53 protein-coding genes and 4 pseudogenes (1 of these 57 running past the window's edge) are annotated in these 57671 nt (G+C 62.3%); 33 read left to right on the top strand and 24 right to left on the bottom strand.

Features of this window, described 5'->3' with window-relative positions:
- The 3 genes from ABZ728_RS19925 to ABZ728_RS19915 form a co-directional block, all read left to right on the top strand.
- Positions 1-1470, top strand: the 3' portion of a protein-coding gene (locus tag ABZ728_RS19925; protein ID WP_366658086.1) for a diguanylate cyclase. It extends 60 nt beyond the left edge of the window; 1470 of the gene's 1530 nt are visible here — the last part of the coding sequence; the start codon falls outside the window, past its left edge; it ends in the stop codon at positions 1468-1470.
- 970 nt (positions 1471-2440) lie between these two features.
- Positions 2441-2668: a transcriptional regulator gene (locus ABZ728_RS19920; RefSeq protein ID WP_366658085.1), complete on the top strand. Its 228-nt coding sequence runs from the start codon at positions 2441-2443 to the stop codon at positions 2666-2668.
- Positions 2665-3096 (top strand): type II toxin-antitoxin system death-on-curing family toxin, encoded by a 432-nt coding sequence (locus ABZ728_RS19915; protein WP_366658083.1) that lies wholly within the window; start codon positions 2665-2667, stop codon positions 3094-3096. Before ABZ728_RS19920 ends, ABZ728_RS19915 begins: the two co-directional genes overlap by 4 nt.
- On the opposite strand, the pseudogene ABZ728_RS19910 reads toward ABZ728_RS19915, so the two are convergent.
- Positions 3073-3306 (bottom strand): annotated as a pseudogene (locus ABZ728_RS19910) (zincin-like metallopeptidase domain-containing protein); the annotation flags it as partial. The gene ABZ728_RS19915 and the pseudogene ABZ728_RS19910 overlap by 24 nt on opposite strands.
- Before the next feature lie 1345 nt (positions 3307-4651).
- Between ABZ728_RS19910 and ABZ728_RS19905 the strand changes: the two are divergent.
- The 3 genes from ABZ728_RS19905 (at position 4652) to ABZ728_RS19895 (ending at position 7820) form a co-directional block, all read left to right on the top strand.
- On the top strand, positions 4652-6139 hold the full coding sequence (locus ABZ728_RS19905; RefSeq protein ID WP_366658081.1) for a hypothetical protein: 1488 nt from the start codon (positions 4652-4654) through the stop codon (positions 6137-6139).
- A 444-nt stretch (positions 6140-6583) separates the two neighbouring features.
- Positions 6584-7033 carry a hypothetical protein gene (locus ABZ728_RS19900; protein ID WP_366658080.1) on the top strand — a complete coding sequence of 150 codons (450 nt, stop codon included), beginning with the start codon at positions 6584-6586 and terminating at the stop codon, positions 7031-7033.
- 271 nt (positions 7034-7304) lie between these two features.
- Positions 7305-7820 (top strand): hypothetical protein, encoded by a 516-nt coding sequence (locus tag ABZ728_RS19895; RefSeq protein WP_366658079.1) that lies wholly within the window; start codon positions 7305-7307, stop codon positions 7818-7820.
- 88 nt (positions 7821-7908) lie between these two features.
- On the opposite strand, the gene ABZ728_RS19890 is transcribed toward ABZ728_RS19895, so the two are convergent.
- A complete protein-coding gene (locus ABZ728_RS19890) occupies positions 7909-8316 on the bottom strand; it encodes a hypothetical protein (protein WP_366658078.1) in 408 nt (135 codons plus the stop codon).
- A 142-nt stretch (positions 8317-8458) separates the two neighbouring features.
- On the opposite strand from ABZ728_RS19890, the gene ABZ728_RS19885 reads away from it, so the two are divergent.
- Positions 8459-8707, top strand: a complete 249-nt coding sequence (locus ABZ728_RS19885; protein WP_366658077.1) for a helix-turn-helix domain-containing protein — start codon at positions 8459-8461, stop codon at positions 8705-8707.
- A gap of 201 nt (positions 8708-8908) precedes the next feature.
- On the opposite strand, the gene ABZ728_RS19880 is transcribed toward ABZ728_RS19885, so the two are convergent.
- Positions 8909-9187: a hypothetical protein gene (locus ABZ728_RS19880; RefSeq protein ID WP_366658076.1), complete on the bottom strand. Its 279-nt coding sequence runs from the start codon at positions 9185-9187 to the stop codon at positions 8909-8911.
- Between the two features lie 43 nt (positions 9188-9230).
- Between ABZ728_RS19880 and ABZ728_RS19875 the strand changes: the two genes are divergently transcribed.
- The gene (locus tag ABZ728_RS19875) at positions 9231-9995 is read left to right on the top strand and encodes a hypothetical protein (protein WP_366658074.1); all 765 of its coding nucleotides are present in this window, start codon (positions 9231-9233) and stop codon (positions 9993-9995) included.
- Between the two features lie 768 nt (positions 9996-10763).
- Here ABZ728_RS19875 and ABZ728_RS19870 read toward each other — a convergent pair.
- The gene (locus ABZ728_RS19870) at positions 10764-11132 is read right to left on the bottom strand and encodes a hypothetical protein (protein WP_366658073.1); all 369 of its coding nucleotides are present in this window, start codon (positions 11130-11132) and stop codon (positions 10764-10766) included.
- Between the two features lie 350 nt (positions 11133-11482).
- Between ABZ728_RS19870 and ABZ728_RS19865 the strand changes: the two genes are divergently transcribed.
- Together ABZ728_RS19865 and ABZ728_RS19860 are read left to right on the top strand one after the other, a co-directional pair.
- Positions 11483-13579: a site-specific integrase gene (locus ABZ728_RS19865; protein WP_366658072.1), complete on the top strand. Its 2097-nt coding sequence runs from the start codon at positions 11483-11485 to the stop codon at positions 13577-13579.
- A complete protein-coding gene (locus ABZ728_RS19860; protein WP_366658071.1) occupies positions 13576-14613 on the top strand; it encodes a tyrosine-type recombinase/integrase in 1038 nt (345 codons plus the stop codon). Before ABZ728_RS19865 ends, ABZ728_RS19860 begins: the two co-directional genes overlap by 4 nt.
- A 136-nt stretch (positions 14614-14749) precedes the next feature.
- Here the strand turns inward: ABZ728_RS19860 and ABZ728_RS19855 are convergent, their stop codons facing one another.
- The gene (locus ABZ728_RS19855; protein WP_366658069.1) at positions 14750-15091 is read right to left on the bottom strand and encodes a helix-turn-helix transcriptional regulator; all 342 of its coding nucleotides are present in this window, start codon (positions 15089-15091) and stop codon (positions 14750-14752) included.
- A gap of 397 nt (positions 15092-15488) precedes the next feature.
- Here ABZ728_RS19855 and ABZ728_RS19850 point away from each other — a divergent pair, with 397 nt between their 5' ends.
- Positions 15489-16637 carry a DNA cytosine methyltransferase gene (locus ABZ728_RS19850; protein WP_366658068.1) on the top strand — a complete coding sequence of 383 codons (1149 nt, stop codon included), beginning with the start codon at positions 15489-15491 and terminating at the stop codon, positions 16635-16637.
- Between the two features lie 61 nt (positions 16638-16698).
- Here the strand turns inward: ABZ728_RS19850 and ABZ728_RS19845 are convergent, their stop codons facing one another.
- Entirely contained in the window at positions 16699-17295 is a 597-nt protein-coding gene (locus tag ABZ728_RS19845; protein WP_366658100.1) for a hypothetical protein, read from the bottom strand.
- A gap of 10 nt (positions 17296-17305) precedes the next feature.
- Complete coding sequence (locus tag ABZ728_RS19840; protein ID WP_366658067.1) at positions 17306-17608, bottom strand: hypothetical protein; 303 nt, start codon at positions 17606-17608, stop codon at positions 17306-17308.
- A 428-nt stretch (positions 17609-18036) separates the two neighbouring features.
- On the opposite strand from ABZ728_RS19840, the gene ABZ728_RS19835 reads away from it, so the two are divergent.
- The 3 genes from ABZ728_RS19835 (at position 18037) to ABZ728_RS19825 (ending at position 19842) form a co-directional block, all read left to right on the top strand.
- Positions 18037-18594, top strand: coding sequence for a hypothetical protein (locus ABZ728_RS19835; protein WP_366658066.1), 558 nt, complete (start codon positions 18037-18039; stop codon positions 18592-18594).
- A complete protein-coding gene (locus ABZ728_RS19830) occupies positions 18587-18943 on the top strand; it encodes a helix-turn-helix domain-containing protein (RefSeq protein ID WP_366658064.1) in 357 nt (118 codons plus the stop codon). Before ABZ728_RS19835 ends, ABZ728_RS19830 begins: the two co-directional genes overlap by 8 nt.
- Before the next feature lie 65 nt (positions 18944-19008).
- A complete protein-coding gene (locus tag ABZ728_RS19825; protein ID WP_366658063.1) occupies positions 19009-19842 on the top strand; it encodes a site-specific integrase in 834 nt (277 codons plus the stop codon).
- A gap of 81 nt (positions 19843-19923) precedes the next feature.
- On the opposite strand, the pseudogene ABZ728_RS19820 reads toward ABZ728_RS19825, so the two are convergent.
- The 6 genes and pseudogenes from ABZ728_RS19820 to ABZ728_RS19795 form a co-directional block, all read right to left on the bottom strand.
- A pseudogene (locus tag ABZ728_RS19820) lies at positions 19924-20538 on the bottom strand (phage capsid protein); the annotation flags it as partial.
- 108 nt (positions 20539-20646) lie between these two features.
- Positions 20647-21420 (bottom strand): hypothetical protein, encoded by a 774-nt coding sequence (locus ABZ728_RS19815; RefSeq protein WP_366658062.1) that lies wholly within the window; start codon positions 21418-21420, stop codon positions 20647-20649.
- Positions 21421-21456: 36 nt separating this feature from the next.
- Positions 21457-23151 (bottom strand): portal protein, encoded by a 1695-nt coding sequence (locus tag ABZ728_RS19810; protein WP_366658060.1) that lies wholly within the window; start codon positions 23149-23151, stop codon positions 21457-21459.
- A gap of 4 nt (positions 23152-23155) precedes the next feature.
- A complete protein-coding gene (locus ABZ728_RS19805) occupies positions 23156-23488 on the bottom strand; it encodes a hypothetical protein (protein ID WP_366658058.1) in 333 nt (110 codons plus the stop codon).
- 15 nt (positions 23489-23503) lie between these two features.
- Positions 23504-24019, bottom strand: a complete 516-nt coding sequence (locus tag ABZ728_RS19800) for a hypothetical protein (RefSeq protein WP_366658057.1) — start codon at positions 24017-24019, stop codon at positions 23504-23506.
- On the bottom strand, positions 24016-24381 hold the full coding sequence (locus tag ABZ728_RS19795) for a hypothetical protein (protein WP_366658056.1): 366 nt from the start codon (positions 24379-24381) through the stop codon (positions 24016-24018). The genes ABZ728_RS19800 and ABZ728_RS19795 overlap by 4 nt, the downstream gene beginning before the upstream one ends.
- Before the next feature lie 316 nt (positions 24382-24697).
- Between ABZ728_RS19795 and ABZ728_RS19790 the strand changes: the two genes are divergently transcribed.
- The 7 genes from ABZ728_RS19790 to ABZ728_RS19760 all read left to right on the top strand — a co-directional run bounded on the left by ABZ728_RS19790 (position 24698) and on the right by ABZ728_RS19760 (position 30356).
- Complete coding sequence (locus tag ABZ728_RS19790; RefSeq protein ID WP_366658055.1) at positions 24698-25360, top strand: helix-turn-helix transcriptional regulator; 663 nt, start codon at positions 24698-24700, stop codon at positions 25358-25360.
- Positions 25361-25448: 88 nt separating this feature from the next.
- A complete protein-coding gene (locus ABZ728_RS19785) occupies positions 25449-25742 on the top strand; it encodes a hypothetical protein (RefSeq protein ID WP_366658054.1) in 294 nt (97 codons plus the stop codon).
- A gap of 92 nt (positions 25743-25834) precedes the next feature.
- Entirely contained in the window at positions 25835-26680 is an 846-nt protein-coding gene (locus ABZ728_RS19780) for a branched-chain amino acid aminotransferase (protein WP_366658053.1), read from the top strand.
- A complete protein-coding gene (locus tag ABZ728_RS19775) occupies positions 26673-27737 on the top strand; it encodes a heparan-alpha-glucosaminide N-acetyltransferase (RefSeq protein WP_366658051.1) in 1065 nt (354 codons plus the stop codon). The genes ABZ728_RS19780 and ABZ728_RS19775 overlap by 8 nt, the downstream gene beginning before the upstream one ends.
- 168 nt (positions 27738-27905) lie before the next feature.
- Complete coding sequence (locus ABZ728_RS19770; protein WP_366658050.1) at positions 27906-28439, top strand: chemotaxis protein CheW; 534 nt, start codon at positions 27906-27908, stop codon at positions 28437-28439.
- Positions 28440-28474: 35 nt separating this feature from the next.
- Positions 28475-29299, top strand: a complete 825-nt coding sequence (locus tag ABZ728_RS19765; RefSeq protein ID WP_366658048.1) for a response regulator — start codon at positions 28475-28477, stop codon at positions 29297-29299.
- A 73-nt stretch (positions 29300-29372) separates the two neighbouring features.
- Complete coding sequence (locus ABZ728_RS19760; RefSeq protein WP_366658046.1) at positions 29373-30356, top strand: Rpn family recombination-promoting nuclease/putative transposase; 984 nt, start codon at positions 29373-29375, stop codon at positions 30354-30356.
- Between the two features lie 14 nt (positions 30357-30370).
- Here ABZ728_RS19760 and ABZ728_RS19755 read toward each other — a convergent pair whose 3' ends face one another.
- Positions 30371-30781 (bottom strand): tellurite resistance TerB family protein, encoded by a 411-nt coding sequence (locus ABZ728_RS19755; RefSeq protein WP_366658045.1) that lies wholly within the window; start codon positions 30779-30781, stop codon positions 30371-30373.
- 222 nt (positions 30782-31003) lie between these two features.
- Between ABZ728_RS19755 and ABZ728_RS19750 the strand changes: the two genes are divergently transcribed.
- Positions 31004-31600, top strand: coding sequence for a tetratricopeptide repeat protein (locus tag ABZ728_RS19750; RefSeq protein ID WP_366658043.1), 597 nt, complete (start codon positions 31004-31006; stop codon positions 31598-31600).
- Here the strand turns inward: ABZ728_RS19750 and ABZ728_RS19745 are convergent, their stop codons facing one another.
- Positions 31601-34435: an ATP-dependent DNA helicase gene (locus ABZ728_RS19745; protein WP_366658041.1), complete on the bottom strand. Its 2835-nt coding sequence runs from the start codon at positions 34433-34435 to the stop codon at positions 31601-31603.
- A 206-nt stretch (positions 34436-34641) separates the two neighbouring features.
- On the opposite strand from ABZ728_RS19745, the gene lysS reads away from it, so the two are divergent.
- Positions 34642-36180, top strand: coding sequence for a lysine--tRNA ligase (gene lysS, locus ABZ728_RS19740; protein ID WP_366658040.1), 1539 nt, complete (start codon positions 34642-34644; stop codon positions 36178-36180).
- 7 nt (positions 36181-36187) lie between these two features.
- Positions 36188-37111: a DMT family transporter gene (locus ABZ728_RS19735; RefSeq protein WP_366658039.1), complete on the top strand. Its 924-nt coding sequence runs from the start codon at positions 36188-36190 to the stop codon at positions 37109-37111.
- A 15-nt stretch (positions 37112-37126) separates the two neighbouring features.
- Here ABZ728_RS19735 and ABZ728_RS19730 read toward each other — a convergent pair whose 3' ends face one another.
- Positions 37127-38023 (bottom strand): alpha/beta hydrolase, encoded by an 897-nt coding sequence (locus ABZ728_RS19730; RefSeq protein ID WP_366658037.1) that lies wholly within the window; start codon positions 38021-38023, stop codon positions 37127-37129.
- Between the two features lie 317 nt (positions 38024-38340).
- On the opposite strand from ABZ728_RS19730, the gene putA reads away from it, so the two are divergent.
- The 6 genes from putA to modC all read left to right on the top strand — a co-directional run bounded on the left by putA (position 38341) and on the right by modC (position 45655).
- Positions 38341-41505: a bifunctional proline dehydrogenase/L-glutamate gamma-semialdehyde dehydrogenase PutA gene (gene putA / locus ABZ728_RS19725; RefSeq protein ID WP_366658036.1), complete on the top strand. Its 3165-nt coding sequence runs from the start codon at positions 38341-38343 to the stop codon at positions 41503-41505.
- Positions 41506-41762: 257 nt separating this feature from the next.
- Positions 41763-42548 carry a metallophosphoesterase gene (locus ABZ728_RS19720; RefSeq protein WP_366658034.1) on the top strand — a complete coding sequence of 262 codons (786 nt, stop codon included), beginning with the start codon at positions 41763-41765 and terminating at the stop codon, positions 42546-42548.
- Positions 42549-42603: 55 nt separating this feature from the next.
- Positions 42604-42966 carry a LysR family transcriptional regulator gene (locus ABZ728_RS19715; RefSeq protein ID WP_366658032.1) on the top strand — a complete coding sequence of 121 codons (363 nt, stop codon included), beginning with the start codon at positions 42604-42606 and terminating at the stop codon, positions 42964-42966.
- 86 nt (positions 42967-43052) lie between these two features.
- Positions 43053-43832 (top strand): molybdate ABC transporter substrate-binding protein, encoded by a 780-nt coding sequence (modA, locus tag ABZ728_RS19710; RefSeq protein WP_366658031.1) that lies wholly within the window; start codon positions 43053-43055, stop codon positions 43830-43832.
- Between the two features lie 15 nt (positions 43833-43847).
- Positions 43848-44558, top strand: a complete 711-nt coding sequence (modB, locus tag ABZ728_RS19705) for a molybdate ABC transporter permease subunit (protein ID WP_366658029.1) — start codon at positions 43848-43850, stop codon at positions 44556-44558.
- Positions 44555-45655 carry a molybdenum ABC transporter ATP-binding protein gene (gene modC / locus ABZ728_RS19700; protein WP_366658027.1) on the top strand — a complete coding sequence of 367 codons (1101 nt, stop codon included), beginning with the start codon at positions 44555-44557 and terminating at the stop codon, positions 45653-45655. The genes modB and modC overlap by 4 nt, the downstream gene beginning before the upstream one ends.
- 124 nt (positions 45656-45779) lie before the next feature.
- Here the strand turns inward: modC and ddpX are convergent, their stop codons facing one another.
- Complete coding sequence (gene ddpX / locus ABZ728_RS19695) at positions 45780-46331, bottom strand: D-alanyl-D-alanine dipeptidase (protein WP_366658026.1); 552 nt, start codon at positions 46329-46331, stop codon at positions 45780-45782.
- A gap of 143 nt (positions 46332-46474) precedes the next feature.
- Here ddpX and ABZ728_RS19690 point away from each other — a divergent pair, with 143 nt between their 5' ends.
- Genes ABZ728_RS19690 through ABZ728_RS19680 form a run of 3 tightly spaced genes read left to right on the top strand, consistent with a single transcriptional unit; the run spans position 46475 to position 50271 of the window.
- A complete protein-coding gene (locus ABZ728_RS19690; RefSeq protein ID WP_366658024.1) occupies positions 46475-47452 on the top strand; it encodes an ABC transporter substrate-binding protein in 978 nt (325 codons plus the stop codon).
- 33 nt (positions 47453-47485) lie between these two features.
- On the top strand, positions 47486-49213 hold the full coding sequence (locus ABZ728_RS19685) for an iron ABC transporter permease (RefSeq protein WP_366658023.1): 1728 nt from the start codon (positions 47486-47488) through the stop codon (positions 49211-49213).
- A complete protein-coding gene (locus ABZ728_RS19680) occupies positions 49201-50271 on the top strand; it encodes an ABC transporter ATP-binding protein (protein WP_366658022.1) in 1071 nt (356 codons plus the stop codon). Before ABZ728_RS19685 ends, ABZ728_RS19680 begins: the two co-directional genes overlap by 13 nt.
- Positions 50272-50299: 28 nt before the next feature.
- Here the strand turns inward: ABZ728_RS19680 and argE are convergent, their stop codons facing one another.
- The 7 genes and pseudogenes from argE to ABZ728_RS19645 all read right to left on the bottom strand — a co-directional run bounded on the left by argE (position 50300) and on the right by ABZ728_RS19645 (position 57640).
- Positions 50300-51508 carry an acetylornithine deacetylase gene (argE, locus tag ABZ728_RS19675; protein WP_366658021.1) on the bottom strand — a complete coding sequence of 403 codons (1209 nt, stop codon included), beginning with the start codon at positions 51506-51508 and terminating at the stop codon, positions 50300-50302.
- A 5-nt stretch (positions 51509-51513) separates the two neighbouring features.
- Positions 51514-52581, bottom strand: a complete 1068-nt coding sequence (locus tag ABZ728_RS19670; protein ID WP_366658020.1) for an oligopeptide/dipeptide ABC transporter ATP-binding protein — start codon at positions 52579-52581, stop codon at positions 51514-51516.
- Entirely contained in the window at positions 52578-53600 is a 1023-nt protein-coding gene (locus tag ABZ728_RS19665) for an ABC transporter ATP-binding protein (protein ID WP_366658019.1), read from the bottom strand. The genes ABZ728_RS19670 and ABZ728_RS19665 overlap by 4 nt, the downstream gene beginning before the upstream one ends.
- Positions 53593-54273 (bottom strand): annotated as a pseudogene (locus ABZ728_RS19660) (ABC transporter permease); the annotation flags it as partial. The gene ABZ728_RS19665 and the pseudogene ABZ728_RS19660, both read right to left, overlap by 8 nt.
- A 432-nt stretch (positions 54274-54705) precedes the next feature.
- Positions 54706-54822 (bottom strand): annotated as a pseudogene (locus ABZ728_RS19655) (ABC transporter permease); the annotation flags it as partial.
- A gap of 101 nt (positions 54823-54923) precedes the next feature.
- Positions 54924-55901, bottom strand: coding sequence for an ABC transporter permease (locus tag ABZ728_RS19650; protein WP_366658018.1), 978 nt, complete (start codon positions 55899-55901; stop codon positions 54924-54926).
- Between the two features lie 167 nt (positions 55902-56068).
- Positions 56069-57640, bottom strand: a complete 1572-nt coding sequence (locus ABZ728_RS19645) for an ABC transporter substrate-binding protein (RefSeq protein ID WP_366658017.1) — start codon at positions 57638-57640, stop codon at positions 56069-56071.
- Positions 57641-57671 lie beyond the last annotated feature (31 nt).

The raw sequence follows: 57671 nt of genomic DNA, 5'->3' as shown, positions 1-57671 counted from the left end.
GCAGCAACACGCCCGGAACGGGGCTGGCAATGGTGGCCGGGCCTGTGCCTGGCGCTGGCCGTTCTGTACGTCGCTCTCCCCTATGGGCGCCTGGCCGGTATCATCTACGTGGTTGCCACCGTCGTCGCCGCCGCCGGTATCGCGGTTGCGGCGTATTACCGGCAACGGCTTTTCAGGCCGGCCGCCTGGCTGCTGGTCGCCGGGGCGTTGGCCATGGCCGCCATCGGCCACGGCATCTGGTACTGGCTCGACCTGCGCGGCCTCGAACCGTTTCCGTCGTCCGCCGATATTTTCTATCTGGCCGTCTACCCCCTGTTCATTGCCGCGCTCTGGGTCCTGCGCTGCCGGAACAACCGTGACGACGGTGCCCTGAGCGACGCTCTCATTGTCTGCACGTCGGCGGCCGTCATCGGTTGGGCGCTGCTGATCACGCCTTACATGAACGACCCGGGCCTCAACCTGAGCCAGTTGCTCGTCTCCGCGGCCTATCCGGTTGCCGACCTGATCCTGCTCCCGCTGGTCCTGCACCTGGTGTTCCTGCAGCAAACCCGCATCCTCGCCCACCTTTTCCTGTTGCTCGGCATGCTCGCCTATCTGACGGCGGACCTTCTGTACGCCCACGGCAATCTGGTCGGCTGGTACGCGCCCGGCGGCTTCACGGACGGGCTCTGGCTGGTGGCCTACGCCCTTTTCACGGCGGCGGCGTGGCATCCCTCTGCCGCGCTGGAGCCTCTTGCCCATACCTCCAATGTCGAGTTGTCGCGGCGGCGCCTGTTCGTGCTCGGGGTGGCCTCCGTTCTGGTCCCGGCGATGGTGCTGCTGACGGCGGAGCGGGACCCGGAAATCGTGCGCGTCGGCGCCATAGCCTCGATCGTGCTGTTCATGCTGGTGATGCACCGCATGGACGGTCTGCTGAAAGAAACCCACCGCCAGTCGGAGGCGCTGGAGAGGCTCACACGGCTCGACCCGCTGACCGGTGCGGCCAACCGGCGCCAGTTGAGCAATGACCTGGCACGCGAGATGGCCCGTGCCGAACGTACCGGAGCCCCCTTGAGCCTGGCCTTCCTCGACCTCGACCACTTCAAGGACTTCAACGACACGTACGGCCACTCTGCCGGCGACGCCCTGCTGCAGGATCTGGTCACCGCCTGGCGGGAGGAATTGCGCCCGTCCGACGTTCTCGCCCGCTTCGGCGGAGAGGAATTCGTCCTCGTCCTTCCCGACACCGACATGAAGGCGGGCAGCCAGGTGACCGAACGCCTGCGCCAAAGCATGCCCCGGGACCGGACCTGCTCCGCCGGCCTCGCGGTCTTTCAGCCGGGCGAGAGCGCCGACGCCCTCATCCATCGCGCCGACCAGGCGCTCTACGCCGCCAAGGATGCCGGCCGCGACCGTCTCGTCTGCGGCTCTACCGATCGGGCGTTCTCGTGCACATCCCACGGCGCGGCCGATTTGCCATTCACAAGCTGACCGTCGGAGACCGGCCTGGCGCAACCGGACATCGCAGACGTTCAAATCGATGGCGCCAGCGAAGGCGCGGCCCGATGCCCTCACGTGATCAATCGGGCTTTTTTTTTTGCGCTGGACCGCCCCTTCATCGTTTGATCGTCTTGATGGTCGATATCCCGGAGGCCGGATTCTTTTAGTTTATCGTTTACGAACAATCTGTTATGGCAAAAACGCCCTACATAACGGGGGTTGGGGCCCTGTACCTGGGTGGCTCTCGACCTTTGCCTGTTGGTTCGGCTCTTGCTTTGATCTTTTTAGCTTTTGTCTTTCAATCCGTCGATGGCAAACATATAAACAATAAGAATTTACCCTATAAAATCAGTCGGTTATCGCAATTCGGCCCTACATAGTGGGAGAGAGGGTCCCTGCCCTACAAGGCCCCGACCTATATCGTCCCGGCCGTGGTCGATCGCTCAGTCGATCGCGACAGTCCTTCCAAATCCATCCCCTTGTGACCAGCTTCTTTGATTGCCGCCGGTAAACACCAAAGCTAGAATCTTTATAAAAACAATACGTTAGGACGGATCACCCCTACATAGTGGGAGAGAGAAGTCCGTACCTGGTGAGGCCCCTATATCGCCTCGTCCCTATCCAAATGATCCATGGTGAGGGTCCCGGCCCCCGCCAATGGTCGTGTTTCGGCCTCCTACCTGTTTGTGAACGCCAATTTTTGACGATGCACACAAATCTAGGATATGTTTCCTACGTTACTGGGTATTGCAGGAAAAACAACCTGCACAAGTTTGAATGTGGCGGCGATGACCTTCCCCTGCCCCGGACTCGCAAAAAGGGTCGTTTTGAACAGGGACAGAGACGCTTGAGTTTTGTCCACTTCGCGCCGCAAGGGCCTATGCGAAGAGCCCAAAGCGACGGAGTTGCGGCATTCTGCGTTGTGTGTTATATAATATTCATTATATATTTGGAGGCTGATATGCAGACGCTCAAAGTCACCACCGTGGGGGCCTCGTCGGGAGTTATCCTGACCAAGGAGGTCATGGCGCATCTGAAAGTCAAGAAGGGTGATACACTCTATCTGACCGAGGCGGCTGACGGTAGTTATCGCCTGACCCCCTACAATCCGGAATTCGCGCGGCAGATGTCGCTCGCTGAGGACATCATGCACGACGATCGTGAAGTTCTGCGCGCGCTGGCAAAGTGAGCGATCCATCCAATCCGCCGCCCCTGAAAGACTGGCGCTGGATCAACCCGGCCGTGATTAACGCCGTCCACGACCGGCAGCTTGCTGAACACGGCGGCTCCGAGGGTGTTCGCGATGCTGGCGGCATCGAAAGCGCGCTCGCCCGCCCAATCAATCTTGCGCACTATGGTGCACCCGATGCGGCTGATCTGGCCGCTGCTTATGCCTATGGTCTTTCGAAGAACCATGGCTTTGTGGACGGCAACAAGCGCACCGCGTGGATCGCGGCACGCCTGTTCCTGGCTGATAACGGCTACCGCCTCAATTTCGATCCACTTGACGCAATCCGTATCATGGAAGATGTCGCAGGTGGGGTCGTGACCGAGGCCGAACTTGCCGGTTGGTTTCGTGACCGGCTGCTATACTCAGACGAGGGCGAAGTTCAATGATCGCAGCCACGCTAAAGCACTTCTCGCCCTCCGGGCTGAAACTGACGACGCGCGATGATAGCAGCCTCGCGCCAGGAACCGAGCTGCAAACATTATGAATGCGTGGCGCGTCCAACGGGCCAATTCATGCGCTGCGGTGGCGTAATATCGTTCGGCGTCCGTAAAGGTCTCGAAAGGTGGCAGTAGGATATAGCCGGGCTGAAGGGCATAGAAAGCCCCCTGGCTTTAACGACGATTGTCGGCGCCAAGCCTGGAGTGCCGCCAGGGCGGACAAAATGGACTCCGATTTGCTGCAGACGCTTCCAGAGGCGCTCCCGGCTGATCAGCGACAAGCAACTGGCCGCCGCGACCGTCAACCATCCTGGCCGATGATCCTAGTTTCCACCAAAGGACCTTGAATTGCGGCACCGTCGCCACCTCGCGCGATGCGGTGACCCTCTCCGCAATAATCAATATCTTCGGAAAACTGGCTCTGCAAACCGGCCTTGGCTTGGCTCCCTGACTTTCAAAGCCGTTTCGCTTTTTGATCCCTGTTTCTCGAACCCCGGCAGCAGCAGATTTGCTTTCCTCCACGGTCGGTATCCCGGAGGCCGGATTCTTTTAGTTTATCGTTTACGAACAATTCCTTACCGCAAAAACGCCCTACATAATGGGGGTTGGAGGGGTCGGGGTCTGTGAGCCTTGGGGGGCTCTCGTCCTCCTGTCGTTGGTTCAGCTTGATTTTTATCTTCTTGATTTTCTTGTCTTTGAATCCGTCGATGGCGAACATGAAAAAACTAAAGGAATTTGCTTTAACATCAATAAGTTATCGCAGTTCGGCCCTACATAGTGGGAGAGAGGCCCTGCCTCCATAAGGTCCCGACCATATCGTCTCGGTCCAAGGCCGATCGATCGGTCGATGGTTATAGTCCTTCAAATCCATCCCTTGTCGGTGACCGGCTTCCTTGATTGCCGTCAGCAAGCACACAAGATTCAAAGGTTTTTTTCATTACAAACAAGATGTTATGATGGATCTCCCCTACATAGTGGGAGAGAGAAGGTCCGTCCCTGCAAGGTCCCCAATATATCGCTCGTCGCTACCAAACCGTCCATCGTGCGGGTCCCGGCCGAAGTTCGGCCTTTTACCTGTTTGTGAACGTCAAATTCTTGATGATGGAGCCGAAAATAGGGCAAACTTCCTACATAACCGGGTATTGTAGGAAAAAACAAACTGCACCAAGCTTGAATGTGGCGGCAATGACCTCCCCTGCCCGGACTCATCGTCCGTCGGATGTTTCTTGCCTTCCCGGATTTAAAAAAAGGACAAGCCGCCGGATCCGACAGCGGGCTGTTGCTTGAGACGATACTTTCAAAAAGACCCATCCCTGTTGCGCTGTCCGGTCTTTTTTTCATCCATTGCCCTTGTCTCGCAACAACATCTCGCCTCCTCAAGCACCATCATTGCAATTATTGCTTGAACTCGAAATTTTCACCCGCATATGCCCGGTTCGAAACCGCTTGTATTGGATTTTGATGAAACTTTTTGAAGGCCGCTGGGCCAACAAGGACAATTTCAATGGATATGCATTCTTTCAACGACACGAACGAAAACATCGACAGCGAAACGCGAGACGAACCCTTGTCTTACGACTGGCGCCCCACCTCCCCAATCGACCTCGCTCAGATCGATCAGCGGTGGTCGAAGAAGCAGAAGAAGGCGGCAGAAGCCATCATCGCGCAAATCTACCGCGTCGCCGTGGAAACGCCCGGCCGCTGGATCAGCTACAGCCGCACCAAAGCCTGGTGGCATAAAGACCGCTTCGCCAAGACACCGTACTCGTACAGCATCGTTACCGGCATCGTGCAACGCTTGGCCGACAACGGCTTGATCGAACACGACCGTCGGCCCCCCGGTGAACGTGGCCGGCAGAGTCGTTATCGCGCCTCAAATGACTTCATGAGCCGGATCGCGGCGGAAGGCTTTGCAGTCGATTACCATCCATTTTCCCTGCTGCGGCTGAAAGATCACAACAAAAATCTGATCCCGTACCAGGAGACGACCTGGACCGAACGCGCCACGAAGATCCTGAAAGAAATCAACGACGCGACCGTCGCCGCCGATATCGACTGCCCGAACACGACACAAATTCAACGCGCCAAAAATCAGTATCACCGCATTTTCAACGGCTCCTTCAACGCCGGCGGCCGGCTGTATGGCCCGTGGTTTCAGAACATCCCGAAAGGCAACCGGCCGTCGATCACCATCGACGGCGAAGCCACCTCGGAAGCGGATTTCCCATCTCTGCACGTCGGCATGCTGTACAACCTTGTCGGCGGGGTTCCCGACGGCGATCCCTACGATATTTGCGGATTTGAGCGCGACGCGGTCAAGATCGCAGTCAACATTCTGATCAATGCGGAAAAAAGGCGCTCCGCGTATGGCGCCATTCACCACGGACTCGCCGCAAAATTTGGGCTCAAACCGCAAAAATTGGTCCATGCGATCAAAAAGCGCCATCCCCGGATCTTGCGGTTTTTCGGTTCTGGTGCCGGCCTTTATCTGCAGCGCCAGGACGCCGACATCGCGCTTCAGATCATCCAGTCGTTGCTTTCAAAAAATGTTGTTGCGCTCAACATTCACGATAGTTTTCGTGTTCAAGAGCAGCATCATGGGCTTCTAATCGAAACGATGGAACGAGCGCTGAGCGATTATATCACCAGCCCTGCGGCCGGTCGCAAGGTTCTGAAATTTATCGGACATAAAGACGAGACACCGCCGCCGAGCAACGCAGAAGTCTGTCTGCGCTTTTGTCCCTCGGATCATGAGACCGTCCATATCCCGGCTCGCACCTTGAGCGGCAGCAGCGATTTTGAATCTGCACTTGAACGTACCGGAAACTGCCAGGGTGCAGCACTTGCGCGGGCATTAATGACCCATCTCGGCGCCGGCGCGGCCAATTCGAACACGCATCCCTTGGGCCAGGAGGCGATCCGGCGCCGGATTTATGCAGCCGCCGACACCGTTGCGGTCCAGCCGAAGCCGTCGACCGGCATGGCCGCTTGACTGCGCCGTAAAGCGTTCAAAAAGTCGGCCTGAAAAAGCGTCCAATGACCCGGTTTCAAATCGCCCCATTGCCGGACGCCACCTGACGGTCCGCGTGGCGGGGTGATCTTTTATCCACGCCCGGCGATCCGGCGGGCCATTTCAAACGGTTTTGTTCATCCGACAAAGAATTTCTGCCCTTGAAGCCTTTTGCGCCCGGCATTGCCCCTCCCGGTCGATCAAATCCGCCATTTCATGGATAAAGGCATTTTCCGAACCCAAAAGGGGATTTTTTACCGCCGTTCCGGGTTTTTTCAAGCGCGGTTCAGGGCGTTTTTTCAGGGGGCAGACTCATGTGCCGTTCCTTGTCGCCAGCCCGCCTTTTGCGGCGGCGACGAAGGAACAGCCCATTCGAGTTTCCCCTCGTTTTCGTCGTTTTTCTTTGTCATTTCAGGAGAACAAACGATGAACAATCATCTCAACACGACGCTGACCGAGATCTACCGCACGGTCGGGCGTCATGCGCGCAACTCCGCCAATCCCGACGCTGAGGATCATTTACAAGAAGCCATGATCGCAAGTCTCGAGCGCCTGGCGGCGGGCACTATCGAGCATCCGAAAGCGTATGTCAGCAAAGCATACCGCCGCAACTCCAAGCCATCGACGAAGATGAAGGCGACGGTCGCCATCGGTGATGTCGATGGGGAATTCCCATCAACAGCGCCGGATCCGGAGCGCCAGGCGATCGTCAATTGTCGCTTGCGGCGCATCGTGCGCGAAAGCAGCCGCATCGACCGCTCGGTCTCCCTTGCCGCTCTCTTCGGTGGTGAGACCAGCAGCGACCTTCCGGGTAAGGCAAAAGTCCGGGCAAGCCGACTCCGCAATAAACTCAAGGAAAAGATGGCGGTCGAGTGAAACAAACCGCTCGCAATTTCCCTCTTCATTACAGAACCAACAACAAAGCACAGGCAATCATCGTTCATGCCTGATTGATGAACGCCAACTCAATGACCGATGCGCTCCCGACCATACTCGGCACAACCACTCAAGGTAGATTCTTTATGAACACCCCAAACGCCATGATCGGCAATTTCAAATGTTTGACGCCCTGCCGCCCGCGGGCGCCGTGACCGTCCCTCCTCCTTTTTGAAATCACCACCCTTTTTTGTACCCCGGAGACCACATCATGACCTTTTTAACCGCCGTCACCATCGTTGCCGACGACACCACGCCGGTCACTGCATCAAACATCATCATCAATCCGAGCCGGAAGTCGGTTTCCGGTCCCCACGCCATCATGCGCGCGTGTCACAACATCAGTGTGCCCGATGGCGAGGGCGGCGATTTTTGCGACGCCGCGAAATGCCTCGACGCGGTCCTGACCTGGTTGCCCGACGCGTGGAGCGCGCCTGAAACTCTCGGCTTCATCGAAGCATTGGCTTGGGCGCGTCACGAAAAGAATATTCGCCCCCTCCAGATCATCCGGCGCAATCAGTATCGGTTGCCCGTCGCATGGAATGCCGATGCCGATGACTTGGCGGATCGTTTCAAAAAAGTGCCGGCCGACGAAGCGGCCGAGTTTCTGGCGGCGGTTTTTCGTCTTTTTCTGATCGTCGACGATCCTGTTGCCGTGCTTGAACCGCTGCTCATTGACGACATGCCGATCGATCCTGCCGCCCTCCTCGACTACGCCCCTCACTGATCAGCCCCTTCCTTCGGAGCCAAGCCGCGCCTTTCGTGCGGCTTGGGCCACCCTTATAACGCGAACTATTGGTGATAAAATGACGAATTTAGAGAAGATCGTAACCCTCATTGTGGCCGATGCGCGCGAGTACGGAGAGCCGCCGCAGGTTCGAATTCGTGCTGATGACAACGATGTCGTGCGGAAACTCCCGGACGAATTCGGTCCGATAGCCGATAATCTGGAAGCCATGCGGCTGACACATATGCACGCCCCCCGCTTTGAAGGTCGGCTTGGATATTTGCGTCAGGAAGCCAATGCCGAGACGATGGCTGAAAACGCCGCTCGCGCTTTCGTTGACGCCCTTGAAGGCATCGGACTGACAGCAACGGCTTCGGGAAAGCGTCAACGCCAAAGCGAGGATTCGGCGGACATGATGACGAGGATTACTGTGACCTTGCAGATCGCCGCGCCCGACGCGCCCAATGAGGCCGCCGAATAATGTCTTTGCCGGCACCTCCCGATCGTCGGATCCCGTCGACGATCAGGGGTGCCGGCCGCGTTGCGGCTTGCCATCCCTGGAAAGGCGCTACCCAATTTTTATGAATCCGGCGCGAACCCCAGTTCACAGATCAGACTTCGTGAACAAGGGGATAAGCATGAACAGCCAGAAACGTGAGTCCGACGACGATAATTTTTCACAACTACAGCTTCTGACACTACGCCAAGTCTGCCGATTGGCGCATCTCTCGGAACGCTCCGTGCGCAGCGCGATCAAGCGCGGCGAGCTGCGCGCAGCGAAAGTCGGCGGCCAGTGGCGCGTCTCCATTCCCGCCTTCGGCGCCTGGACCGGCGTTGACCCGGACACGCTTTCAGCCGTGCAAAACACCAGCAGACCCCCGGAATAAGGCCCCATCGCCGGCATTATGAGCGGCGATTGCCCTCTCGGCAATCGGCCGTCCTTCAAGGGGCCGTGCGTTCGTCATTTGAAAGAAAACGCGTCAAAGTTTGAAAACGGTCAAAGCCGTCGCGTCGACCTGCCTTCAAAAACAATCAAATTCCGCGCTGGGTCATCAAGGCCGAGTTTCAAGGTCTTCCTGACGGAAATTTCAAAAACGGCGGTTTTCCGGGGCGGAGCGCCGAGAAGCTGCGCCTTGAGGATCCGCTATTTGAATTTGAACACGCTGCAAAAACCGGTTTTCCCGTTTGATTTTGAAGTCGCCGCTGCCGGCGGCGTCCCTTTTTTGTAACTTTTTGATTTTCTCCCCTTCGCCACCCAAACACCTAAAATATCCTGAAAAAACAGTGTTTGCGCCATTCTTGTCTTTGCTTGAATAAAAATATCCATCTAAGCCTTGTACCAGTTGTTTTTTGAAACTAAGTCCCATTCACCCAACACAGGGCCGATAAATTTGAAAAAAGGACACGATCATGGAATACATCAAAAAGGGCCTTCCGGAAGATCCGGAGATCAACGCATCTTTTACCACGACGTCGATGCAATGTGCACGTGGCGCATATGGAGAAATCATCTCGTTTCCGGGATCTGGTATTGGTTACTATGAACTTCTGGATCAATTCAAGGAATGCCTGCCCGAGAGTGGCGTTCTCTATAAGAGCCGGCGCTGGTTTGAAACACGCAACTTTGATTTTTATGGCTTCGATCCCGGTCAGGGCGACAACGGTGTGGCGTTGATCCAGATCCGACAGTCGTTGCACGATCGCGATCAGAAGCGGTGGACCAAAACTCGCAAGAATTACGTCATCTGTGGACGCGACGAGGGACAGACGTTCGCGCACGAGGTCGGCTATCACGCCGCCCGATCGCGCAAGGCGATGACGAACGACCCCCGCGATGCGGTTCATGCCGCCCAGCGCTGGGTCTTCGACGTCACGCAGAAGCAGCTCATGAACAGTCTCAACAAGCGCATGCGCCAGGGTGACGTGCTTCTTGTCGAACAGAAACGTGGCCCGGCGTCGATTGTCGAGGAACTCGGACGCGAATTCACCGCGATGCGTCATAGCATCCGCGCAAGTCGCATCGTACGCGACGACGATGGACAGCTCTGGGCGATCGATCCGGCACTGCGTCATCTCGGTCACGAGCATGACCCGGTCTATGCCGACGTTCCGGACATCTGGCATAGCGTGCGCATTGGCCAACGTCTCGAGTCACGATATGAAACCTGGGATTGAAGAATCTCCGCTTGCGAAACCGGTGCTGTTCAAGGCGGTGCCGGTTTTTTTGGGCCATTCATCGAGCAGATGTCTTTCGCTGATCGGCGAACGCAAGCCTTGTTCCACCCCCAAAAAGTTTGCCGGAAGCTTCCGGATTTTTCCGTTGTTTTCCAGTGTGTTACCGTTCCGGCGTAAAACGGGGACTTCGAGATCGGATCTGTCTCAGCGTCACCGTTTTACGCCGGCGCGCTTGTCTGCCGGACCTTGCCGGAAGCTGCCGCCACATGTCTACGCCCGCCGGATCGTCGACCGTGGCCGGTCACCGACTGGGCATTGAAGCCAAACCTTGTCCAAAACCCACAAGCCCGAGCCACGCCGCTGGAAGTCGGTCACAGGAATTCACTGTGCGACAGTCCAGAGGTTGTTCAAACAGATCGAGCTGCCCTCCAGATTGTAGGAAGCGACTGCCAGCGCTATCTACCAGCCAATGCGATCCAGGCTGCGATGATGCGCCTTGCGGCCGCCGATATCATAGCCGTTCTGCGAGATGTGCGGGATGATACCGAGTTTGCGCAACCTGGTTACGGGATCCGCTGGGTCATTGCCCGTCAGCCCTGGCAGTCATCCGCCGGGGCCGACGGGCTCGTTGCGTGGTCGCTCCGGACAGAACCGGATGTTTCCGTCCCTGAGCAAATCGACCGTTCCTGTCCAATCTGTGAGAAAAGCTCTCTCTCTCTCTCTCTCTCTCTCTCTGGACATCCGAACAGCGGCCTCAATCCAATGAGGTCACATGACCTTGCGGATCTGATGCTCCTGCTGCAACCCCTCCTGCGTATAAATCAGCAATGGCTGCGGGGTAGCACTTGGCGTGAGCACACGGTCCATCGTGCTATCTTCAACACCCAACTGGAACGGCGTTTCCGTCCCATCCTCGAACCAAATTGTGACCACCTGCCGACCGTTGTTGACACCGAGATCAATCTCAACTGCCTTTGCTGTGGCCATCTCCGCAAGGAAGTGTTTCTGGTTGTCGGGGACCAGAAGGCGCCATGCGCCAGCATTCCCACTCAAGAAGAACAACCCGTTTTGAGCAGGGATTGAATCCCAATAGTTAGTTGATGAAATCAGGCTTTTATTGTTGCGGATTGAAATCATTTTTCATTTCCTTACGTTGTTGTGACGCGTTATTGCGACACAGCCCAATATAGGGAAACGCGTTCGCCCATCAAGAAATTGGGCAAGATTTCCTGAAAATGCCTTATTTGCTCATGCCGGCCACCCGATCTGGGCATCATTTTTGGAGAATAAGGCATTTATTCTCGGATTTGCGCTCGACATGGCCGAGCTGACACTCAACCCCGGACCAATTTTTTTTATCGTCATTGAAGCCTTACCTCCCTTGGACACGCCGGAAAAGAAAGAGGGAGGCGGGATGGGTCGAAGCGGAGGCGTCGCCCTTTCGGCGACGACGCCTCCCGCTCCCCCCATCTCCAAGGAAGATGATGATGACAAAGACATTGAACGATCTCGATATTCTGACGACGCTGTTGCCTACGCACCTGACCAAGACGGACATTCACGCGGCGCGCAAAGCCATTACCCGAGCGCATGCAGTAGCCGACAAGGCACTTACCGATATTCCGGCTTGCGAACTTGAAGCCCTTCATGCTCGCGCCGTCGGCGCATCGGACCTCGGCTGGAAGACGCTCGACGGAGAACGTCGGGCGATGCGCAAACTGCAGTCTCTTCCCATGGCGCCGGCTGCCCTGACGGCGGCGGTCGCTGCAAACACAGCGACCCTGGCGGATGCATCAGTCGCTGTCGATCTGCAGACTCAGGCACCCGACCGCAAAATCCGAATTCGGGGCGCTCTGACGCGGTTTGCAGACGTTCTGAACAGCGAGTTGGCGGAAATTCCGGCCGTCGAGCGCCGGATCCGAACGTCTTTTGATGGCCTCACGGCGATCGATTTCGGCGTCCGGCAACAGAGCTTCGACAACATCAAGTCGATGCTCTTAGGCGCAGTTCGGCTGGTCGATCGCCACGGCCACCGCCGCTTGAGCGCCGATTTTCTGGTCGGTCCCTGGCGGCGCCTGGTTGACGGCCTGCCAGACGGCCAGGCACGCGCGAAGCTGTGGCGTCTGGTCTCATACTGTTACGAACGCGACATCCAGCCCGATGCCGTCGACGACAGCACCGTCGATGCGTTGGAAGCGGATCTCGCCGCAAGAAAGATCAAGGGTGCGCACGAGACGGTTCGCGCAATCGTTTATGCGTGGGAAGAACTGCAGAAGAGCTGTGAAGGCTTTCCCCGTCAATCGCTCGCACGGCGGTACCGCACAGGTGTCGACCGCTGGAATCTGCGGTTCGATGATTTATCGGCGCCATTCAAACAGTCTTGGTATGCGTTCGTTGAACGCATGACGGCGCCGGGGGCGGAGGATTTCGATCCCGCATCCGTCTTTGACGATTTCGACGACCTGATCGCGGGTGTCGAGCACGCACCGAACCGCCAGTACGCACCGGGCACACTGCGATCTTGGAAAACCGCGATCGCATACGCCGCGCTGGCCGATCAGGCCCCCTCAAAGCTGAGGGACATTGCCCAGGTTCTGACGCCAGAACATGCTGTCGGTGCGCTAAAACATGCGCGTGATCGCCAGTCGCGGCGGGCCGAACGCCAGGACGGGAAGCCCTCGGAGCAGCGATCGGCACAGCGTCGCAATATCGTCTCCGCGCTTCTGACTGTTGCGAAGATTCACGATGTCGACGACGCATCGCTGGAGAAGCTCCGGCGCTTGCTCTGGCGTGTCCACCCGCATATCCGCTCGGAGCAAAAGCAATCAGACGGTATGGTGAAGCCGGTTTGGCAGAGCGGATCAGCAATGGGCTCTCGACATCGCGATCGGCTCAGAAAGTTCGCCGATCCGGCGTATCTTGAAGCGTGGCGGAAGGCTCCGGCGGCTTTGTTGAGGCCGGCCCATGCGGCTGCCGCCGCCGGCCGGGAACCGGATCAGCAGTCTCTGCTCGATGCCATGGTCGGCTTGCTCCATCTCATCCTCCGGTCCGCGCCGCTGCGGCGGGCTAATCTCTGTCAGTTGCGGTTCCGGGGGCCTGACCAGAACGTGAAGCTGCCAAGCGGCGAGGGAAAGGCAACGCTCTGGCTCGCAGCGGAAGAAGTCAAAAATCACGAGCCGCTGACCGTCGAACTGACAGAGAAAGCAACGACGGAGCTGAGGTTCTGGCTTCGCCATTTGCGCCCCGTGCTCGCGTCCCGGGTCGGCGCAAGTGCCGAGAACCCGTTCGTTTTTCCCGCCAAAGGCGCCAAGCATCGGGCACTGGAACTGATGAACATGAATTTCGTCGACCGCAACAGGCGTCTGGGCTTCGAGCTCAATCTCCATGCAAGCCGCCATCTGGCGGCAAAAATCGCGCTGGATGCGGGCGTCGACTGCGCTGTTATCCAGAAACTTCTGGGTCACAAACGGCTCGAGACGACGCTGCGCTACTACGCTGAAATCGCAAGTCTCACTGCACAACGACAATACCAGTCCGCGCTGCTCCAACGCTACGCAGCCGAAGACGAAAGGAACAAAAAATGAATATCCACATCGACGCCAGCCCCGCCGCAATCGCGGCGGGGTGCCGAACCTGGCCGGAACATCAACAAGCCGCCTGGATCGCGGCGCATGACGTGCGAAACGAGTTTGACGACCTGCTCAGCGACGGCGCCGGCCGTTCGTGGAAGCCGGTCACGCGGTATACCGTCGCCCGCGTTTATACACGGCTTCTCGCAATCGCCGACGCCGAAGACCTGTCGCCGGAGCTTTCCCCGGCCACCGTCAGGGCGCTGATCGGTGACGCTCAAATGAGAGGCTGCCGACTATCCACGATCGTCGGCTATGTCTGGGCTCTCTTTCGTGTTGGCCGCGTGATCGCGCCGGACGACGATTTTAGCTGGCTCGCTGCTGCCGGCCGACGCCTTCAAACGGAAGCGGAGCGCCACACACCGCGAAAATCAGCCACGCTAAAACAAGTTTCGGCGGAGGAAGTCTGGGCGCTTGGAATAGGCACGATGACCGATTGTCTGAGCGCACCGCAGCCCCACACAGTTTGGTCATGGCGTTGCGTGCAAACGTACCGCGACGGGCTTTACCTCGCGCTGGGCATCGTCGTGCCCGAACGGCGGCGAGCATTAGCGGCGCTGCGTTGTCCAGCGATCGATCTGGAGGCCGCGATGGTTCGGTTTGCAGCGGTGGATCGGAAGACCGCCACGGCGGCGGACTATCCTCTGCCGCCAGCATTGCTGCCGTTTCTCAGCACCTGGATTCATGACATCTTGCCGGCACACGGCGCTCAAGACGATACATTCTGGATCGGAAAACGCGGCCGGCCCGCCGGCGCTCCAGCGCTCTATGCCGCAATGCGCAAAATGACGGCACAAAAGCTCAGCGTATCGCTCAGTCCGCACCGGCTTCGCGATCTGGCGGCGACGTTTGCTGTTGAGAGGATCCCCGAAATCCCGATCGCGGCGCAGTCGGTGCTCGACCACAGGTCAGCGGACATGACACGCCGCTATCAGCGCACCGCAAGTCAGATCCTGGCAGGACGGCGGTACCAGGCGGCAATCGATTGAGCGATGAAACGCCGGAGCAACTCGAGAAAAGCCCGGATCAACCGTCAAAACGGGGGCTGCGGCAATGGAGTCCGGACCTTGCCCGCCGCGCAGGGTCCGGACATCCGCTCCGGCGTTCATCAGAACCGGCTTGTCGTTACTGCCGGTCGTCTTGAAGCGTGACCTCGATGGCGCCGCTGTCATCGCCGGTGTTGCCGGCGACCAGGCGCAAGGTAAAGCCGCAAGCCGTTGCATACCGGGCGATTGTGCCGGTATCAGGCATGCCGCCGTAGGCGCCTTCGAGCCGCGAAACGAAGCCTTTATCCCACCCGGTTTCGACGGCGAGAGCTGTCTGGGTCAGACCGGCCTGTTTGCGCATGCGCACCAGCATCTGCGCGATCGACCGCTTCTGCGCCGTCCGGCGAAGCTCCAACTGAACTCCGGGGTTCTCATCCTCGATATCCCGGCGGACATCGGCAAAATCCCGCAGTCTGTTCATCACCAGCGTCCTCTCAAAGGGCCATCACCGGTACGATACCCGAGTTGATCCGGAAATCAACTCGGATATCCCTCCCCGCCATATCGGCCGTGATTTTGAGCACCGGCCTTGGCTGAGGCGAATGGTGCTTCGCCCCGACAACCGACCATCGGTGATGTCGATCATCATTACGGTACCGGTGTTGGCATCGCCAGGAAACCAGGCAAACAGAACTCGGATGTGACGACGCTATCGCATGACTGATCGATACGCGCCCTTTCAGTTCAATAATTGATCTGAAAATCCGGATGATCGTTATTCATTACTGTCTCTTATGACGGCATAACGGGCAAGCAAACCGACTAATTCAATGTGACGCGCATTTTTAGTTTTCTGCGGGCGATCCTAATTCGCCCTCATGAAAAATTCATTGGAACTCTTCGCCGGTGCCGGGGGACTGTGCATTGGCCTTCACCAGTCTGGATTTCAAGCAAACGCTGTCATGGAATTCGACTCTCATTGCTGTGACACCATTCGCCGGAATCAGGACGCTGGCCACTCGCTGGTCTCGTCGTGGCCGCTGTTGCAAGGCGATGTCCGCGACGTCGATTTTACCGCCTACAGAGACAGGATTGATCTTGTCTCCGGCGGCCCGCCCTGCCAGCCGTTCTCGCTCGGCGGACAACACAATGCGCAGGAAGACCGCCGTGACATGTTTGGTCAGGCTGTCAGAGCCGTTCGCCAGACCCGTCCGCGTGCCTTCATATTCGAGAACGTCAAAGGTCTGACGCGCCGAAGCTTCAGCGACTACTTCCGGTACATCCAGCGACAGCTCGAGCATCCGGATCTCACGCGTCGGGATGAAGAGACCTGGGCGGATCATCTGTCACGGCTTGAAAACCATCACAGCCACAGCAAAACTGGCGGCCTGAGCTACCGGGTTTCGGCGCAGGTTTTGAATGCCGCCGATTTCGGCGTGCCGCAGAAGCGCGAACGGGTGTTTTTCGTGGGTTTCAGAGACGATCTAAATGTCGATTTTCAATTCCCTCGTGCCACACATTCGCGCGAGGCATTGCTGTGGGACATGACCCATGGGAGCTATTTCGACCGCCATCAGATCGCGCGCGACGGTCGACATTCACCCTCAGGCCGGACTATAGGGGCCGACGAACCGGTGACCTTGCCGTGGCGGACAGTACGCGATGCCCTCGCCGACCTTCCCGACCCCGAAACCGAGCCGGACGCCGCAGCGGCGTGGTCGGGACATGCGTTCAAGCCTGGCGCGAAATCCTACCCCGGTCACACTGGTAGCCCCGACGACGAACCGGCAAAGACGCTGAAAGCGGGTGTCCACGGCGTCCCGGGCGGAGAAAACATGCTTCGCCGGCGCGACGGCAGCGTCCGACATTTCACGGTGCGTGAATGCGCGCGGCTCCAGACGTTTCCAGATGACTACCGATTCCATGGCTCCTGGTCGCAATGTGTACGCCAGCTTGGCAACGCCGTGCCGGTCGCGTTGGCCAAGCTGGTTGGGACGGCCGTCATAACTGCTCTGGAGGACCAGTAATGCGACGCGGGATTCTTAGCGGGCGCCACCTTAAGGCGCATGTGAACCCGTCGCGATTACATCAATTGACGATCTGACCGACGATATCCCGGCTTCCCTGATCCTTGATCAGGGCATCAACCCGGACATCCAGCCGAATGTCGGAGATTCTATAGAGGGCAGCGCCACCGGAGGTGTTGTCTTCGCAAACCCCCGTCGCCTTGTGTCTCGTCTTTTTGTTGCGGCGCTGATTGACCAGTATGAGTCGGGCATCACCTTGAATGGTTTTCCAGTGTTTGACCGTTCGGACAATTTTCTCACCCTGGCGATCGAACCGCCCATCTCCGAGATATCCCTTGATATCACTCTCCGGCAGCATCGCAGCGCAACTATCAATGTCGACCAGTCCCAGATTCCCCGCTTTCAGACGGGATGACACCAAAGCGCCTGTTTTCTCCAGACTGACCGGATGAACAACAGAGGCCATTCCCCCTATATGCGGGCAGGATGAAAAATCGCGCTCGGAATAGACCCTTTCGGCGTCTTCGATATAAGAGGTTCCCGGACCGTATTTCAGGGCAAAGTCGTTGGCGTAGAGTAATGCAAGAGCGCTCTTTCCTGCCGCCTCGTCACCGTAAATCTCCATGATGGATCCAGGTACGAGCCCTCCACCAATCACCTCGTCCAATTCAGGGATCGATGCCGTGCTTGAACAACCGTTCCGGCGCCTCGCTTTCACAATCTGGCTTGCCGGCAAAGGCCACGCTTCTAAGGCCTTTTGCAAGAACCTGCCGTTCCGCCGCATCAATCATTTTCAAGATCTCCGGTGCATATCTTCTTCGAGAATTTCGAGCCTCGGAACCGTGGCCCCTGTGCGTTCTGTCGATCTGAATTTCCTGCGGCACCGCTTCGGCAAAGAACCAATGCGATCCCTGACGCTGGGTCGGTCTGACAGCCACAATATAGAAATCGCTATGCACGAAATCAACCAAAGTACAGCTTCTTTGCGGTGTCGCTCCAGCAGAACTGCTCGGAACGGGAATTGGTCGAGAGCTAGCTTCAAGTTGAGAAAAAGCTCCGACGATGTGTCGAATCAAGACTTAAGTAGGAACAATATCCTAATAAAGCTGCCATCGCCCCCATTTTCTCCCACATAATCCGCCATTCAACCGTGAAGAACTCAAGTTGCATAGGGCGTTCTTCCTATTCCCGGCATCACTCGTCGTTGGGTCTGGTAGATTCGCAGGGTTGCACTGGTAGATTCACAGGTTTGCACTGGTAGATTCGCAGGGTTTTCGGCGTAAGTCGTTGTTATATAAGCGTCAATCGGCCCCGAAGTTAGGGAAGGTTAGAGAAGGTAAGGAATATACCGGGCTCTGCCCGTTCAGGCTTCGCCTGGGTTGTTTTGGTTCAGGGGGAGGTGGCGGCGTTCAACTCAACGTGCAATTTTTTTATTTCTGATGCCGATCTTACTTCATCCGGAGTGAGTGAAGTAGACGGAATTCGCCCAATGAACAATTGCGCCAGATCGACGACTCGTGCCCAAAACGTAAAGGGATATCGACATATCGCCGACGCGGGGGTGCCTGGCGTTACTGATGGAGGCGCGATGGCACGTGACGCACTGATTGCCTTTCCGTTGGCAGACGGGCCGGTCCTGTTAATGACGGCCATTCTCGACCCGGCCGGGCGCAATCCAACTTGTTCGCCCCCCAGCAATGCACGGACAGGCAAGCAAACCAATGCCGCCCTCGGACCGGCCGTACGGCAGCGCCGACGCGTCCTGGCGGTCGTCATCAAGGCCAAGCTCCACGCGGTCAACACCGGTGTTGCGACGGCCGAAGTTGAGTTCCGGGCGCATATCGTTTCGCCGGACGGGCAAAGCATTGGACGCTTACTCCAGCCGCAACTTCGCGCCGCACACGATTCTGGCTGTATATCGACACCGCTGTCATGCGCTGGAGGTGATCATGAATGAAACTGTGGTCCCTTCGCGTATTGCGGACCTCCCAGATCTGGCCACGCCGTCAGAGGTGGCGAGCGTCTTGCGCTGCCGAGCGAGGACGGTTCAGAATGAATGCCGCGTCGGTCGGATCGCATACACGCGCATCGCAGGGCGCTACCTCATCAGCCGGGAAGCGGTATACGACTATCTGAAGGAGCGGACTGTGCCATGCCAAAACGGAACAAAGGCGCCCACCTTAACTGGCGGCAAGACAGAAAAGTCTGGGAGGTTCGATGGTTCGATCGTGGCCGTCGACGCGCGCGTTCAACGGGCACTTCAGACCGCCGCGAAGCTGAGACCCAGCTCGCGCAACATCTCATAGAATCAGAGCCCGCCGGCCCCCGTGATCCATCTCAGAGGTACATCGCTGACGTCCTGACGGATTACATGTCCGAACATGGGCATGAAGTTGTTTCTCCAGCGCAGATTGCGAATTCTGTCCGCGCACTATTGCCGTTCTGGGGTCACCTCGTCGTCACTGAGATCACTGAACAGACGTGCCGGGGGTATGTTCGCCAACGTCGCCACTCTATCACCGGTGAAGCGGTCGCCGCAGGAACCGTCCGAAACGACATCATCGTCTTGGCTGCGGCTATCAGGCACGATTTTCAGCAAGGTCGGCTCACGCGATTGGTCCACATCTGGATGCCACCAGCAAGCAAACGCCGGGAGCGATGGCTGACTCGTCAGGAGGCTGCCAGCCTTATACGCGCCGCTCGCAACGGGCAACACGGGCGCCGCCATTTGCCGCTGTTCATTCTGATGGGGATTTATACGGCCGCGCGGAAAGAGGCGATTCTCTCGCTTCGCTGGACTCAGGTAGACTTTGGTCGCGGCATGATCGATTTTCGGACGCCCGGCCGAGAAGCAACATCGAAGGGGCGAGCGCAGATCCCTATACCCCGGCGCCTGATGACGTTCTTGCGCTACGCTAGACGCCATTCATCACCAACAGGCTTCGTGATTCAGTATAACGGCAAGCCCATCAAGGACGTGCGGAAAGGATTCAGATTCATCTGCAAAAGGGCGGGCCTTGATGGTATATGCCCTCACACACTTCGGCACACCGCCGCAACATGGATGGTCCGCGCCGACGTCCCCTGGTGGCAGATCGCTCGATATCTTGGCCATACGACCACTCGGCAGATTGAAATGACCTACGGGCACCACCGCCCGGAGTGGCTCAGCGCGGCCGCCAGTTCCTTCGACAGACGGGCGTAACGCAACCGGATACTGCACCAACCCCAGCCCATATCGTGAAATTAAGTAGCAGTTTCAGGCATTTACTATCTGCCGGCATTAATGGGGCATCCACAGGGTCCCCAGCCAGCGTTTGGCCTGAGTGCCGTTCCAGGGCAGGTCGTCGGCCCCGACATAGTCGGCCGATGCGAATTCCTCGATCGCCAGCAGATCCGACCACTGGCGCCAGCCGACGATCGCATGGCGCTGGCCGTCGTCCGGCACATCGTTGGCGCCGAGGATCTCGAACGCCTCCAGCACCTTGTCCCGGTCGAGGCCGCCGGTACCGTCGCCGACGATCTGGTCAGCGGTTTCCATGGCGGCAATGATGAGGTCGTCGGTCTTGCGGCCGAGAGCATAGGCCCCGGCATTCGACACGATCGAGCGCTCGTCCAGATTGGTCTTCAACTCGTCGAGCTTGTCGATCCACTCGCCGGCGTAATAATCATAGAGCACACATTCCATCGGCTCGTGGTCCAGGTTCATGACCGGAACCTCGCCGTGCCGGATCTTGGTCCCGGCCGTTCCCTTGCCCACCTTCTGGAAGGTGGTGCTGACGCCCTTGACGTTGCCCTTGGACCGGACAGTCGGCCGCAACTTGGATCCGACGCGCTGGTAGGCCTCGTGCACCTCGCGTTCAAACTGCTTGACGAAGGCGCGTTCGACGGTTGTCGGCATGGTGATCGTTCCTTTGGCAGATAAAAAAAGCCCGCTCCGGACGGGGAGCGGGCGGATATGGGAATTGTGTCCGGCGGGCGATGTGGCCCGGTCAGGCGTCGGGCCCGGTCAGGCGTCGGGATAGAGTCGCTTGAAGCCTTCAGTGACCTTGCGGACGAAAGACGGGTCCTTTTCCTTCCAGTATTTCGGGTCGCGCATCATTCGGTCGAGATCTTCGTCCTTGTCCGCACCGTCGCCACCGGTCAGCACTTGTCCGGGCTTGTCCTCGCCCGTCATCATCCGATGCAGGGCCATAACGCCCTCGTAGGAGGTCGAAAGCGTTTCGACGACGTCGCCGGAGAGATTCTTGCGCCCCCATTTGAGCAGTTGGCGCGACACCTCGCGCCACCGGTCCTCGCCACCGAAAGCATCGATCAGGCGCTTCTGATCGTTTTCGGCTTTCAATTCGCCGGCGATCTCCTCGACGAACGGCATCATGCGTTCGGCGGCGAGATCATAGACAAGTTGGACCTGGCTGGTCGAAAAGCCGGCCTCGTGAAGTGTTTTCTCGATGTCCGGATCGCGCTCGAACAGCGAATGCGACAAGGCAACATCATAGCCATCGGGCGATTCCGGCACGCCCAGAGCGGCGTACAGGCGCCGCCGGTCCTCATCGGCCATGTCGGGGCCCGGCAGTGCGACCCGGTTCGTCACTGCTTCCTTCAATTTCAGATACGCGTCGGCCAGGGCCTGGGGGTCCAGCGCGCCGTCCGGGCCGGTCCGAAAAGCGGCCAACGGGTCGTCGGGGTCGCTTGACGTTCGGTCTGCCGCCCGGTCCGCCGGCTCGCCCACAGCATCCCGGGCAGGCGCACCCTGTTTCGATTCCAGAAGATTATCAGGCATTGTGTCGTGCTCCTGTGATTGGTGTGGCCGTAGTTTTCATCGATCGGCCAACGGTCGTTCGCCCGCCGCCTGCGTCAGTGCCCCGACCACCGCCTGCACGCCTGCGGCAAGCGCATCGCCTCCCTCGCCGCCCCCGACTGACGCAGTCTCGATTGCGGGACCCGGCGCGTCGTCGGGGATATCGGCGGATGGTTCGGCCGGTGGATCGGCGGGTGGATCGGCGGGTGGATCAGTCCGGGCCCTGACGATCTCGGTCGGAACACCGAAGCGTTTCGCCAGCCACCGCGCCATCGCCGGTGCGTCGACCGCCTCCATGGCAGCCGGACCCAGTGCGGCCACACTTTCCGCCCACATCATCGCACTCTGGACATCGCGCTGGGCCTGCGCCTGAGCCAGCGGAGAGCGAAATCTGAGCGACAGGATTTCGCCGTCCAGAGGCAGGTCGGGGATTTCCCCCCGCCGGCGCAGTATTGCGTGGCAACGGGATACCAGCGGCGTCAGCAATTCCGACTGAAGCCGGCCATAGGTCGCGCCGAGCAGTCGGGCCATCTGGGCGGACCGCTCCATGACTTCGGTGGCCGTCATGCGTGGTTCGTTCAACTGGGCCAATTGATCGGCGAGCAGACCGCGACGGATGCGGCTGCGCAGATCGTCCAGCACCAGTTGCGAGACATCGAAGCGTCCGGGCGCTTCAAGAGGCGTCAGCCCTTTCGAGCCGACCGCCTTGGGAATGATGGTGCCGGGCACGATGCGAACGGTCGAGGGGTTGATGACGCCGTCATCGTCGGCCTGCCAGATGCCGGTCACAGCGATCGATGCGTTGCGCAGCACGAGTTCGACGACCTTGTTGGCCGTGCGAATGTCCGGCAGCATCTTCATGACCGGCGACCGGCCATAAGCCTCGCCCGGCGCTTTCAGCCAGCGAAAGGCAACGAAAGGCGATTCCGAATAGAACCGGTCCTTCAGGATGACCGCCGGATCTTCGTTCAGGACGGCGGTGAACCGGTAGCCGCTCGTCCGGCGGTCCGGCCGCAGCGCTTCCACAACGCCGAACGTGCGACCGGGGTCGTCCAGTCCTGCGTCGATGACCGCCTCCGGAATGGCAGCGTCGGGAAACCGCCGCCTGAGTCCCTCCAAAGGCAGGTCGACGCGCCGATAGACGGTTTCCAGACGACCGTCGCCGCCCTCTTCCAGAACCGCCTCGGCCAGGGGCACCGCCGTGAATTTCAGCGCGCTGAGTTCGCCCGGCGGCGCCTCTTCGATCAACAGGCAGGCGGTTCCGCCAACAACCAGGTCGAGAAGACATTGGTGGATCTCGACGATGAAGTTGGAGCGATCGATGTGCCCCTGGAAGCCTGCCTCCATGGTATCGATCAGGTCGGCGGCGTCGACGGCGGCAGAATCCGGAACGTCAGCGCCGGCCTCGAATCCGGCCCAGCGGGCCCACGGCGGCGTCAATTGCGACAGCAGGCTGGCGGCAAGCTGGTCGACGGCATCGGGTGCCGTGCCGTCGTAAACGTCGGCAATCCCGGCCCCGCCTGCGTCTCCGCTGCTATCGCCATCGCCGCGTTGCGGCAGTGCCAGAGTATAGCAGTCACGAAGGACGGGCTCCCAATTCGCCCGCACCCCACGGGCGCGGGCGTATCGCTCTAGGATGTCGGCAGCGGTTTGCTCCGCGTCCGGCGCAATTGCGGCCGGCGGGCGGCGGTCGTTTCGAGGCCGTGACGTCATTCACTCATTCCCCCAGAAGTGATTTGCGGTCGGCGTCGGTCTTGCGCAGACCCAGAATGCCGCGCCACCCTGTCGCGACCGTGGCCGTCCGGCCGCGTTGCCGCGACTTTTGCGCTGCTTCGCGAACCGCTTTGGCCGTATCCTCTTCTTCCGGCCGATCCGACCCGGCATTTTTCCGGCTGGCATCTTCGGCGCTTTCTGGCTTTGGCTTGGCTTGCGCCTTCGGCTGCACCGGCGACGGAGCCGGCGTTACGGGGGCCGGCGTCGGCGACGGCGGAGCCGGCGCTGCGATGACCTGAGTCGGCCTCGGGCTCGGCGGCGTGAACAGATTTCCCATGTATCCTCCGGAAATTCAGGATCGAGCGGCGGCTTGCCGCGGCGTCAAAGGGGGGCGGTGTCCAGCCCGCTTCTTCGGCTCTGACTGCCGCTCGCAGTCGCCAAGACGGCGATAAAGCTGATACGGCGTCAGCACCCTGCGGTCGCGAAGCCCCACGACGCGCTTGACGGCTTCGACGCAGGTAAACGGCCCCCAGGGTGCGGACGTGGGCGGCTGGTGCCTTACCAGAGTGACAGGAATGGTGATCATGCCTTGTGCCCGATACCACGCCGGCAGATCGAACCCGCCGCCGATGGGCTGGATGCGCACATCCGTCCAGCATGAAAGCGGATCGAGCGTCAGCCAGAGCCGGCCGTTGCCGAAGACGACAAAGCAGTGCCGGAAGCCCGGGCGCAAACATCGAAGCCAGACGATCTGCGCCTGACCGCAGAAGACCACATGAATCTCCCGCCAATCCTCATCGGTCTGTGTCGCCGACACCATGCCGGAAACCGGACACGGCATGGCGCCTGCCGTCGCACCCGCGCTCATGCCACGATCCCCTTGCTGCGCAAAGCCGGCTCGATCCTGTCGAAGGCTTCGCGCCACAGGGACGACGCCTTGATCTCCTGGCGATAGTCGGGATTGGGCGCCATCAGGCGGCGGCCATAATGGGCCAGCACCAACAAGTGATCACGCAACAGTCGACGCTGGCGGTAGAGACGGTCGACGACCCGCGCAACATCGACGGGTTCACACGGCCTTGGATACAAGGCCATGCCGGCCCTGGCGCGGGCACCCGCTGCGCTGGCTTCATGAGCACGAATGAACCAGAACCAGACTTCCTCGGCCGAGGAGAAAGGGACGGTTGCGTATTCGTCTTGCGGTTTTCGAACATAACGTGAACATTGCATAGAAACGGATCCTGTACCATGATCCGGGCCACCCGGATGGTTGACTGGACTCGGCGACGGCACTAGGAATTATTGCCTTGGCTGTCGACGGCGGCTGGTTGTCGAGGTTGCGTTCTACCAAGGGCCGGTGTCGTGCCGGCGATTAATGCCGCCACAACAGTGACCGGATGCAGCGGCGATTGAGCGGTCTGCAGTCGCCATAGGACGCAATTCGCCCGCTGCGAATTCAGTTTTGGACTACTTAGGGTTGCGGTGTCAACCGTAATATGAATATTTTCCTACAGACGTAGGGCCTTTATTATGAGACAGTATTCTTATGTTTACCCATAGCGAAATGTGGCGCGGAATCGATCGGCTCGCGGAACGATGCGGCCTGTCCCCGTCCGGCCTCGCCCGCCTCTCCGGCCTCGATGCGACAGCTTTCAATCCGTCCAAGCGGCTCACCCCGATGGGCAAGACGCGATGGCCGTCGACCGAGAGTCTTGCCAAGATCCTGGCTGCGACTCATACCGAGCTGGAGGATTTCGTCGGCCTGGTGCAGTCCGGTGGCGGCGGAGAGAACGGAACGTCGAGGAACACCGGCCGGGGCGCAACACAGCGCATCCCGATCATCGGCTGCGCCCAGGCCGGCGGCGACGGGTATTTCGACGACGCCGGGTTTCCCGCCGGCACCGGTTGGGACGAGGTCCTGTTCCCTGATATCGACGATCCTCACGGCTACGCGCTGGAAATCCAGGGCGACAGCATGGAGCCCGTGTTCCGCGAGGGCGATACGATCATCGTCAGTCCGACATCCAGCATTCGGCGAGGCGACCGCGTCGTTGCCCGCACCGTCGGTGGCGAGGTCATGGCAAAGGAACTTGCCCGCCGCAGCGCAACGCGGGTGGAACTGCGGTCGTTCAATCCGGCCCACGAACCCCGCATGCTGCTGGTCCACGAAATCTCATGGATGGCCCGCATCATCTGGGCCAGCCAATAGCCCTCAATTTTGACCCCTTGCCCTCAGCCGCCATATCCCATAGGGTGCATTAGGTATATTTTCTTATTCGACATATGGCGATCCCTTTATGACCCCTTCAGATACCCGAACCGGGAGCGATGGTGCCGGTGCCGGTCTGGACGATCTGCACCGGCGGATCGACGGCACATTGAACCGAAACCATCCCGGAGCGCAGTGGCGGCGCCGGGTCGAGTGGCGCGACGGCGACCGTCAGGCAGCGGCATGCCGTCGGTCGATCGCGAAGCGGCGGCAATCGGTCGGCGCCAGTGAACCGAATTCCGACACCGACCTGAATCGCATGACCGAATGGCTTGCCAAACTTCGTGCGGCGGCGATAGAGAGAATGCGCGCTAACGAATGACGGACGGTGGTGTGACGTCCGGCCACGCGTTATGCTGACCTGACGGGACTGGCCCAATGGGCGGGTTCACGCATTGGCGGGGAGGATAATTCATGGACAGGCGCGCGCTTACCTATGTCGATGGCCAGTGGCTTGAAGGCAATCCTCCGCTTCTCGGTCCGATGACCCACGCGGTCTGGATGTCATCGATCGTTTTCGATGGGGCGCGGGCTTTCGACGGCGTCATGCCCGATCTGGACCGACATGCGGCGCGGTTGATCGACTCCGCCAAGGCTCTGGGTTTGAAGCCGCCTGTAACGGCGCAGACGGTCGAAGGCCTGGCCCGGGACACCGTCGAACGGTTCGACAAGGGCGCGCATCTCTATATCAGGCCCATGATCTACGCGGAAAACGGTTGGGTCGACCCCGATCCCGAGTCGGCGCGCTTTATCCTCACCGTATACGAGAGCCCCCTGCCCAACCCTTCAGGCATGGCCGTCTGCCTTTCCACCCGCCGACGGCCGACGCCGGAAAGCGCACCGACGGCGGCCAAAGCCTCGGCGCTCTATCCTCAGGCAGGCCTGGCGCTGATGGAGGCAAAGCGGCGTGGCTTTGAGAACGCCGTCATGCTGGATGCCCTGGGCAATGTCGCCGAACTGGCCACGGCCAATATTTTTCTGGTCAAGGGCGGCGTCGTGAAAACGCCGGTTCCGAATGGCACGTTCCTTGACGGCATCACCCGGCAACGGTGCATTTCCCTGTTGCGCGGCGCGGGCATCGAGGTCGGCGAATGCCGGATAACGCACGAGGACCTGTTGAACGCCGACGAGATTTTTTCGACCGGCAACCATGCCAAGGTCCTGCCCATATCCCGATACGAAGATCGGGATCTGCAGATCGGCCCGATGTATCGACGCCTCCGCGATGCATACTGGGACTTCGCCTTTACCGGTGCCTGATCGCAAGCCACACAACTCTGTCGTCGCCCGGCAGCCGGGAACGATCCCGCGCCTGCTGATCCTGGACGCCCTGCGCGGCATCGCCATCATCGGCATGGTCATTTACCATGCGGCGTGGGATCTCGATTTCCTGGGTCTGGCGGCATTGTCAGTCGCCACGTCAGCCGGATGGCAATGGATGGCCTATTGCGTGGCCGGTACGTTTCTGGCCGTGTCCGGTATCAGCCTTGCCCTGATGACCCACCGGCGCCTGCGTTTGCTGGCGTTCGGGCAGCGCTTCCTGCTGATCGGAGTCTGTGCTCTCGTGATCACGATCGCGACGCGCTTTCTCATGCCCGAAACCTATATCTATTTTGGAATATTGCATTCCATTGCCGTGGGCAGCGTAATCTGCCTGCTCTTTGCACGCCTGCCCTGGGCCGTGGCAGCGCTGGCCGGCATCGCTGTCCTGTGGGTCGGGACCACCGTCACGCTCCCGGCGCTGGGCGACCCGATCTGGGCATGGACAGGGTTGCAGGCCGCGCCGCCGCCGGCTTCGGATTTCGTCCCGGTTTTTCCGTGGACGGGGCTGATGCTGCTTGGCATGGCAACCGGCCAGATTTTGTCCCGGCACACGGCGATCGCGGAAACGATAGCTGCAGTCGAGCCTCGCCGTCTGCCAGGCCGGGCGCTGATCTGGCTGGGCCGGAAGAGCCTGATCATTTACATGCTCCACCAGCCGCTGCTGATCGGTGTGCTGATGGCGGTCGCGACGCTTGCCGGACCGGGGGGGCCGGACGGCCGGTCGGTCGGTGCCATCGTCGACCTCACGTCGCCGGGACAGGCGATGAATACGACGCAATTCCTATCCTCGTGCGAGACCAACTGCCGCGATGCCGGCGGCGGCGATCTCTGCACGACCTATTGCCGATGCGTGGTCACGGGTCTTCAGGACACTGAACTCTGGGAGTCCGACGGTCTTTCGGAGTCCGAAGTCATGTCCGATCCCCGGTTCCTCGACGTGATCGAGACCTGCCAGACCGGCTTTCAGGCGCCTGAGCCGGCACCCTCCCAGTAACTGGTCCAGTTACTGGCCCAGTGGCTGGCCCAGTAGCTGGCCCAGTAGCTGGCCACTTGCCCACCGATAGTGCGGTGTTTCCGATTTGGTAACGAAAAGCGCATACCTTTCGGGTTCGGCGGCGAAAGCCGCCACAATTTCCCGCGTCACCCAAATCGGCGGAACATCATGTCGAACAGTACGGCAGTAAGCAAAAGCAACGGCCAAACTTCAGGCAGCCGGCCGGCCGCCGGCAGCATCGGCGCCGCGCGCGACGTCTCTGTGGATCGCGGTCCGACCACTCAGTTCGTAACCATGACGCTCGCGGACCAGCTTTTCGGCATTCCGACCGAGGAAGTCCAGGACGTCCACCGCCTGCAGTCGATCACGCCGATCCCTCTGGCACCGCCTGAAATCGCGGGCGCCCTGAACATTCGCGGCAAGATCGTCACCGCCGTCGACCTGCGCCGGCGCCTCGGCCTGCCGACGGCCGAGAAGAAAGGCAAGGATCTGATGAGCATCGTTGCCGAGTACAACGATCACCTCTACAGCCTGCTGATCGATGAAATCGGCGAGGTCATGAGCCTGCCGGACCGCGATGTGCAAAAGAACGCCTCGACCATGGATGTTCGATGGCGCGAAATATCCGAGGGCATTTATCGCCTGGACGGGCGGCTGATGGTCCGCACCTCGGTGGCGAAACTGTTGAACTTCATGCATTGATCGACGGTTTCGACGACAGTCCGACGGATTAGATGATGCCCCACGAGACCGACAACGCGATTTCCGGTGCCGACGACAGCGATACGCCGTCTTCCGGCCATGTGACACGCGGCCTCTATAGCGGTGCGACCGCCGAGATGGTGGAGAACCTTCGCCGCGAGTTCGTGGACGAAACACTGGAACGGCTCCAGACGCTTGATACGGATCTGGCGGACCATCTCGGCGATATACGGGAGTTCTTCTTTCAGGCCCGGGGCCAGGCTCACAACTTCAATCTGCCGCTGCTCGAAGTCGTCTGCCGCCAGGCCGAGAACTATCTCTCGGCCCTGACAACGATCGACGGCCGCCGGGAAGCCGATATCCGCCGCTATCTGGACGCCGCCACCGATATCCTGGAAGGCACGATCAGCAGCGACACCGATCCCGCACAACTGATTCGCACCCTTCCCGGCCGGGTATCCGACGCTTTCTCGCCGGACTCCATCGAGATCCGCGAGGTGGAAGTGATGCTGGTCATGCATCACAATGCCCAGACCCATTTCATCGAACGGGAAGTCCAGGCCTGCGGGTATAGGGTCACCATCATCACCAGCACGCTCGAAGCCCTGGCGCATGCGACGCGGACGAAACCGGATTTCATGATCGTATCCGCCGTGATGCCCGGACTTTCAGGCATCGATCTGGTCATGGGGCTTTGTCACATGCCCGAGACGCGCAATATCCCGTTGGCATTGATTACCAGTCTGCCGGCGGAATCCGATTGGCTCCGCGTATTGCCGGACGGCATCCCCGTCATCCGGAAGGGCCAAAGCTTCGGCGACGATCTGGCGAACGCGCTCAACGAGGCCTTCCTCCTGTAAAAATCACGTAAGAGTTGCACTTTCCTGCGATTGGATGCATTCACGGTAGCGCGTTCCGCTGCCGAGAATGCCAATGTCCGATATATCGAATCCTCACGATGCGCTGTTCAGGGCGATTCTTGACGATGCAGGGCGGGCCGCCGCGCTGATCAGGGATTATTTGCCGCCGGAACTTGCAGAGTTACTCGCCGACTCGCCGCCCGACCCCGTCGACGGCAGCTATATCGATGCAAAGCTGCGCAGCACGCAAAGCGACCGTCTGTTTCGGACCGCGACCCGGTCCGGCAGCACGGCGTTCATCTATGTTCTGCTGGAACACAAGAGCCACCCGGACGCCAATACGCCCCTCCAGATCGCGGAATACATGCTGCGCATCTGGCGGCGGCACCGGTCGAACGAGGGGGGCGGGCGATTGCCCCCGATCCTGCCTCTTGTGCTCTATCACGGTGTTGCGGACTGGACGGTTCCGACCTCCCTGGCAGGCTGCATCGAAGCAGAAGGACCATTGCTGAAAGCAGCAAGCGGATTCGGGTACACGCTCCAGGACCTCAAACGGCGCGACTATGAGACACTTTCCGCCGATCACGCGGTCCGGTCCGGCCTCGCGGCACTGCGCTACGTCTTCGACCGCGCAGTATCGGTGGAAATTCTCCATCGGATCGTTCAGGACGCGCCGGATGAAGCCGTGTTCACATTGCAGATCTTCGAGTATATTGGGAACACCTACGATGTTCCGGCGGATACGCTGATCGACGTGATTCGCCGCGTCAAACCGCATAGGGAGGCCGAATTCATGGCAACACCGGCGCAACAATGGCGTGACGAAGGTCGGGTGGAAGGTCGGGTGGAAGGCCGGGACGAAGGAATCGCCCTCGGGGCCTCTGATGCCCTGATACGTTCGGTGCTTCGCACGCTCGACCTGCGATTCGGATCCGTGCCGCCATCGATCGCGACGCGCGTACGCGCCACGCCCGCGAACGACCTCGACGCATTGCTGGAGCGCGCGGTCACGGCCCCGTCACTCAGCGCCGTTTTCGACGATGGGCCGACGCATTAGCCGGAGCCACGGCCCTAATGCTCCAGGCGCTGAGACCGGGCCCGGGCGCCGCGCTCGATGGCCGCGGCCGTCAGTCTGTCGACCATGAGCTGATGGCGTAGCATCTCCAGAAAACGCAGCTCTGTCTGGCTGGCCGTTCCGTCAGCGGCGACGACGTCGCAAGCAATTGCATAGGCCGTCTCACGCAGATGCTCGGGCAGACTGACCAGGATCTGATCCATCAAGCCGTCAAGGCCTTCCTCATCCTGCATTGCAGCGATGCAGTCATCGGTCAGTTGACCGATGCGGGCCGGATCGAAGGTCTCGAACACCGGCAGAAACCGAATCATTTCCCCCAGCCTGTCGAGTTCCCGATCCGACATACCACCGTCACAAGCCGAAGCAACGACCATGGTGTATACAAGCGCGCCTTGGGCGTCCGTCATTCCCTATTCCCCTTCACGGGCCAATCTGTTGTCATTGCACACGTGACCTTAACCCCGACCTTGCCGTCATTGGATCGACCCGGGCATCGGCGTGCCAACTCCGGCTATGGTAAATACCTGTTCGATCCGCTATTCAACAATACAACGCGTTGATGGTGCAAAGGTTGGCGTACGCCTTGTCCGGAACGGGGCTGAAAAATGGTAAAATGGAGACCGATTGCGATGACGAGCGTAGCCAAATTTTTCGCGTTGACGATTACACTGGTCGCGTTCGCGGCCTGTGCGCCCACCCCAGGCCCGGTCGGAATCCAGGGTTTGGTTGAGGCCGATCCGGCAGTCGAAACGCTGGCTGAGCGCGCCGAAAATGGTGATCCGACGGCGCAGCGTCAGCTTGCGGACCGCTACTATCAAGGCGTTGATAATGTCGCGTTCGAAAATTTCGACCGCGCCGCCTATTGGTATGCCGAAGCCGCCAACCAGGGCGATCTCAAATCCCAGCGCATGATGGGGACACTCTATCGCGAGGGGCATGGCGTCGATCAGGATCTGGCGGAGGCCTACACGTGGTACCGGCGCGCCGCCGAGCAGGGCGACCCTGTGGGGCAGTACTGGACAGGCGTCGCGCTGGCCGAGTGGGACAACGCCATCGACACCGACCCGGTCGCGGCTTTCACGTGGCTCGAACTCGCCTCGCAGAGCTATGACGCCATCGCCGGCCGGGCCGCCGAAGCCCGCGACCGGCTGGCCGACGATCTCGATGCGCAGGACCTGACATGGGCGCGACTCATGGTTCGCGAGTTCAGCCCGACCACCTCCTGATCAGGAAATCGGCGGCGGTTTCCCGCCGCTGCCGACGAAGCGCTTGACCGTTTCCACCGCTTCGGCGAGGCCGCAGCGCTCGATCTCGACACCGTCGGGAAAAGCGCCATCCAGCCGGGACGGCAATCGGCTGTCGAGCACCACGAAGACTCCATGATCGTCGGCGCGCCGGACAAGACGGCCGAAAGCCTGCTTCAGTCGATAGCGGGTGATCATGTCGTCATAGCGGCCCCGGCCAAAGGCATCGCGCCGGGCACGGTGCAGGATCGTCGGACGCGGCCAGGGAACGCGGTCGAACACGATCAGCCGCAACGAGCGGCCCGGAACATCCACGCCATCCCGAAGGGCGTCGGTTCCGAACAGACAGGCATTTTCCTCACCCCGGAAGATATCGACCAGGGTCGCCAGATCCAGGCCGTCGACATGTTGGCCGAATACCGGAATCCCGGCCTCTTCCAGCGAACCGGCGACCCGGCCATGAACCGCCTTCATGCGCGAAATGGCGGTAAAGAGCGCCAGCGCCCCACCGCCGGATGCCGTCACCAGCGCCCGATAGGCCGCCGCGACCCGGTCGGGATCGTCGCGATCGACGTCGCGAACCACGATCACCCTGGTCTGTTTGGGATAGTCGAACGGCGACGGCACCCGCGCACGAATCGGCGGATTGGGATAGCGCGAGGCGCCGGTGCGATCCTCGGCAACCGTCCAGTCCGACTCGACGTCGCCGGTGCTATCGGTAAGGGTTGCCGACGTGACCAGGACGCCATGCGCATGGCTTTCCAGCGATCGTGCGAACGGCCATGTCGGATCGATCCAGTGGCGGTAAAAGCCGACATCGATCTCGCGCGACGGCAGACCCGCGTCCTGCGGAATTCTTTCGACACCGAACCAATCCACCGCGCCTTCCGGCGGCTCGTCGTTCAGCGAGCGCAGCATGTCGGACCATGCGCGGGCCTGGGTCAATGCCCTGCGGTCGATCGCCCTGGCGGCGGCATCCAGCCGGGTGCGCGACTGGGTATCGAGGCTGTCGGCCTCGTCATCAAGGCGCGCCCGAAGCCTCTCGGCCAGTGTCTTCAGCGGATCGACCAGACGGGTCAGTTCCGCGGCCAGGGTTCTGGCGGCCTCCGGCAGGCCGTCCACGATGGCAACGGCCTCCGCCTCAAGGCTATAGGGGCCGTCGCGGCCCTTGGCATGGGTGAGAACCTGGCGGCGGACGAGCGACAGGAATGCCTCCGCCGGTCCTTTCGGCTCCTCCTCGCCCCGTGACAGCCGGGCAGCCCATCCGTCCGCCGGCAGCCGGCGGGCGGCGCGGTCGATTTCGTCCAGCGCCTCCGACGCCGCCTCGTCACCGGAAAGCAGGTCCTCGACCCGGCGGCGCAAACCTCGCATGCGGCTTGACCGGCCGCCTGAATCGCCACCGACCAGCCAACGGCGCAATTCCGCCGTCTCGCCGCCGGTCAGATGCGCCGAAAACGCACTGTCCGCGGCGTCGAACAGATGGTGGCCCTCGTCAAAGACATAGCGTGACGGCAGATGCGTGTCGTCCATGCCGCCAAGGGCCGCCTGAACCATCACCAGGGCATGGTTGGCCACCACGATGCTGGCCTTGCGCGCCCGCCGGACGCTGCGTTCGATGAAGCACCGGTTGTAATGGGGGCATGCAGAATGAATGCACTCGCCGCGCCGATCCGCCAGCCCCTGGCTGCGCCCCCGGCCAACAAGATCAGGCAGCCATCCCGGGAAGTCACCGCCGCTCAGATCGCCGTCGCGGGTTTTGGCCGCCCAACGCGCCATCAGGCCAAGGGCAACGGCATAGCGGGGCTGGGTTTCAACCATCCTTACCGCCTCCTCCATATTCAGGAGGCAAAGATAATTTTCCCGGCCCTTGCGCAGCACGACCTCTCGCGCCTTGCGGGCCGGATCGGGGTGCAGTCGGTCAAGCTCGTCGTCGATCTGGTGCTGCAGATTGCGGGTATAGGTAGAGATCCACACCGCACCATCGTTGATCTCGGCCCAGACGCTGGCCGCCGCCAGATAGGCCAGGGTCTTGCCAACGCCGGTTCCGGCCTCGGACAGGACCACAGTCGGCTGCTCTTCCCACGCCTTGGGCGCAAAGGCAGCCGCCGCGGCCGAGGCATAGTCGGCCTGCTGTGGCCGGGGCTCCGCTCCGTCGCCCAACAACCGGGCGAGCCGCCGGCGGGCATCTTCGGGCATGACGGTGCGCTGGCCAGGCGGCGGTCGCGGCGCTTCGGCTTCCCACTCGGGCAGATGCGCCCAGATCTTGAACGCTTCGCCGCCACGCGACGGCTTTTCCGGCCCGGCCGGATGCCCCAGGGCGTCAAGGACCACCGGCGCCCAAAGCCAGCCGCCGCGCCCCATGGCCCACGCCATGGAGAGGGGTTCGGACGCCTCGGTTCGATCATGGGCCCGAAGGTCGATCAGCAGCCGTTCCGCCGACCGCAACAGGCTCAATGCCGCTTCTTCCAGCGATGACGGCGGCGGCAGATCGAGGGTCTCCGCCAGGCCGCGCGGCGTCGGCCGGCAAAACACGGCCGGATGAACGAAGGCAAACAACTCCAGGACATCATAGGCGGCGAAGGAATCCATGCCCAGCCGGCGGGCCATGGACCGTGCATGACAGACCATGACCGGCCGATCGTGAATCCGCGTCCGAGCCTCGGCAGGCGTTGGCATTTCGACTTCGCCCTCGGCCGTCAGAAGAACGAGTCCCGCCGCCCCGGCAACGAGGACATCGGTACCGGGAAGACGCGGCCCGCTACTCGCTGATTGCGGTGCGGCGGACTCTGGAGGCGATGGCAAAGGCGTATCGGACATGGCGGCACTATAGGTACTCCGGCGCCGGATCGAAACATGCTCATCGCGGCACGGCGTCGATCCGGTTGCCGCATCCCGCCCTGCGCACGGGCGCCATGCCCGCCGAACGCCTTTAATTTCAGACCATGGCGCTCTATAGTCCGCGCGCTGCGGCGAAACGACTGCCGCGATCGCGTATTTCGAACCAGCCAACCGCGACGGATTCCATGACCCGCCAATCAGACGAAAACGCGCCCGACTCCGGTGCCCACGAACAGGGCCCCCGGCCGCCCCACGACGAGACGGACGCCATCAAGGCACCCCGGCTGGAGAAACTGCGCGGCCTGAAGGCGGCGGGCATCGACCCGTATCCATATCGGTTCGACAAGACCGCCGATGCCGCCGCGCTGCAGGCGGACCATGCCGATCTGCCGGACGACACCCACACGGAGACGACGGTTCGGATCGCCGGACGGATACGGGCCATGCGCAATTCGGGCATGTTCATCGACCTCCACGACGCCACCGGCAAGATTCAGGTCTTCAGCCACAAGGACAACATGACCGAGGACGAGCGCGCGAAGCTCGCCTTCCTAGATCTCGGTGACCTGATCGGCGTCGAAGGACAGATCCGCCGCACCAAGCGCGGCGAACTGACGGTCGATACCCGCACCATCACCGTTCTGGCCAAGACACTGCGCCCCCTGCCGGAAAAATATCACGGCCTGACCGATGTCGAGGCGCGCTATCGTCAGCGCTATATCGACCTGATCATGAACGAGGGCAGCCGCGACACCCTGCGCAAGCGCGCGCTGCTGGTGGCGGCGATCCGCCGGATGATGACCGAACGCGGTTTCCTGGAGGTCGAAACGCCGATGCTGCACCCGATCCTGGGCGGCGCGTCGGCCAAGCCGTTCGTGACGCATCACAATGCGCTGGAAATGGACCTATACCTGCGCATCGCCCCGGAACTCTATCTGAAACGCCTTGTCGTCGGCGGCGTGTCGGAACGGGTGTTCGAAATCAACCGCAATTTCCGCAACGAGGGGCTGTCGACCCGCCACAACCCGGAATTCACGATGCTGGAGGCCTATCAGGCCTATGGCGACTATACCGACATGATGGATCTGGTCGAAGCGATCATCGGCGAAGCCGCGATCGCCGCAACCGGCGGAACCACCGTCTCGTTCAACGGCGTCGACATTCGTCTGGGCGGCCCTTACCCCCGGCGCAGCATGATCGACCTTGTCACCGACGCGACCGGGGTCGATTTCCTTTCCCTCGACGATGCGGCCCGGGCGCGCAAGGCAGCGCAGGATATGGGCATCAAGGTCGAGCCGAACGCGCTGTGGGGTCAGGTGCTGGAGGAAGTGTTCGCGGAAAAGGTCGAGCCGACGCTGATCCAGCCGGTCCACGTCACCGATATGCCGCGCGACATCTCTCCGCTGGCCAAGGGTCACCGCAGCGATCCCCGCCTGACCGAGCGGTTCGAGACCTTCATCAATACCTGGGAAGTCGCCAACGCGTTCTCGGAGTTGACCGACCCCCAGGACCAGTACGAACGCTTCAAGGCCCAGTCCGACGCCCGCGACGCCGGCGACGAGGAAGCGCAGATGATGGACATGGATTATGTCACGGCGCTGGAATACGGGCTGCCGCCGACCGGAGGGCTGGGCGTCGGCATCGACCGTCTGGCCATGCTGGTTACCGACAGCCATTCGATCCGCGATGTTATTGCGTTTCCGACGCTCCGCACGAAGAAATAGCGTATCCGTGACCCGTAGCGATACCCGCAACCAACGAAGCACCGGCGGGATGCCGATTGCCGGCGGTCAGATCCGGGCCATTGTTCTGCTGGTGATCACCGGCACCATGATCGCCGGCATGCTGGCCTCGGCCGGCGCCGCCCGGTCCGCCGGCGCCGGCACGCTCGCCACCGTCGTCTGGCAGGCGCTCGGCGGCGGCACCGTTCTGGCCCTGATCGCGTTGCCGTCGCGCCCGCAAGTCAACCGCACGCTGCTGACCTATGGTCTGCTTTCCGGACTGACGGCAATCGCCATTCCCAATCTGATGCTGTTCTGGCTGCTGGCGGAGATCAGCGCCGGCCGCGTCGCGACCGCCCTGGCCGCAACGCCGGTCATGACGGCCCTGATCGCCTGGGCTTGGCAACGAAAACCGCTTGGCGGGTTGGGTTGGGCCGGTGTGGCCGTGGGCACAGGGGGCGTCGCGCTTCTGACCGGTGCCGGAACCGAAGGCGCAATGCCGCTTTACGCACTGCTCGTGCTCGTGCTGGTGGCGCTGTCGCTTTCCTTCGGCAATGTCTATCGCACCGTCAAATGGCCGGAGGGCGCATCCGTCGCGACACTCGCCGCCGCCATGAAACTGTGCGTCGGCATTCCGCTTGCCCTCGTGCTGCTCACGACCGATCCGGCCGCCATCGTACCCGGCCCCGGCGCGCTGCCCTCCGCCGCGGCGATGGTCGCCTTTTCCGTCCTGGCCTATCTTGCCTTTTTCGCGCTTCAGCGGCACGGCGGGCCGGTCGTCCTCAGCATGGTCGGCGGCGTCATCGCCCTGGTGGGCGGCATGGCCGACTGGTTCATCGCCGGAATTCCGCCGGGCATCGGATTCGTTCCCGGCCTGGCGCTGCTGGCCGTGGGGATCGTTCTCGTCTCCCGGCGGCCGAACGCGAACGCCTGACCACCTCGGCCCCTGCTAGGGCTTGAAGAACGCCAACAGCGCGGCGGCGGTGGCTTCGGGGTTTTCCTCGGCCACGAAATGGCCGCTGTCGGGGATCGCGTGGCCCGTCACCTCGTCGGCATAGTCGCGCCAAACCGCCAGGGGGTCGTACCGGGAGCCGACGAAGCCGTCTTCACCCCACAGAACCAGCAGCGGCGACGCGATCCGGTTGCCGTCCTCGGCGTCGCGGGCGTGATCGTCCAGATCGACGCTCGCACCGGCGCGATAATCCTCGCAACTGGCATGGATGGTGTCCGGGTCGCTGAACGCCTGCACATAGGCCTCTACCGCGGCGGGCTCAAAGCGCGAGGAGTCCTTCGACCAGCGTTCGAGGCAAGACAGACAATACCCTTCGGGATCCTTGCCGATGAAATGCTCGGGCAGGCCGTCCGGCTGAATCAGGAAAAACCAGTGGTAATAGGCCGTCGCCACCGCCTGATCGACGGTCGCAAAGACATGGGGCGTCGGCACGATGTCCAGCACCGCCGCCCGCTGGACAGCGTCGGGATGATCCAGCGCCAGCCTGTGAACGACCCTGGCGCCACGATCGTGGCCGGCAACGTCGAAGGTCATATAGCCCAGTTGCTCCATCATGAAGACCATGTCGTCGGCCATGATGCGCTTGGCATAAAGCATGTGGTCGCTGTCATGCGGGTCCGGCGCGGACGGCTTGTCAGACGCGCCATAGCCGCGCAGATCGGCGCAGACGACGGTAAAATGCTTCGCCAGCTCCGGCACCACCGCGTGCCACATCGCCTGGGTCTGAGGATAGCCGTGCAGCAGCAGCAGCGGCGGTCCCTCGCCGCCGACCATGGCATGAATCGAAATATCTTCCTCGACCGTCACGAAACTGCGGTGAAATCCCTCGAACATGGCGGGTTCTTCCTAAGTCGTTCAGGGCAATACCTCCGCCCCACGAGCATCGTTCGGGGCGGCTGGCGCCTTCGACACCCTTTCACCCGCCACGCTCCGCCGCAAGGACGATATCCGGTTGCCGATCCTGCCGTTGCGATGCATCGGGCGTGCTTAGCATAAACTGCCACGTTCTATGCCCAATACAGACTGAACCACCGAATATAACCGAAAATTTCAGAATAACATGTGGTATATTCGCTGATTTTTAGCTTCTTGTATCGACCAATCTGCGATACCATGAAATCACTCTCATAAAATGCCTGCAGGGGGCCGTTATGCTGGATGATATCACCGATCCTCCCCGTCCGGAGTGGCGCGACGCCGTCGCCCGCCTCTACCGCTGCGACGAGGGCCCCCTGGTCGAGCGTCTGATTACCGAGGCACGGTTCGTGTCGGACGCCAAGGCGCGGATCGACGGTCTTGCGCGCGATCTGGTGACCGCCGTCCGGTCGGGACGGCGCAATCCCGGCGGCATCGACGCCTTCATGCACGAATATGACCTGTCCTCGCACGAGGGTATCGTTCTGATGTGTCTGGCCGAGGCGCTCCTTCGCGTGCCGGATGCCGATACCGCCGACAGCCTGATCCGCGACAAGCTCTCGACGTCACAGTGGGACAAGCATCTCGGCCACAGCGACTCGCTTTTCGTCAACGCCTCCACGCTGGGCCTGATGATTTCCGGGCGCATCGTCGGGCCGGGCGCTTTCTCCGCCCAGGGCCTGTCGTCAACCATGAACCGCCTGATCAAGCGTAGTGGCGAACCGGTGATCCGGTCCGCCGTGCGGCGCGCCATGAACATCATGGGCCGTCAGTTCGTCCTCGGCCGGACGATCGACGAGGCGCTGGACAGAACCGACAAGGACTATCGCTACTCGTTCGATATGCTGGGCGAGGCCGCGCGAACGCGCGCCGACGCTCAGGCCTATTACAAGTCGTACGAGAACGCGATCGCGGCGATCGGCAAGGCGGCCCGGGGCGACAGTGTCGAGGAACGGCCGGGCATCTCCGTCAAGCTGTCGGCGCTTCATCCCCGGTTCGAGGTGGCGCGCCGCGCCCAGGTGCTGGAGGAACTGACGCCGCTGGTCATTGCGCTGGCCCGGCAGGCAAAAACCGCCAACCTCTCCTTCACCGTCGACACCGAGGAGGCCGACCGGCTGGAACTCTCGCTGGAGGTCATCGAGCGGGTCTCCGGCGACCCCTCGCTTTCCGGCTGGAACGGGTTCGGGCTGGCAATTCAGGCCTATCAGAAGCGGGCGACGGCCATCATCGACATGCTGGCCGACATGGCCACGGCCCATGGCCGGCGCATGATGGTCCGGCTGGTCAAGGGCGCGTACTGGGATACCGAGATCAAGCGCAGCCAGGAACAGGGACTCGAGGGCTACCCGGTCTTCACCCGCAAGACGGCGACGGATACATCCTATATCGCCTGCGCAAAACGGCTGCTGGCCAAGCCCGACTGCTTTTACCCGATGTTCGCGACCCATAACGCCCACACGGTGGCGGCGGTCGCGGAAATCGCCGGCAACAAACCGTTCGAATTCCAGCGGCTGCACGGCATGGGCGAGGCCCTGTACGAGCGGGTGATCTCTCCTTCCGGGACCATCCACACGCCGACACGCATCTATGCCCCGGTCGGCGGACACAAGGAATTGCTGTCCTATCTCGTCCGCCGCCTGCTGGAGAACGGCGCCAATTCATCTTTCGTGAACCGCCTGACCGACGATGCGACGCCGGTCGCCGACATCGTCGCCGATCCGGTGGAGAAACTGGCCGATACCGACCCAAAACCCCATCCCGCGATCCCCCTGCCCCGCGACCTGTACGGGCCGACACGGCGCAACAGCCGTGGCATCGATCTCAGCGACACGGTGGCACTCGACGCCCTCGCGGCCGCGTTCGCCGGTTTGGCTGACATGTCGTATCGCGCCGCCCCCCTTGTCCACGGACATACAACCGCTGATGAGGGGGCCGCCTACAAGGGCGGCAGGGGCAGCGGGGACCGCGCCGTTCTCAGCCCCGCCGACAACCGGGTCGAGGTCGGTCGCGTCGTCGATGCCGATACCGCGACCGCCGACGCGGCGCTGGCCGCCGCCGACGCCGCCTATCCGCGCTGGGACGCCACACCGGCGATCGAGCGCGCGGCACGGCTGGAGGCCGTCGCCGATGCATTCGAGGCTCAATGCGCGGCCCTGATGGCGGTCTGCACGCGCGAGGCGGGCAAGACGATGGCCGACGGCGTGGCCGAAGTGCGCGAGGCGGTCGACTTCCTGCGCTATTACGCCCGGCAGGCGCGCGACGAATTCGCGACCCCGACGGTTCTGCCCGGCCCGACCGGCGAGCACAACGAACTGCAACTGCATGGCCGCGGCGTTTTCGTCTGCATCAGCCCATGGAATTTCCCGCTGGCGATCTTTACCGGCCAGATCGCGGCCGCTCTGGCGGCGGGCAACACCGTCATCGCCAAGCCCGCCGAACAAACCGTGCTGGTCGCCCACGCCGCCACGACCATCTTTCACCAGTGCGGCATTCCGACCGACGTCCTGCAACTCGTTCCCGGACCCGGCGCGGCTATCGGCGGTCGTCTGGTGGCGGACAATCGCGTCGCGGGGGTGGCGTTCACCGGGTCGCTCGACACAGCCAAGGCGATCAACCGGACGCTGGCCAATCGGTCCGGGCCGATCGTTCCGCTGATCGCCGAAACCGGCGGGCTGAACGCCATGATTGTCGACTCCACGGCATTGCCGGAACAGACCATCCGCGACGTATTGCTGTCGGCCTTCGGCAGCGCCGGGCAACGCTGCTCGGCACTGAGAATCCTCTATCTGCAGGAGGATATCGCCGACACCTTCCTGACCATGCTCAAGGGCGCAATGGCGGATCTGCGGGTCGGCGATCCGTCCCTGCTGGCCACGGATGTCGGTCCCGTGATCGATGTCGATGCGCTGACCATGCTGAATCAGCATGTGCGCCGCATGAAGCGCGATGCGACGCTGATCCACAAGATCGACCCGGAGCCGGGCACAACCGATGGCACGTTTTTCGGACCGCATGTCTACGAGGTCGAGGGCATCGGCGCGCTCGACCGCGAAATCTTCGGCCCGATCCTGCATGTCGCCCGGTTCAGGGCACAGGATCTGGACAGGGTCGTGGACGACATCACACGCGCAGGCTATGGACTGACCATGGGCATCCAGACCCGGATCGAGGAAAAGGGCCGGCAGATTCAGGCCCGGTCGCGGATCGGCAACACCTATGTCAACCGCAACACGATCGGCGCCGTGGTCGGCGTCCAGCCCTTCGGTGGCGAGGGGCTGTCCGGCACCGGCCCGAAAGCCGGCGGTCCGCACTACCTCCACCGCTTCGCCACCGAAAGGGTCCTGACCATCGACGTCACCGCCGCCGGCGGCAACGCCTCGCTGCTGAGTCTCGGGGACTGACGCAGTCAAACCGGCCGGCGCTACTCGACCGGCCGGACCACCACCGCCTCGATCCTGGTGCCGTGCCGGGCCGCCACGGTGAACCGCCAGCCCTAACCGGCAAGATCACGCCCAAAAACGAGAGCGGCGCCATGGCCGGGCCCGAGTGGTGTCGCGATTTAACAATTTCTTCATCGCACTGTAACGCTGCTGAGAAGTTTGAATGCTTATTGATCGAGCGACTTCTATTCCTGAAAGTCGGGAAGAGCAGGCTATCAATGCGCGTCGTTCAGATCACCGATCCCCATGTCACCGCGACCGGCACCTTGCGCGCCGACGCTATCGATACCGGACAGCGGTTCAAGGCGGCCCTTGACCATTGCCGTACCCTCGACCCCGCGCCCGACCTGGTTCTGCTGACCGGCGATCTGGCAAATGATGCGCGTGCGGACGAATACGCGGCCGTAGCTGCGATCATCGATGCGCTGCCGGCGGATATGCCGCCGATGGCTCTGCTGCCCGGCAATCACGACGACCGCGCCGCGCTTTGCCGCCTCGCCGAAAACTGGCGTTTCGCCCCCGACTATAATGCGACCGACTTTGTTCAGACGGCGATCGACCCTGGCGGCGGCCTGCCGGTCGTGCTCATGCTGGACAGCCTGGTGGACGGCGCAACCGAGGGGCGGCTTTGTGCCCGACGGCTGGTCTGGGTCGGGGAACGCCTGACCCACGCCGCGAACCGGCCCGTCATCATCGCCATGCACCACCCGCCCTTCGTTCCGACGATCATGCCCGGCCAACCCGCTTGCGAGGGTACCGACGCCCTGGCTGCGCTGCTCGCCCGCCATGGCGGGCTGATCGGCAGTCTTTCCGGGCACCTGCATCGCCCCATGGCCGCGACCTTTTGCGGGGCGTCGTCGTGGGTCGGCCCATCCACCGCCTATCGCCTGCCATTGGCGCAGACGACGGACGACCTGCAACGCGCGGCGGGGGAACGGGTGTGCTACGCCGTCCATGACTGGTCGCCCCAGACCGGCCTGCGATCCGCCGAGATCGTCGTCTGACCACCCAAGGCCAATCCGGCTTGCATGGCGCGGTCGGGCGATTGATTGTGGCGCTATGGAAGAGACATCCCCAAGCCCCCGGCTGCACATCCGCATTGTTTTCAACGAAACCGGAATGATTGGCCCCGGCAAGGCGGAATTGCTGGAGCGGATCGATCGTTGCGGATCAATCGCCGCCGCCGGCCGCGAAATGGGGATGAGCTATAAGCGCGCCTGGATGTTGATCGAAACGCTGAACGCCATGTTCCGCGCCCCGCTGGTGGAAAGTTCGCGCGGCGGACCCGGCGGCGGCGGCGCACTGCTGACTGAAACGGGACGCCAGGTCCTGTCGCTCTACCGCCTCTTCGAATCCGAGGCCGCAGAGGCCGGGGCAGACCGTCTGAGCGCGATTCAAGCGCTGCTCAAGGAGTCTCTCTAAGACAGATAACGTTTGCTCCAAAGGTCGACTCCTGCGATATGTATACGCAAACATAACCAAAAGACATCCACCCGGGAGTGACCTTCATGCCCGTCCTCGCCGTACACCGTGTCATCCTGGCATCGATAATTTCCCTGACCGCAGCGGCAACGCCCGCGCGGGCGGCAGATGATCGGGTTCTTGTCTTTGCGGCTGCCAGTCTCACCAACGCCCTCAATGCGGTGGCCGAGGCCTGGATGGCCGAGACCGGCAACAGCGCTATTGTCTCTTTCGCCGGGTCGTCGCAGCTCGCCCGTCAAATTCAGGCAGGCGCGCCCGCCGACATCTTTTTTTCGGCCAACGCCGATTGGATGGATGCGGTCGAAACTTCGGGCGATCTGCGCGACGGAACGCGAACCGATGTTCTGGGCAACCGGTTGGTTCTGGTCGCGCACGGCGCGAATGCCGATCCGGTCGTCATCGACGAAACCCTCGATCTCGCCGGAATGCTGGGCGACGAACGGCTGGCCATGGCGCTGGTCAACGCCGTGCCCGCCGGAATTTATGGGCGCGAGGCGCTCACCGCGCTTGGGCTGTGGGACGATGTCGCACCGCTCGTGGCGCAATCCGACAACGTCCGCGCGGCCCTGGCATTCGTGGCCCAGGGAGAAGCACCGCTGGGCATCGTATTTGCCACCGACGCGGCGGTCGAAGACACCGTCACCGCCATCGGCACCTTTCCCGAGGACAGCCACACGCCGATCACTTATCCCGCCGCCATCACCGCCCAGAGCAGCGCCGCAGAGGCCGAGGACTTTCTCGATTGGCTCGGATCCGATACGGCAGCCCGGATCTGGGCCGAGTTCGGTTTCACCGTTCTTGACTGATGGAGACCTGATTTGATGGGCGACGCTGTGACGGGGTGGCTCGGCCCGGACGAGTGGCAAGCCGTTCGCCTGTCGTTGCGCGTTTCTCTCCTGGCAACATTGGCCAGCCTGCCGATCGGCATTTTCGTGGCCTACGCACTGGCGCGCTGGTCGTTTCCCGGCAAGCAATTGCTCAACGGCATCGTACATCTGCCGCTGATCCTGCCGCCTGTGGTGACCGGATATCTCTTGCTGATCACCTTCGGGCGGCGCGGATCGGTGGGTGTGTTCCTGGATGAATGGTTCGGCATCGTGCTGTCATTTCGCTGGACCGGTGCGGCGGTAGCCGCCGCCGTCATGGCCTTTCCACTGATGGTCCGCGCGATCCGGTTGGCGATCGAGGCCGTCGACCCGAAACTTGAGGCGGCGGCGGCCACCCTGGGCGCGTCGAAGCCGTGGGTCTTCGCGACGGTCACGCTGCCGCTGATCCTGCCGGGAATTATCGCGGGGTCAATTCTCGCCTTTGCCAAAGCCATGGGCGAATTTGGGGCAACGATCACTTTCGTTTCGAACATTCCGGGTCACACCCAGACCATCCCATCGGCGATCTATGCCTTCCTGCAAGTTCCCGGCGGGCAGGAGGCGGCCAGCCGGCTCGTCATCGTCGCCGTCATCATCGCCATGATGGCCCTGCTGTTGTCGGAATTCGTCGCCCGGCGCGTGGCGAAACTGGTGTCGGGAACATGACGCTGTCGATCAACCTGAACCACCGTTTCGCGGATTTCGAACTCGATGTATCCTTCGACGCACCGCCAGGCGTGACGGTTCTTTTCGGCTCGTCCGGCTCGGGGAAGACCACGGTCATAAACGCCGTGGCAGGGCTTTTGCGGCCCGATCGCGGACGCATTGCCGCCGATGACTGGGTCTTGATCGACACTGAAAAACGCCGGTTTCTGCCTCCGCACCGGCGCAGACTCGGTTACATCTTTCAGGAAGGGCGGCTGTTTCCGCATCTCACCGTGCGGCAGAACCTGCTGTTCGGCCGTTGGTTCGCCCCGCGCGATGCCCGAACCGAGAGCCTGAGCCACGTGGTTGACCTGCTCGGGATCGGGCATCTTCTCTCGCGCCGCCCGGGCGCATTGTCAGGTGGTGAAAAGCAGCGCGTGGCGATCGGCAGGGCACTTCTGGCGGCCCCGAAGCTGATCCTGGCGGACGAACCGCTGGCCGCCCTCGATGAAGCGCGAAAGGCGGAAATCCTGCCCTATTTCGAACGGCTGCGCGACGAAATCTCGGCGCCGATTCTGTATGTCAGCCATGCCTCCGCCGAGGTGGCGCGGCTGGCCACGACGGTGGTTGCCCTTCGTCACGGAAAGGTGACCACCATCGGACCGCCCGCGCAGGTTCTGGGCGACGTGGCCGCCATGGGCGCGCGCGGCGCGGCGTCGGTTCTGACCGCGCGGGTGCGGGCTCATCATGCCGACGGGCTGAGCGAGCTTGAAACCGCAGCAGGCCCACTTTGGCTGCCGCGCGTGGCCGATCGGCCGGGCGCCTTTATCCGGGTTCACATCGCTGCCCATGACGTCATTCTGTCCCGCAGCCGGCCTCAGGGGCTGTCGGCCCTGAACATCCTGAAAGGGGTCATCGCCGAAATCCGTCCGGGCCACGGCCCCGGCGCACAGGTGTTGCTGTCGCTCGATGATGAACGCCTGACCGCACGCCTGACACAACGCTCGGTCGACGCCCTGGGTCTGGCCCCCGGCCAGACGTGCTACGCGATCCTGAAATCCGTCGCCGTCGCCCCGGAGGATATCGGCACCGGCCACTATCGGGCGCCGGCCGACTGACCCGAACGCTTACCGCCCCCGCATGATGCGATAGGCGAGGCTTGGCGAAAGCCGGTGGATCGCGCGTGGGTGCCTGGTGTTCTCGATCCGGCTTCCCTACGGTCCGCGCGTTCGACGCCGGCGATCACATCGGGCCATCGGGGACGTCGGCTGCGGCAAGGGGGCGGTAATCTCCGGTGTTCGGCAGATTGTAGTGCCACCATTCCGCATCGATATGCACCCATCCGGCAGCGGTCATGATGCCCAGCAACAGCGCGCGGTTGCGCACGGCCTCTGCAGACAGGCCGTCGATCGCGCCATGCCCGGCAAGGTCGGTGAAGGCATCGAAACCGGTGCCCATATCCAGTTCCGCCGACGTCGCGGCATCGACCAGCGTCAGATCGACGGCGATGCCCCGCGGATGGGTACCGCCGTGGCGCGGATCGCCGACGAAGCTCTTGTCCTCCACGGCTTCCCAGAAGATCCACTGGACTTCGATCGGTCGAAAGGCATCGAAGACCTTCATCGTCAATCCCAGCGCCCGGGCCCGGGCCGCAGCGTCACACAACTTGCCATGGGCTTCGGGGACGAGCAGCGCGACCGGCCGTGCATAGATCGGGCGGCCAAGCAGATTGTTGTCGGTGGCATAGCGGATATCGAGGCTAAAGCCGTCGTCTTCGGTCACGCGTTTCAGCATGCATCGCCCCTTTTCAGGAATGTTCTGGCATCGTGTTCTCAAGCACACGATCGTAAAACTGCAACATGATTTTGCTAGAAGGCTGGTAATTGGCGGGGCGTACGGCCCGGCCAGTGGAACAGGAAAACCAGGAGATGCGCGTGATGCGAGCCGCCCTTATCGCCGGCACGGCCATGATTGCCCTGACTGGCCCCGCTTTCGCCCAAAGCGGGCCGCTGGTCATCTATACCTCAACCCCGACCGAGCAGATGGACATGTTGGTGTCCCGGTTCAACGAAACCTATCCCGACATCGAGGTCGAGTATTTCCGCTCGGGCACCACGGAAGTCATCAACCGCCTGCAATCGGAATTCGCCGCCGAAAGCCCGCAGCCCGATCTTTTGCTGATCGCCGACACCGTCGTCATGACGGCGCTGAAGAACGACGATCGCCTGCAAGGCTACCAGGGCGCGCCGGTCGACGGCCTCAACCCGGATCTCTACGATTCCGACATGACGTTCTTCGGCACCAAGCTGATCACGACGGGCTTTGCGTATAACACCGAACTGGTCGACACGCCGCCGACCGCATGGTCCGACCTGACCGATCCGGAAATCGCGGGTCGCCTTACCATGCCCAGCCCGCTATATTCCGGCGCGGCGGCGATTCATGTCGGGACGATGACGGAACTGGATCAATTCGGCTGGGACTATTACGAGGCGCTGGCCGAAAACGGGGCCGTGGCCGGTCGCGGCAATGGCGGTGTGCTCGATGCCGTGGCGCGGGGCGAACAGTCCTACGGCATCATCATCGACTTCATGCCGCTGAACGCCCGCGCCGACGGATCGCCGATCGATTTCGTATTCCCCGAGGAAGGCGTAACGTCGGTCACCGAACCGGTGGCGATCCTGTCGACGGCCACGAATGTCGAGGCGGCCCGCGCCTTTGTCGACTGGCAGCTTTCCGAAGAAGGGCAGAGCTTCCATGCCGAACAGGGCTATCTGCCCTTGCTGCCGGATGTCGAAGGCCCGGAGGGCTTTCCGGCGCTGGATGATCTGACGATCCTTTCGGTGGATCCGGCCCGCCTGCTGGAGGCGGACGAGTCGATGAAACGCCAGTTCGCGGATCTGTTCGGCGGATGATAACCAACCGTTACCGCCGGGAGGCCTGCCGCCTTGGTCGCGATTGACACTCCGGCGCCCAGCCCCTTCCAGCGCTTCAAGGTCGATGGCGAGCGGGTATTGCTCGCCATCGTTACCGTCTATGTCGTCGGTCTCTGCGTCCTGCCTTTGAGCCTTCTGGCAGCCGAGGCGTTCACAGCGAGCGAGGACGGCGCGCTGGGTTTACTGGCGTCCGTCTGGGATTCCCGCGCCACGCGGAGCGCCGCCTGGAACACGCTGGAAGCCGGGTTGGGTGCGACGCTGATATCCGTACTGCTTGGCGGCGGCATGGCGCTGCTCGTCGAACTGACCGATATCCGCCGCAAGACCCTGCTGGTCTTCCTGCTGATTCTGCCGCTGCTGATCCCGCCGCAGATTTCGGCCCTTGCCTGGCTGGAACTGATCGGGCCGCAGAGCCTCCTGCGCGGCGTGATCCTGCCCGCCCATGACGGCATCGGCGGCAACCCCCTTTATGGCCGCAACGGCGTCATCGCCCTGATGGGCATCGAGCACGCCGCCATTGCCTTTCTGGCCGTGCGCGCGGGGTTGCGCTCGCTGCCGGGCGAACTGGTGGATGCCGCGCGCGCCGCCGGTGCCCGGCCGCTGCGCATCGTCGCCACCATCGTCATTCCGCTGGCGTGGCCCTCGATCCTGGCCGGCGCGGCGCTTGCCTTCGTTTCGGCGATCGGGAATTTCGGCATTCCGGCCCTTCTGGGCATTCCCGGCCGCTATACGGTGCTGACGACGCTGATCTATCAACGCCTGAACGGCTTCGGCCCCTCGATCCTGGGCGAAGTGGCGGCGCTGTCGCTTATTCTGGCCTTGATGGCCGCCGCCGGGCTCGGGCTTCAGGCGCTGGCGAGCGGACGGCACGCGCGGGAAATCGTCAATGCCGGGGGCGCTTCGGGCCGATTGTCGCTCGGCCGCTGGCGGCCGGCGATCACAGCAGCCGTTTGGGTCCTGATCGTCATCATCGCCATTCTGCCGCTGCTGGCGCTGTTCGCCGGGGCGCTCGTCCCATCGGTCGGTGTGAAGCTCACGCCGGAGACGGCCACGCTGGCGAATTTCGTCTATGTCCTGACCGAGCTGGCGAGCACCCGCCGGGCCTTTTCAAACAGTCTGTTTCTGGCCACCGCCGCCGCCCTGGCCACCATCGCGGTGTCGGCGCCGCTGGCCTGGCTCGTGATACGCCGGCGTTCGGCGCTGGTGCGGAGCCTGAACGTCATGGCCGACATGCCCTATGCCCTGCCCGGCATCGTGCTGTCGATCGCCATGATCCTGGCCTTCCTGCGGCCGTTGCCGTTCATCGAGGTCAGCCTCTACAACACAGTGTGGATATTGCTGATCGCGTATATGGCGCGCTTCATGGCCCTGGCGCTGCGCCCGATGCTGGCCGGGATGCAAAACCTCGATCATGCGTTGGAGGAATCCGCGCAGGCGGCGGGGGCCGGGCCGCTCCGGCGGCTTGCGACGATCGTGCTGCCGATGCTGGCCCCGGCGGCGGGGACGGCCGCGCTGCTGGTGTTCCTCGGAGCTTTTTCCGAACTGACGGTCTCGGCCCTTTTGTGGTCGCAAGGCAGCGAGACGGTTGGCGTTATCGTCTTCGGCCTTTACGACGAGGGCAATTCGACGGCCGCCGCCGCCGTGTCTGTGGTCGTGCTGGCGGTTATCCTGACCGCCGCCGGGCTGCTGACGGTGCTTGGCCGCCGCCTTCCACCGGGAGTCCTGCCATGGCAGGGGTAAGGCTGGAGAATGTCACACGCCGCTTCGATGGCGTGACGGCCGTCGATCGGGTCAGCCTGCAGATCCATGACGGGGAGTGCCTGGCTCTGGTCGGGCCGTCGGGCTGTGGCAAGACAACGCTCCTGCGGTTGCTTGCCGGATTCGAGCGTGTCGACGACGGCGCCATTCACTTCGACGACGATCTGGTCGCCGGACAGGGCCATCATGTCGACCCCGAAGACAGGCGCGTCGGCATGGTCTTTCAGTCCTATGCCCTCTGGCCGCATCTCAACGTCGCGGCCAATGTCCGCTACGCGCTGAAAATCCAGGGCGTCGGGCGCGACGAGCGCGAGCGCCGGGTCGACCAGGCGCTGCACACCGTCGGTCTCGACGGGTACGCCGACCGCCGCATCCAGGCCTTGTCCGGCGGCCAGCGCCAGCGGGTCGCGCTGGCGCGCTGCCTGGCGATGCAGCCGCGACTGGTGCTGCTGGACGAGCCGCTGGCCAATCTGGATATCCATCTGCGCGACAGCATGATCGACGAGTTCCGCCGCTTTCACCGGCAGGTCGGGGCAACAACGATCCATGTCACCCATGATCAGGCCGAGGCGATGATGCTCGCCGACCGCATCGCGGTCATGGATGGCGGCGTCCTTCAACAATTGGACTCGCCACGGCGCCTGATCGCCGAACCGGCGACGCCGATGGTCGCGCGTTTCATCGGGCGCGGCGCGGTGGTACCGGTGACCGTGGACCGAATCCTCGATGACGGCCGGTGCCGCGCCGATCTGTGGGGTACGCCGGTCATCCTGCGCCATCGTGGCGCCCGTCCCGGGCCGGGCCAGGCATGCCTGCGCGCGCCCGACCTGCGCCGAACCGGCAAAGCCGAAGACACCCCCAGCCTGACACTGCGGGTCGGCACGGCCCTGTTTCAGGGCGACGACACGCTGGTCTCCGCCTCGCCGCCCGATGCGCCGGATCATCGGCTCAGCCTTCGCATTCGCGACAATGTGCCGTCCGAGGGGACGCTGATCTCGGTCGCCGTCGAGGACGGATGGCTGCTGCCCGACGGCGGCTGATCCACGACCGAAGCCGGCCCGGCCCTTCCTATTCCGACTGTTCCGCGATCAGCCGGTCGAGAAAACCTTCCATCGCGGCCAGTTGGGCGGGGTCGATGAACTCGTCGGCCTTGTGCGCCTGGATGATATGGCCGGGGCCGCAAACCACGGCCGCAAGGCCGCCAATTGCCTGAAACTTGCCGCCTTCGGTGCCATAGGCAACCCGGCTGGAGGTGTTGGTGCGGGCGAGCCGCTGAACCGTGCGCACCGGTTCGGCATCTTCGGGCATGTCGAGGCCGTCATACTTGAAGATCGGCTCCCACGTTACCGAGGCCTCCGGCGCGACGTCGCGAGCCTGCTCGATCAGCGTGTCGGCATAGGCCTGCAGTCGTGTCAGCGTATCCATCGGATCGTCGACCGCCAGATGGCGGACTTCGAATTCGAACCGGCATTCATCCGGCACGATGTTCAACGCGCGCCCGCCCTCGATCTGGCCGACATGAACCGTCGTATGTGGCAGGTCGTAACGGTCGTCGTGGACGCCTTTGGCCGCCGCTTCATCGGCCATGTCTGCCAGCATCGCCACCAGCCGCGAAGCGATCTGGACCGCGTTGACCGCGTGCGGCGCCAGACTGGAATGGCCGGTGCGCCCGCGCACGGTGCAGGCCATGGCCAGTTTGCCCTTGTGCCCGGTCACCGCGCCCATGCCGGTCGGCTCGCCGACCAGCACCCAGTCGGGCTTGTGCGCCAGCGTGCCGATATGGGCGATCAGTCCATCGACGCCGAGACAGCCAACCTCCTCGTCATAGGAGAAGCACAGATCGATCGGCGCCTTCAGGCCGGCCGCCTTCATCGAGGGCACCTTCGACAGCACGCAGGCGATAAAACCCTTCATGTCCGCTGAACCGCGGCCATACAGCAGGCCGTCGCGCTCGGTCAGGATGAACGGGTCGCTGGTCCAGTTCTGACCGTCGACCGGCACCACGTCGGTATGCCCGCTGAGCGCCACGCCACCCGGTGCATCCGGTCCGATGCGCGCCCACAGATTGGCCTTGAAGCCGTCCTCACGCGGCAGCACGACCGACTCCACACCCAATTCCGCCAGCCGATCGCGGACATGATGGATCAGGTCGAGATTGGAATCCCGGCTGACCGTCGGAAAGCCGACCAGAGTCCGCAGCCATTCCAGGGTATCCGGACTGGGGCTTGCCGTGCTCGCGGCGGTCGTGTCGGCGGCGGAATGGGCGGAGGTCGGCATGGCGATCACTTCTCGTCGTTCAGGTGGCAGGCCGACAGTCGGCCGGGGGCAATTTCCTTCAGCGCCGGCGCCTCTACGCGGCAGCGCTCGTGGGCGTGCGGGCAGCGGGGATGGAAATGACATCCCGGCGGCGGCGCCAGGGGCGACGGGATCTCGCCCTTGATCGGATGAAACCGGCGCTTGCCGGCTTCCAGGCGCGGCACATCGGCCAGCAGCGCCACGGTATAGGGATGATTGGGGTCCGCAAACAGTTCTTCGGTCTTTGCGCTTTCGACGACACGGCCGAGATACATGATTACGACGCGGTCGGAAAGATGCTCCACCACGCCCAGATCGTGGCTGATGAAAAGATAGGTCAGCCCGAGATCGTCGCGCAGATCCAGGAAAAGATTCAGCACCTGCGCCTGGATCGAGACATCGAGCGCCGCCACCGCCTCGTCGCAGACCAGCATCTCCGGTTGAACCGCCAGAGCCCGCGCAATGCCGATGCGCTGGCGCTGACCGCCGGAGAACTGGTGAGGATAGCGCGTGCGATAGGTCGGATCCAGACCGACCCGGCCCATGACCTCGACCACATAATCGTCCAGGTCGCTGCGCGGGACCAATTTGTGGACCCTGACCGCCTCACCGATAATCTCGGCCACCTTCAGGCGCGGATTCAGCGACGCCATCGGATCCTGAAAGATCATCTGGATGGTCAGCGCCAGATGCCGCGCCTCGGCGCCCTTGATGTCCGTCACCGGCTGACCGCGATAAAGCATGCGCCCCGACGTCGGCTTGTGCAGCCCGGCGACGACGCGGCCGAGCGTGGACTTGCCGCAGCCGCTTTCGCCAACCAGCCCGACGACCTCGCCCGGCCTGATCGCCAGATCGACGCGATCGACGGCATGGACGGTCGACTCCCTGACAGTCACACCGACCGATCGGGCGATCTTCGCGGCGACGTCGAGGGGGCGCGAGAACGTCTTGGTGATCGATTGCAGATCGACCAGCGGCGTGTCGCCCGCCTCCTGTTCCCCTGGGCCCCGTTCACCCGCCCTCTGCTTACCGGCGCTCTTTACAGTGGTGCTCATGCGATCGGCTCCACATTCTGCCTGGCCTCGTCCGGAGGCGTGAGCGTTTCGCCCGGCTCGACCGGGAAATGACACAGCCAGCGATGGCCCGCCGGATCGCCGCTCTCCTCGGGCATGACTTCACAGCGTTCCTGCGCCTTGGGACAGCGTGTCCGGAACGGACAGCCGGTCGGCAGCGACAGCGGCGACGGCATAACGCCCGGTATCTGGGTCAGCCGCGTGCCGCGCTGGTTGCGCGACGGTACCGACGCGATCAGCCCGGCCGTATAAGGATGCCGCGGCGCTTCCACGATTCGGTCGGTCGGTCCCTGCTCCACGATCTTGCCGGCATACATGACGGCGACCCGGTCGGCCAGACCCGCGACCACCGACAGGTCGTGGGTGATCCACATGATGGCGACGCCCTTGCTCTCGACCAGACGCTGGGACTCCGCCAGAATCTGGGCCTGCACCGTCACGTCGAGGGCCGTTGTCGGCTCGTCGGCGATGATAAGATCCGGTTCGTTCAGCAGGGCAATGGCGATCGCCACGCGCTGGCGCATACCACCCGACAACTGGTGCGGATAGGCACGGAAGCGTTCGGCCGGCGCGGGAATGCCCACGGTGTTCAGCGCGTCGATACAACGCCTTTCCGCCTCGGCCTTCGGCACACGGCCGTGGGCCTGGATCGCCTCGATCATCTGGGTGTCGATGCGCAGCACCGGGTTCAGGGTCATCATCGGATCCTGAAAGATCATCGCGATCCGCTTGCCGCGCAGACGGCGCATCGCCTCGGCCGGCAGCCCGACCAGTTCCTGACCGTCGAACAGGATCGATCCGCCGGCCACCCGGCCCGGCGCATCCACCAGACCCATGATGGAAAAGCCGGTCACCGACTTGCCGGACCCGCTTTCGCCGACGATGCCCAGCACCTCGCCGCGCTTGATCGAGAAGCTGATGCCGTTGACCGACTTGATCGGCCCGGCGGAGCTGTCGAACCGGGTTTCCAGGTCGGTGACGGAGAGAAGAGAGTCAGCCATGGTGACGCAACCTCGGGTTCAGGACGTCGCGCAACCGGTCTCCGACCAGATTGATGGCGACGATGGTGATCACCAGGGCCACGCCGGGAAAAACGCTGATCCAGTACCGGCCCGACAGCAGATAGTCGAAGCCGTTGGAGATCAGCAGCCCGAGCGACGGCTCGGTCAACGGCATGCCGATGCCCAGAAAGCTCAGCGTCGCCTCCAGCGCGATGGCGTTGGCGACCTGCACCGTCGCCACGACGATCAGCGGCGGCAGGCAGTTGGGCAACAGGTGGCGAAAGACGATCCGGCTGCTCGAAATCGCCAGACAGCGTGCGGCTTCGATGTATTCCTTGCTGCGCTCGACCAGGGCGGCGGATCGTGCGGTTCGGGCGTAGTAGGCCCACTGCGCCAGCACCAGCGCCATGATCACCTTGTCCGCCCCACGGCCCAGAATGGCCAGGATCATGAGCGCGACCAGGATCGCCGGAAAACTGAGCTGCAAATCGACGATTCGCATCGTGATCGCGTCGACGCGGCCGCCCTTGTAGGCCGCCGTGATCCCCACGGCGAGGCCGATGGTCATGGCAATGACGCCGCTGAACACCCCGACCATGAGCGAGATCCTCAGGCCGTAGATGATCGCCGACAGCATGTCCCGGCCCTGTCCGTCGGTGCCCAGAACATAGGTATTCTCGATCAGGCCTTCCGATTGCTCGGCCTGGATGGTGATCTCGAACGGCTCGGCAAACCCGTCGGGACTGACAATCTCGAAACTCGTCAGATCCTCCGGATCCATGATCCAGAAACTTCGAAACGGATGCTGTTCGCCGACGCTCGCCTCGGCGCCGTCGGGCAGGCCCAGCAGGCGCAACTCGTCGGCCAGCGTTTCCAGCCCCTCTTGCGGCATCACATCCAGCGTCAGCGCGATCCTGTCGTCGGCGACCTGCTCCCACCGGGTGGTGACTTCGGTGAACGGCGCGTCGCCGGACAATTCGGCCACTGTTTCACCGCCGCCCGCGGCCGGATCGATGGAGAAAGTCAGATCCTGCTCGGCGGGCGGCGCCCGGCCCGACGCACCGGGGGCGAGCCGGCTGTGCTCGATCCGGATCTCGTTCAGATCGTAGGGGTTCTGGGGCGTGATCAAAGGCGCCAGTATCGCCGCCACAACGATGATCGTCAGCATTATCAGGCCGATCACCGCCGTGGGACGGCGCAGGAAATCGACCACGATACGCATGAAGGGGGTGTCACGCCACCGGACCTTTGCCGGTGGTGGCACGGCTCGTGAGCCCGACGGGGCGGACAATCCGCCGCCTCGGCCCGATGCGGTATCCGCCGTCATGTGCCGACATCCTCCAGACGAACGCGGGGGTCGAACACCGAATAAAGGATGTCGACGATCAGGTTGATGGTGATGAACATCAGGACGATCACGATCAGGTACGAGACGATCACCGGCCGATCAAGAACGAAGATGCTGTCGATGATCAGCTTGCCGACGCCCGGCCAGGCGAACACCGTTTCGGTGACGACGGCGAACGCGATCAGCGAGCCAAATTCCAGCCCGATCACCGTCACCAGCGGAATCATGATCACCTTGAGCACGTGAATGCCGATGATGCGGCTTTCGCGCAGGCCCTTGGCCCGGGCAAACTTGACGAAATCGAGATTGATCGCCTCGCGGACGCTGGCGCGGGTCAGTCGAATGATCAGCGATGTCTTGAACAGCGCCAGATTGACCGCCGGCAATATCAGATGCTGCCAGCCATCCAGCGAGAACAGGCTGGACCGGAATCCCATGAATTCTCCCGGCACGCCGCGACCACCGGCCGGGAACCATCCCAGTAGAACCGCGAACAACAGGATCAGCATCAGGCCCTGCCAGAAATTCGGCAGACTGAAGCCGAAGATCGACCCAACCATGATCGAGCGTCCGGCCACGCTTTCCGGTTTCAGTCCGGCCCACAGACCGAGCGGCACGCCGATGAATACGGACATCATCAGTGCGGCCAGCGCCAGTTCCAGGGTCGCCGGCAACCGGTTTAGCACCAGGGTCAGGGCCGGTTCATTGAACACGAAGGATCGGCCGAGATCGCCCTGCAGCAATCCGCCGATGAACGAGAAATATTGCGCCGGCAGCGACCGGTCCAGCCCGAGGCTGACGATCGCACGCTGACGCTCGGCTTCACTGGCGTCCGGCGCGATCAGAATGTCGATCGGGTTGCCGATGGCGTAGACGCCGACAAACACGATGACCGTCATCGCAGCCAGAACCAGAAGGCTCTGCAGCAACCGGCGGATGATAAAGACTGTCATGGCGCATGATCCGGATGAAGCGGCGCGGCGAAGGCCGCGGCCGCTTCGTGAAACGGACTTAGCCTTGCAGTGTGCCGCCGGTGCCTCCGACGCCCCCCGCAAGGGGCAGCCGGAACCACGACGGCGGCGACAAAGCTTCAGTCGGCGGACTTATCGGTCAGCGCGGCTCACTCAGCCGGGCTGACACTGGTCGCGAGCGTGTACTCGTCGGTACGCGGCTCGTAAACCAGACCGTCGCGGGTTCCCCACGTATTGACCTGGAAGTGGGTCGGGATCAGGCCGACTTCCTCCATGGCGATTTCCGTTGCTTCGGCAAGCAACCTGGCCCGCTCGTCGTCATCGACGGTCACCAGCGCCTCACGCAGCAGGGAGTCCATTTCCTCGCTGGAATACCGGCCGCGGTTGGTCGAACCGAAACCGGAATCCGGATCATGGGTGGCCAGCAGCGCGCGCAGCGGCGACGACGCCTCACCCGATCCGGCGCCCCAGCCGACCAGCATCACCGAGAATTCCAGATTTGACGCGCGGCCGAAATAGACCGAAACCGGAATGGCATCGACCGACGTGTCGATTCCAAGCCTTGTCCACATCTGGGCGACGGCCTGAAGCACGGCCTCGTCGTTGATATACCGTCCGGACGGTCCGTGAACGGTCATCTGGAAGCCGTCGCCATAGCCGGCTTCTTCCAGCAGTTCGCGCGCACGATCCGGGTCGTATTCCGGCACCTCGATATTGTCGGAAACACCGAAGAAACCGTCGGGCAGAAGCTGACCGGCCGGGATGGCCACGCCTTCCATGACTTCCTCGACGATCGCCTCGCGGTCGATGCCGATGGACAGGGCCTGGCGAACCCGGACGTCCTGCAGCGGGTTGTCGATCTCACCGCCATCGGGACCCTGGATATGCGGCGTCACATCGCGGTCGCTGTCCAGGTGGATATAGATGACGCGGTTGGAAATACCCTGATAGAGATTGACGCCCTCGGTCTCGCGCATCGATTCGATATCGGCGGTCGGCACGGCCTCGACGACGTCGACATCACCGGCGAGCAGCGCGGCGACGCGTGACGATGCGCTTGTGATCGGCCGGAACGTCACTGTGTCCCATTCCGGCGCGTCGCCCCAATAGTCCTCGTTGGCTTCCATGACGACGCTGTCGCCGGGCGTGTAGTCAACGAACTTGTAAGGGCCGGTTCCGATCGCCGCTTCGCCGCTGTTGTAATCTTCGGTCGCGGCGCCTTCGCCGTGTGCTTCACTGACGATATAGACGGTCGAAAGATTGTTCGCCATCAACGGCGCGGGTTCTTCGGTGTGAAAGCGGACGGTATGATCGTCGACGATCTCGACCTCGGCGATTTCACCCAGATAGGTGGCAAAGCTGGACGGGCTGTTGGGCACGTTCTGGGCACGCTCGACGGTAAAGGCGACGTCGGCGGCAGTGAACTCCGACCCGTCGTGCCAGGTGACGCCTTCGCGCAGTTCGAATTCCCAGACCAGCGGATCGTCCGTCGGACCCCAATCGGTCGCCAGCCCGGGCGTCAGTCCCTGATTCTCATCCTGCAGGACCAGCGGCTCGTAGATGTGCCGGGTGATCGCGTTGTTGGGCCCGAGATTGTGGAAATGCGGATCCATCGCGCTCGGCTCGGAGGCCAGCGCAATCGTCAGATCTTCGGCCATGGCGGCACTGCCGCCCATCATTGCGCTTCCGGCCACGGCGGCCAGGAGAGTTCTCTTCAACATTTTGCTTCCCCCTGTTCCGGGCGGCAACGAC

Source organism: Fodinicurvata sp. EGI_FJ10296, assembly GCF_040712075.1.
Lineage (GTDB): Bacteria > Pseudomonadota > Alphaproteobacteria > DSM-16000 > Inquilinaceae > JBFCVL01.
This window is presented reverse-complemented; position numbering and strand designations above follow the sequence as displayed.

Coding starts and splice junctions, on each gene's coding strand:
- ABZ728_RS19825 (WP_366658063.1), top strand. CDS start 19,009: ATGTCCGAACATGGGCATGAAGTTGTTTCTCCAGCGCAGATTGCGAAT.
- ABZ728_RS19875 (WP_366658074.1), top strand. CDS start 9,231: ATGGAATACATCAAAAAGGGCCTTCCGGAAGATCCGGAGATCAACGCA.
- ABZ728_RS19895 (WP_366658079.1), top strand. CDS start 7,305: ATGACCTTTTTAACCGCCGTCACCATCGTTGCCGACGACACCACGCCG.
- ABZ728_RS19865 (WP_366658072.1), top strand. CDS start 11,483: ATGACAAAGACATTGAACGATCTCGATATTCTGACGACGCTGTTGCCT.
- ABZ728_RS19860 (WP_366658071.1), top strand. CDS start 13,576: ATGAATATCCACATCGACGCCAGCCCCGCCGCAATCGCGGCGGGGTGC.
- ABZ728_RS19690 (WP_366658024.1), top strand. CDS start 46,475: ATGCGAGCCGCCCTTATCGCCGGCACGGCCATGATTGCCCTGACTGGC.
- ABZ728_RS19680 (WP_366658022.1), top strand. CDS start 49,201: ATGGCAGGGGTAAGGCTGGAGAATGTCACACGCCGCTTCGATGGCGTG.
- ABZ728_RS19790 (WP_366658055.1), top strand. CDS start 24,698: ATGTTTACCCATAGCGAAATGTGGCGCGGAATCGATCGGCTCGCGGAA.
- ABZ728_RS19780 (WP_366658053.1), top strand. CDS start 25,835: ATGGACAGGCGCGCGCTTACCTATGTCGATGGCCAGTGGCTTGAAGGC.
- argE (WP_366658021.1), bottom strand. CDS start 51,508: ATGCCGACCTCCGCCCATTCCGCCGCCGACACGACCGCCGCGAGCACG.
- ABZ728_RS19870 (WP_366658073.1), bottom strand. CDS start 11,132: ATGATTTCAATCCGCAACAATAAAAGCCTGATTTCATCAACTAACTAT.
- ABZ728_RS19730 (WP_366658037.1), bottom strand. CDS start 38,023: ATGTTCGAGGGATTTCACCGCAGTTTCGTGACGGTCGAGGAAGATATT.
- ABZ728_RS19800 (WP_366658057.1), bottom strand. CDS start 24,019: ATGAGCGCGGGTGCGACGGCAGGCGCCATGCCGTGTCCGGTTTCCGGC.
- modB (WP_366658029.1), top strand. CDS start 43,848: ATGGGCGACGCTGTGACGGGGTGGCTCGGCCCGGACGAGTGGCAAGCC.
- ABZ728_RS19855 (WP_366658069.1), bottom strand. CDS start 15,091: ATGAACAGACTGCGGGATTTTGCCGATGTCCGCCGGGATATCGAGGAT.
- ABZ728_RS19650 (WP_366658018.1), bottom strand. CDS start 55,901: ATGACAGTCTTTATCATCCGCCGGTTGCTGCAGAGCCTTCTGGTTCTG.
- lysS (WP_366658040.1), top strand. CDS start 34,642: ATGACCCGCCAATCAGACGAAAACGCGCCCGACTCCGGTGCCCACGAA.
- ABZ728_RS19720 (WP_366658034.1), top strand. CDS start 41,763: ATGCGCGTCGTTCAGATCACCGATCCCCATGTCACCGCGACCGGCACC.
- ABZ728_RS19795 (WP_366658056.1), bottom strand. CDS start 24,381: ATGCAATGTTCACGTTATGTTCGAAAACCGCAAGACGAATACGCAACC.
- ABZ728_RS19850 (WP_366658068.1), top strand. CDS start 15,489: ATGAAAAATTCATTGGAACTCTTCGCCGGTGCCGGGGGACTGTGCATT.
- ABZ728_RS19665 (WP_366658019.1), bottom strand. CDS start 53,600: ATGGCTGACTCTCTTCTCTCCGTCACCGACCTGGAAACCCGGTTCGAC.
- ABZ728_RS19770 (WP_366658050.1), top strand. CDS start 27,906: ATGTCGAACAGTACGGCAGTAAGCAAAAGCAACGGCCAAACTTCAGGC.
- ABZ728_RS19755 (WP_366658045.1), bottom strand. CDS start 30,781: ATGACGGACGCCCAAGGCGCGCTTGTATACACCATGGTCGTTGCTTCG.
- ABZ728_RS19920 (WP_366658085.1), top strand. CDS start 2,441: ATGCAGACGCTCAAAGTCACCACCGTGGGGGCCTCGTCGGGAGTTATC.
- ABZ728_RS19810 (WP_366658060.1), bottom strand. CDS start 23,151: ATGACGTCACGGCCTCGAAACGACCGCCGCCCGCCGGCCGCAATTGCG.
- ABZ728_RS19645 (WP_366658017.1), bottom strand. CDS start 57,640: ATGTTGAAGAGAACTCTCCTGGCCGCCGTGGCCGGAAGCGCAATGATG.
- ABZ728_RS19900 (WP_366658080.1), top strand. CDS start 6,584: ATGAACAATCATCTCAACACGACGCTGACCGAGATCTACCGCACGGTC.
- ABZ728_RS19715 (WP_366658032.1), top strand. CDS start 42,604: ATGGAAGAGACATCCCCAAGCCCCCGGCTGCACATCCGCATTGTTTTC.
- ABZ728_RS19880 (WP_366658076.1), bottom strand. CDS start 9,187: ATGGGACTTAGTTTCAAAAAACAACTGGTACAAGGCTTAGATGGATAT.
- modA (WP_366658031.1), top strand. CDS start 43,053: ATGCCCGTCCTCGCCGTACACCGTGTCATCCTGGCATCGATAATTTCC.
- ABZ728_RS19815 (WP_366658062.1), bottom strand. CDS start 21,420: ATGCCTGATAATCTTCTGGAATCGAAACAGGGTGCGCCTGCCCGGGAT.
- ABZ728_RS19905 (WP_366658081.1), top strand. CDS start 4,652: ATGGATATGCATTCTTTCAACGACACGAACGAAAACATCGACAGCGAA.
- ABZ728_RS19765 (WP_366658048.1), top strand. CDS start 28,475: ATGCCCCACGAGACCGACAACGCGATTTCCGGTGCCGACGACAGCGAT.
- ABZ728_RS19885 (WP_366658077.1), top strand. CDS start 8,459: ATGAACAGCCAGAAACGTGAGTCCGACGACGATAATTTTTCACAACTA.
- ABZ728_RS19670 (WP_366658020.1), bottom strand. CDS start 52,581: ATGAGCACCACTGTAAAGAGCGCCGGTAAGCAGAGGGCGGGTGAACGG.
- modC (WP_366658027.1), top strand. CDS start 44,555: ATGACGCTGTCGATCAACCTGAACCACCGTTTCGCGGATTTCGAACTC.
- ABZ728_RS19760 (WP_366658046.1), top strand. CDS start 29,373: ATGTCCGATATATCGAATCCTCACGATGCGCTGTTCAGGGCGATTCTT.
- ddpX (WP_366658026.1), bottom strand. CDS start 46,331: ATGCTGAAACGCGTGACCGAAGACGACGGCTTTAGCCTCGATATCCGC.
- ABZ728_RS19830 (WP_366658064.1), top strand. CDS start 18,587: ATGAATGAAACTGTGGTCCCTTCGCGTATTGCGGACCTCCCAGATCTG.
- ABZ728_RS19805 (WP_366658058.1), bottom strand. CDS start 23,488: ATGGGAAATCTGTTCACGCCGCCGAGCCCGAGGCCGACTCAGGTCATC.
- ABZ728_RS19750 (WP_366658043.1), top strand. CDS start 31,004: ATGACGAGCGTAGCCAAATTTTTCGCGTTGACGATTACACTGGTCGCG.
- ABZ728_RS19745 (WP_366658041.1), bottom strand. CDS start 34,435: ATGTCCGATACGCCTTTGCCATCGCCTCCAGAGTCCGCCGCACCGCAA.
- ABZ728_RS19785 (WP_366658054.1), top strand. CDS start 25,449: ATGACCCCTTCAGATACCCGAACCGGGAGCGATGGTGCCGGTGCCGGT.
- putA (WP_366658036.1), top strand. CDS start 38,341: ATGCTGGATGATATCACCGATCCTCCCCGTCCGGAGTGGCGCGACGCC.